The 57,671-nt window shown below is 65.2% G+C and carries 45 protein-coding genes, 3 tRNA genes and 1 pseudogene (1 of these 49 running past the window's edge); 14 read left to right on the forward strand and 35 right to left on the reverse strand.

The genetic code is table 11. From position 1 onward, the window contains the following. The first annotated feature begins 293 nt into the window (after window positions 1–293). The 3 genes from G3446_RS08345 (at window position 294) to rlmJ (ending at window position 3,669) form a co-directional block, all read left to right on the forward strand. Complete coding sequence (locus tag G3446_RS08345) at window positions 294–2,135, forward strand: methyl-accepting chemotaxis protein (protein ID WP_164452376.1); 1,842 nt, start codon at window positions 294–296, stop codon at window positions 2,133–2,135. Window positions 2,136–2,346: 211 nt separating this feature from the next. Continuing rightward, window positions 2,347–2,784, forward strand: a complete 438-nt coding sequence (locus tag G3446_RS08350) for a DUF2721 domain-containing protein (RefSeq protein WP_164452377.1) — start codon at window positions 2,347–2,349, stop codon at window positions 2,782–2,784. A gap of 24 nt (window positions 2,785–2,808) precedes the next feature. Continuing rightward, window positions 2,809–3,669 carry a 23S rRNA (adenine(2030)-N(6))-methyltransferase RlmJ gene (rlmJ, locus tag G3446_RS08355; protein ID WP_164452378.1) on the forward strand — a complete coding sequence of 287 codons (861 nt, stop codon included), beginning with the start codon at window positions 2,809–2,811 and terminating at the stop codon, window positions 3,667–3,669. Window positions 3,670–3,686: 17 nt separating this feature from the next. On the opposite strand, the gene G3446_RS08360 is transcribed toward rlmJ, so the two are convergent. The 5 genes from G3446_RS08360 to G3446_RS08380 all read right to left on the reverse strand — a co-directional run bounded on the left by G3446_RS08360 (window position 3,687) and on the right by G3446_RS08380 (window position 7,970). Continuing rightward, window positions 3,687–4,574, reverse strand: a complete 888-nt coding sequence (locus G3446_RS08360) for a CorC family transporter (protein ID WP_164452379.1) — start codon at window positions 4,572–4,574, stop codon at window positions 3,687–3,689. Between the two features lie 6 nt (window positions 4,575–4,580). Then, on the reverse strand, window positions 4,581–5,075 hold the full coding sequence (gene ybeY / locus G3446_RS08365) for an rRNA maturation RNase YbeY (RefSeq protein WP_164452380.1): 495 nt from the start codon (window positions 5,073–5,075) through the stop codon (window positions 4,581–4,583). Window positions 5,076–5,083: 8 nt separating this feature from the next. Then, window positions 5,084–6,082: a PhoH family protein gene (locus G3446_RS08370; protein WP_164452381.1), complete on the reverse strand. Its 999-nt coding sequence runs from the start codon at window positions 6,080–6,082 to the stop codon at window positions 5,084–5,086. 38 nt (window positions 6,083–6,120) lie between these two features. Beyond that, window positions 6,121–7,452, reverse strand: a complete 1,332-nt coding sequence (gene miaB, locus G3446_RS08375; protein ID WP_164452382.1) for a tRNA (N6-isopentenyl adenosine(37)-C2)-methylthiotransferase MiaB — start codon at window positions 7,450–7,452, stop codon at window positions 6,121–6,123. A 224-nt stretch (window positions 7,453–7,676) separates the two neighbouring features. After that, window positions 7,677–7,970: a hypothetical protein gene (locus G3446_RS08380; RefSeq protein ID WP_164452383.1), complete on the reverse strand. Its 294-nt coding sequence runs from the start codon at window positions 7,968–7,970 to the stop codon at window positions 7,677–7,679. Window positions 7,971–8,291: 321 nt separating this feature from the next. Between G3446_RS08380 and G3446_RS08385 the strand changes: the two genes are divergently transcribed. Genes G3446_RS08385 through G3446_RS08395 form a run of 3 tightly spaced genes read left to right on the forward strand, consistent with a single transcriptional unit; the run spans window position 8,292 to window position 11,400 of the window. Next, window positions 8,292–10,343, forward strand: coding sequence for a ribonucleoside triphosphate reductase (locus G3446_RS08385; protein ID WP_164452384.1), 2,052 nt, complete (start codon window positions 8,292–8,294; stop codon window positions 10,341–10,343). A 47-nt stretch (window positions 10,344–10,390) separates the two neighbouring features. Next, a complete protein-coding gene (gene nrdD / locus G3446_RS28645) occupies window positions 10,391–10,582 on the forward strand; it encodes an anaerobic ribonucleoside-triphosphate reductase (RefSeq protein WP_164452385.1) in 192 nt (63 codons plus the stop codon). A gap of 41 nt (window positions 10,583–10,623) precedes the next feature. Continuing rightward, the gene (locus tag G3446_RS08395) at window positions 10,624–11,400 is read left to right on the forward strand and encodes an anaerobic ribonucleoside-triphosphate reductase activating protein (RefSeq protein WP_164452386.1); all 777 of its coding nucleotides are present in this window, start codon (window positions 10,624–10,626) and stop codon (window positions 11,398–11,400) included. A gap of 144 nt (window positions 11,401–11,544) precedes the next feature. Here the strand turns inward: G3446_RS08395 and G3446_RS08400 are convergent, their stop codons facing one another. From G3446_RS08400 to G3446_RS08420, 5 genes are all read right to left on the reverse strand, one after another. Next, a complete protein-coding gene (locus tag G3446_RS08400) occupies window positions 11,545–11,907 on the reverse strand; it encodes a septal ring lytic transglycosylase RlpA family protein (protein ID WP_342450066.1) in 363 nt (120 codons plus the stop codon). Window positions 11,908–12,204: 297 nt separating this feature from the next. After that, window positions 12,205–13,956: a L,D-transpeptidase family protein gene (locus tag G3446_RS08405; RefSeq protein ID WP_164452388.1), complete on the reverse strand. Its 1,752-nt coding sequence runs from the start codon at window positions 13,954–13,956 to the stop codon at window positions 12,205–12,207. 98 nt (window positions 13,957–14,054) lie between these two features. Beyond that, a complete protein-coding gene (locus G3446_RS08410) occupies window positions 14,055–15,512 on the reverse strand; it encodes a SpoVR family protein (protein ID WP_164452389.1) in 1,458 nt (485 codons plus the stop codon). Then, window positions 15,509–16,780, reverse strand: coding sequence for a YeaH/YhbH family protein (locus G3446_RS08415; protein ID WP_164452390.1), 1,272 nt, complete (start codon window positions 16,778–16,780; stop codon window positions 15,509–15,511). Before G3446_RS08415 ends, G3446_RS08410 begins: the two co-directional genes overlap by 4 nt. Before the next feature lie 88 nt (window positions 16,781–16,868). Then, window positions 16,869–18,791, reverse strand: a complete 1,923-nt coding sequence (locus G3446_RS08420; RefSeq protein WP_164452391.1) for a PrkA family serine protein kinase — start codon at window positions 18,789–18,791, stop codon at window positions 16,869–16,871. A gap of 1,052 nt (window positions 18,792–19,843) precedes the next feature. Here G3446_RS08420 and ilvA point away from each other — a divergent pair. After that, window positions 19,844–21,385, forward strand: coding sequence for a threonine ammonia-lyase, biosynthetic (ilvA, locus tag G3446_RS08425; protein WP_164452392.1), 1,542 nt, complete (start codon window positions 19,844–19,846; stop codon window positions 21,383–21,385). 81 nt (window positions 21,386–21,466) lie between these two features. On the opposite strand, the gene G3446_RS08430 is transcribed toward ilvA, so the two are convergent. Beyond that, window positions 21,467–22,417: a protochlorophyllide oxidoreductase gene (locus tag G3446_RS08430; protein ID WP_164452393.1), complete on the reverse strand. Its 951-nt coding sequence runs from the start codon at window positions 22,415–22,417 to the stop codon at window positions 21,467–21,469. A 550-nt stretch (window positions 22,418–22,967) separates the two neighbouring features. Between G3446_RS08430 and G3446_RS08435 the strand changes: the two genes are divergently transcribed. Further along, window positions 22,968–23,729 (forward strand): hypothetical protein, encoded by a 762-nt coding sequence (locus G3446_RS08435; protein ID WP_164452394.1) that lies wholly within the window; start codon window positions 22,968–22,970, stop codon window positions 23,727–23,729. Between the two features lie 37 nt (window positions 23,730–23,766). Here G3446_RS08435 and G3446_RS08440 read toward each other — a convergent pair whose 3' ends face one another. The 6 genes from G3446_RS08440 to zwf form a co-directional block, all read right to left on the reverse strand. Then, entirely contained in the window at window positions 23,767–27,900 is a 4,134-nt protein-coding gene (locus G3446_RS08440; protein WP_164452395.1) for a DEAD/DEAH box helicase, read from the reverse strand. Further along, complete coding sequence (locus tag G3446_RS08445; protein ID WP_164452396.1) at window positions 27,897–29,729, reverse strand: hypothetical protein; 1,833 nt, start codon at window positions 29,727–29,729, stop codon at window positions 27,897–27,899. The genes G3446_RS08440 and G3446_RS08445 overlap by 4 nt, the downstream gene beginning before the upstream one ends. Next, complete coding sequence (gene pgi / locus G3446_RS08450) at window positions 29,729–31,375, reverse strand: glucose-6-phosphate isomerase (protein WP_164452397.1); 1,647 nt, start codon at window positions 31,373–31,375, stop codon at window positions 29,729–29,731. Before pgi ends, G3446_RS08445 begins: the two co-directional genes overlap by 1 nt. Window positions 31,376–31,560: 185 nt before the next feature. Next, window positions 31,561–31,884 carry a Uma2 family endonuclease gene (locus tag G3446_RS28945; RefSeq protein ID WP_342450067.1) on the reverse strand — a complete coding sequence of 108 codons (324 nt, stop codon included), beginning with the start codon at window positions 31,882–31,884 and terminating at the stop codon, window positions 31,561–31,563. Then, window positions 31,842–32,126 carry a Uma2 family endonuclease gene (locus G3446_RS28950; RefSeq protein WP_342450069.1) on the reverse strand — a complete coding sequence of 95 codons (285 nt, stop codon included), beginning with the start codon at window positions 32,124–32,126 and terminating at the stop codon, window positions 31,842–31,844. Before G3446_RS28950 ends, G3446_RS28945 begins: the two co-directional genes overlap by 43 nt. Window positions 32,127–32,251: 125 nt before the next feature. Further along, window positions 32,252–33,721, reverse strand: a complete 1,470-nt coding sequence (gene zwf / locus G3446_RS08460; protein WP_164452398.1) for a glucose-6-phosphate dehydrogenase — start codon at window positions 33,719–33,721, stop codon at window positions 32,252–32,254. Window positions 33,722–33,835: 114 nt separating this feature from the next. Between zwf and glgA the strand changes: the two genes are divergently transcribed. After that, the gene (gene glgA, locus G3446_RS08465) at window positions 33,836–35,371 is read left to right on the forward strand and encodes a glycogen synthase GlgA (RefSeq protein WP_164452399.1); all 1,536 of its coding nucleotides are present in this window, start codon (window positions 33,836–33,838) and stop codon (window positions 35,369–35,371) included. An 83-nt stretch (window positions 35,372–35,454) separates the two neighbouring features. Here glgA and panD read toward each other — a convergent pair whose 3' ends face one another. From panD to pcnB, 4 genes are all read right to left on the reverse strand, one after another. Beyond that, complete coding sequence (gene panD, locus G3446_RS08470; RefSeq protein WP_164452400.1) at window positions 35,455–35,835, reverse strand: aspartate 1-decarboxylase; 381 nt, start codon at window positions 35,833–35,835, stop codon at window positions 35,455–35,457. Between the two features lie 233 nt (window positions 35,836–36,068). Then, window positions 36,069–36,932 (reverse strand): pantoate--beta-alanine ligase, encoded by an 864-nt coding sequence (gene panC, locus G3446_RS08475; protein WP_209262317.1) that lies wholly within the window; start codon window positions 36,930–36,932, stop codon window positions 36,069–36,071. A 162-nt stretch (window positions 36,933–37,094) separates the two neighbouring features. After that, window positions 37,095–37,898 carry a 3-methyl-2-oxobutanoate hydroxymethyltransferase gene (panB, locus tag G3446_RS08480; protein WP_164452402.1) on the reverse strand — a complete coding sequence of 268 codons (804 nt, stop codon included), beginning with the start codon at window positions 37,896–37,898 and terminating at the stop codon, window positions 37,095–37,097. Between the two features lie 198 nt (window positions 37,899–38,096). Then, window positions 38,097–39,452: a polynucleotide adenylyltransferase PcnB gene (gene pcnB / locus G3446_RS08485; protein WP_164452403.1), complete on the reverse strand. Its 1,356-nt coding sequence runs from the start codon at window positions 39,450–39,452 to the stop codon at window positions 38,097–38,099. A gap of 167 nt (window positions 39,453–39,619) precedes the next feature. Between pcnB and G3446_RS08490 the strand changes: the two genes are divergently transcribed. Continuing rightward, window positions 39,620–39,694, forward strand: a tRNA-Glu gene (locus G3446_RS08490). 420 nt (window positions 39,695–40,114) lie between these two features. Here the strand turns inward: G3446_RS08490 and pufA are convergent. The 5 genes and pseudogenes from pufA to queC form a co-directional block, all read right to left on the reverse strand. Beyond that, complete coding sequence (gene pufA / locus G3446_RS08495; protein WP_164452404.1) at window positions 40,115–40,264, reverse strand: light-harvesting antenna LH1, alpha subunit; 150 nt, start codon at window positions 40,262–40,264, stop codon at window positions 40,115–40,117. Window positions 40,265–40,288: 24 nt separating this feature from the next. Next, the gene (gene pufB / locus G3446_RS08500) at window positions 40,289–40,429 is read right to left on the reverse strand and encodes a light-harvesting antenna LH1, beta subunit (protein ID WP_164452405.1); all 141 of its coding nucleotides are present in this window, start codon (window positions 40,427–40,429) and stop codon (window positions 40,289–40,291) included. 307 nt (window positions 40,430–40,736) lie between these two features. Then, window positions 40,737–41,378 carry a 7-carboxy-7-deazaguanine synthase gene (gene queE / locus G3446_RS08505; RefSeq protein WP_164452406.1) on the reverse strand — a complete coding sequence of 214 codons (642 nt, stop codon included), beginning with the start codon at window positions 41,376–41,378 and terminating at the stop codon, window positions 40,737–40,739. Beyond that, window positions 41,375–42,469, reverse strand: coding sequence for a 6-carboxytetrahydropterin synthase (locus G3446_RS08510; protein ID WP_164452407.1), 1,095 nt, complete (start codon window positions 42,467–42,469; stop codon window positions 41,375–41,377). Before G3446_RS08510 ends, queE begins: the two co-directional genes overlap by 4 nt. Beyond that, window positions 42,466–43,182 (reverse strand): annotated as a pseudogene (gene queC, locus G3446_RS08515) (7-cyano-7-deazaguanine synthase QueC); the annotation flags it as partial. The pseudogene queC and the gene G3446_RS08510, both read right to left, overlap by 4 nt. An 89-nt stretch (window positions 43,183–43,271) precedes the next feature. Between queC and G3446_RS08520 the strand changes: the two are divergent. After that, entirely contained in the window at window positions 43,272–43,970 is a 699-nt protein-coding gene (locus tag G3446_RS08520; protein WP_164452409.1) for a cytochrome b/b6 domain-containing protein, read from the forward strand. Between the two features lie 71 nt (window positions 43,971–44,041). On the opposite strand, the gene G3446_RS08525 is transcribed toward G3446_RS08520, so the two are convergent. From G3446_RS08525 to G3446_RS08535, 3 genes are all read right to left on the reverse strand, one after another. Next, window positions 44,042–44,509, reverse strand: coding sequence for a c-type cytochrome (locus G3446_RS08525; protein WP_164452410.1), 468 nt, complete (start codon window positions 44,507–44,509; stop codon window positions 44,042–44,044). A gap of 153 nt (window positions 44,510–44,662) precedes the next feature. After that, window positions 44,663–46,657, reverse strand: coding sequence for a M48 family metallopeptidase (locus tag G3446_RS08530; RefSeq protein ID WP_164452411.1), 1,995 nt, complete (start codon window positions 46,655–46,657; stop codon window positions 44,663–44,665). A 6-nt stretch (window positions 46,658–46,663) separates the two neighbouring features. After that, a complete protein-coding gene (locus G3446_RS08535) occupies window positions 46,664–47,248 on the reverse strand; it encodes a LemA family protein (RefSeq protein ID WP_164452412.1) in 585 nt (194 codons plus the stop codon). 217 nt (window positions 47,249–47,465) lie between these two features. On the opposite strand from G3446_RS08535, the gene G3446_RS08540 reads away from it, so the two are divergent. Together G3446_RS08540 and G3446_RS08545 are read left to right on the forward strand one after the other, a co-directional pair. Then, window positions 47,466–47,555 (forward strand) — tRNA-Ser (locus G3446_RS08540). Between the two features lie 128 nt (window positions 47,556–47,683). Continuing rightward, window positions 47,684–47,760 (forward strand) — tRNA-Met (locus G3446_RS08545). A 433-nt stretch (window positions 47,761–48,193) separates the two neighbouring features. Here G3446_RS08545 and G3446_RS08550 read toward each other — a convergent pair. From G3446_RS08550 to nudE, 5 genes are all read right to left on the reverse strand, one after another. After that, complete coding sequence (locus tag G3446_RS08550) at window positions 48,194–49,918, reverse strand: OmpA family protein (RefSeq protein WP_164452413.1); 1,725 nt, start codon at window positions 49,916–49,918, stop codon at window positions 48,194–48,196. A gap of 288 nt (window positions 49,919–50,206) precedes the next feature. Then, window positions 50,207–51,415: an acetate/propionate family kinase gene (locus G3446_RS08555; RefSeq protein ID WP_164452414.1), complete on the reverse strand. Its 1,209-nt coding sequence runs from the start codon at window positions 51,413–51,415 to the stop codon at window positions 50,207–50,209. Then, a complete protein-coding gene (gene pta / locus G3446_RS08560; RefSeq protein ID WP_164452415.1) occupies window positions 51,412–53,526 on the reverse strand; it encodes a phosphate acetyltransferase in 2,115 nt (704 codons plus the stop codon). Before pta ends, G3446_RS08555 begins: the two co-directional genes overlap by 4 nt. A 243-nt stretch (window positions 53,527–53,769) precedes the next feature. After that, window positions 53,770–54,801, reverse strand: coding sequence for a thioredoxin family protein (locus G3446_RS08565; protein ID WP_164452416.1), 1,032 nt, complete (start codon window positions 54,799–54,801; stop codon window positions 53,770–53,772). Between the two features lie 94 nt (window positions 54,802–54,895). After that, the gene (gene nudE / locus G3446_RS08570) at window positions 54,896–55,444 is read right to left on the reverse strand and encodes an ADP compounds hydrolase NudE (RefSeq protein WP_164452417.1); all 549 of its coding nucleotides are present in this window, start codon (window positions 55,442–55,444) and stop codon (window positions 54,896–54,898) included. A 29-nt stretch (window positions 55,445–55,473) separates the two neighbouring features. Here nudE and yrfG point away from each other — a divergent pair, with 29 nt between their 5' ends. Beyond that, window positions 55,474–56,166 (forward strand): GMP/IMP nucleotidase, encoded by a 693-nt coding sequence (gene yrfG / locus G3446_RS08575; RefSeq protein WP_164452418.1) that lies wholly within the window; start codon window positions 55,474–55,476, stop codon window positions 56,164–56,166. 79 nt (window positions 56,167–56,245) lie between these two features. Here yrfG and G3446_RS08580 read toward each other — a convergent pair whose 3' ends face one another. After that, window positions 56,246–57,671, reverse strand: partial view of a DEAD/DEAH box helicase gene (locus G3446_RS08580; RefSeq protein WP_164452419.1) — the 3' portion only. It continues 233 nt past the right edge of the window; only the last 1,426 of its 1,659 coding nucleotides appear in the window; its start codon lies off the right edge, out of view — the gene reads right to left on this strand; its stop codon occupies window positions 56,246–56,248.

A 57,671-nucleotide genomic window follows, 5' to 3' on the forward strand; every position in this document is an offset into this window, starting at 1 on the left:
CGCAGCTACATGTCTCATCAGCAGTTCACATGGCAGCCACCTCGCAGGCTGCTAGACTGGCCAGGTTTCTCCTGGCACACCAAAGGCGCAAAGGATACGAAGAAAAACAGAGCCTTGCATCGCTGCGTCGCTTCACCCTCTGAGTGAGCATCGCTTCGCGGACAAGGTGTTGAAATCCTTTGCGCTCTTTGTGCCCTTTGCGGTTCAACTGCTCTTATTAGAGGTAGAGGAGGCGAGCCGCCGCCCGATCGATTGGATCGACCACTTAGCAAGGAACAGGAGACGGATGACCCATGCTGATTCGACACAAGCTCTACGGCCTTTCGGCCCTTTCTGTGATTGCCCTATCACTCGTCCTGCTGGCGTCTTGGTGGACCTGGCGCCAGCTGGACAGGCTGTCTTCCGCGAGCGAGCTGACCCGCGAGCTGAGCAACGAGCTGCTCCGCGTGCAGCACCACGAAAAGGACTTCCTCATGCGCCTCACGGACGAGGACGCCGAGGCACTGCGCACTGAAGCAAGCGCGTTCGACGCGGATGTGGAGCAGCTCGCCGGCCTGCTCCAACAGGAGGGAATGTCGGTCGCGCCGCTCGAGACGCTGCAGGAGGCCATGGCTCAGTATCTCGAGCAGTTCGGGCAATTCTTCACGCAATACAAGACGATCGGATTCGATCCCAAATCGGGGCTCTATGGCAGCCTGCGCGATGCCGTCCATCAAGCGGAAGACGAAGTCAGGGCGACAGCGCGTGACGATTTGCTGGCTGGGATCCTCCAGCTGCGCCGCGATGAAAAGGACTTCATGCTGCGCTCCAAGACGAAGTACCAGGACAAATTCAAGGCCGACTACGCCAAGCTGATCGCCCGCCCCGATCTCGACCAGGCCATGACGGAGGCACTGGAGCGCTATCGCAAGGACTTCCTGGCACTGGTGGAGGCCCAGATCCACGTCGGGCTCGACGCTGACCAGGGCCTGCGCGCGGCACTCAAGACGCAAGCGCAAGCCGTTCAGGACCAGGTCGAGGCGATCAGGACAGAGCTGGCGGCGGCATTGAGGGCGGCCAAGCAAGGTGCCGCTTGGAAGCTGTTGCTATTCGTTGCCTTCGTCACCGCCCTGGTGGCATCCCTCACCATTCTGATCGCGCGCGGACTCAACCGCAGCATCGGCCAAGCCGTCGACGTCATCCAGCACATCTCGAGCGAGCACGACCTCAGCCTGCGGCTCGGGCTCGAGGGCAATGATGAGCTTGCGCGCATGGGCGGAGACCTCGACGCCATGCTCGACAGCGTCGCCCTAGTGATCGAGCAATGCAAGCGCACCGTCGCGGACCTCGGCGAGGCATCGGCGCAGCTCTCCACGAACGCCGAGCAGACCTCGACCGGCGGGCGCCAGCAGCTCAGCGAGGCCGATCAGCTCGCGACGGCCATGACGGAGATGGTCGCGACCGTCGAGGAGATCGCCCGCAATACGGAAATGGCCGCCGAGCGGACCCGGCAGGCGACCCGCAATGCCCAGCAGGGCCGGGCCCAGGTCTCGGAGACCATCGACCGCATCGACGCCCTGGCCAACCGCCTGGCCGGCTCCACCCAGGCAGCCGATGAGCTGGTGCAAAGCTCGACCACCATCGGCTCGGTGCTGGACGTCATTCGCGGGATCGCCGAGCAGACCAATCTGCTGGCCCTGAACGCCGCGATCGAGGCCGCGCGCGCCGGCGATCAGGGCCGCGGGTTCGCGGTGGTCGCGGGCGAGGTCAGGACCTTGGCGATGCGCACGCGCACGGCGACCGAGGAGATCGGCGACACCATCACGCAGCTCCAGGAGAAGACCGGCAACATCGTGTCCCTGATCGAGGACTGCCGCGAGGAAGGGCTGGCGGGCTCGTCCCAGGCCAAGGAGGCCGGGGACTGTTTGGAGAGCATCACGGACGATGTGACCAGCGTTCAGGACATGAGCACCCAGATCGCGACGGCCATCGAGGAGCAGACCCACGTGGCCACCGAGATCAACCGCAACGTCGTGGCAATCCGGGATGTAGCCCAGCAGACCGCCTCTGCTGCAGAATCCAACGCAACAGCCTCGACCCAAGTCGCCCAGAACGCGGAGAGCCTGGCGGAGGCGATCAGCCGCTTTCGGTGCTAGCGAGGCCATCACCCTAAGAAGAGCAGTTGAACCGCAAAGGGCACAAAGAGCGCAAAGGATTTCAATACCTTGTCTGCGAAGCCATGCTCACCCAGAGGGTGAAGCGACGCAGCAATGCAAGCCTCTGTTTTTCTTCGTGTCCTTCGCGCCTTTGCGGTTCCAATTGCCGAATCTAGGATCACAGGCAACCGTCGGAGCCCGGGCCTCACCCATGCTGCAAGAAGCACCCATCGCCAATGTCGCCCACGTCATCCAGCTCGCCGTTGCCCCGGTCTTCCTGCTGACCGGGATCAGCGGCATGCTGGCCGTGATGACCAACCGGCTCGGCCGCATCGTCGACCGCGCCCGGGTGGTCGAGGAGCAGCTCGCCAGCGCGGATGGCGTGAGCCTTTTCGCCGACGAGCTGCCCCTTCTCTCGCACCGCGCCAGGCTCATCAGCCTCTCGATCAGTCTCTGCACGCTGACGGCCCTGCTGGTCGCCAGCGTGATCGCCATCCTCTTTCTGGGTGCCTTCGCGACCTTCGACGCCTCCATCCTGGTCGCCGCCTGCTTCGTCGCGGCCATGGCGGCCTTCATCGTCGCACTGATCTTCTTCCTGCGTGAGATCTTCCTGGCGCTGTCGACCCTGAAATTCGGCAAGGCGCGCTGAGCGGCAGCGCAGCGCGCCCCGAGCATGTATCGCCACGACGCACACGCCGGGAATCATGGCGACGTGCTCAAGCACGCGGTGCTGACGCTGCTGCTCGATCGCCTGAGGAGCGCGCCTGGGCCGCGGCTCTATGCGGAGACACATGCGGGAGCCGGGGTCTACCGCATCGCGAGCGGCAGTGGTGAGCCGACCGCATCGGCCGCCGAGGGCATCGGCCGGCTATGGGCGCGGCGCGCGGAGCTTCCGGAGCTGTCGGCCTACTTCGAGGCCATTGGCACGCTGAGCCCAACCGAGACGCCGAGCCTCTACCCAGGCTCGCCCTGGCTGGCCAGTCGGCTGCTCGCCCCCGAGGACCGCCTGCTGCTGTTCGAGATCCAAGAGGACCAGGCGGCACGGCTGCAAGATCACCTTGGCGGCGATGAGCGCACCGCCATCCTGCGCGGCAATGGCCTCGCCGGCCTGCCTGAGCGGCTGTCGGGCCGCGAAAGGACGGGGCTCATCCTGATCGATCCGCCCTACAGCCATCCGCGCGAGGATGCCCTCGCCTTCGACTGCATCACCCGCATTCGGGCTCGCTGGCCGAGTGGCGCCATCGCGCTCTGGTATCCGCGCCATGCGGACGATCACGATCGACACCAGAGGCGGCTGACTCGGCTGCGCGGACAGGCGAGGCTGCTGCTGAGTGCAGAAATCAAGCTCAGACCCATGAGCCATGCCGTCTGCATGCTGGGGTCCGGCGTGGCCATCCTGGACGGACCAGACGGCATTGAGGAGGCCCTCGGCGCCTTGCTGCCTCGCGTTGCGGCGCGGCTGTTGCGACCAAGCCACGACACCACAGAAGAGGCCAGCCGCGTGCCTTGGCGACTAGGGTCGTTTCGTCAGTGAGACTAACCGGGCGGCCGTCAGGATGACGCGTCTTGCTGCGGGCTGCCGGGGAGCCCGTTTTCCGGATCCAACAGCTCGGCGTTGAGCATGTGGACGCGGCGGCTATCCGCGCGCACCACGGTGAAGCGAAGACGCCCCAGCTCGACCGTCTCGCCGCGCTTGGGCAGGTGGCCGAAGGCGTTGACCACCAGCCCGCCGATGGTGTCGAGATCCTCGTCCGAGAAGTCGGAGCCGAAGTACTCGTTGAAGTCCTCGATGGCGGTGCGCGCCTTGACGCTAAAGGTGCTGGTGGAGCGACGGAAGATGCCGGCGCCCTCGTCATAGTCGTGCTCGTCCTCGATCTCGCCGACGATCTGCTCGAGCACGTCCTCGATGGTCACCAGCCCGGCCGCATTGCCGTACTCGTCGACCACGATCGCCATGTGGTTGCGGCTGGAGCGGAACTCCTTGAGCAGGACATTGAGCCGTTTGCTCTCGGGGACGAAGACGGCGGAGCGCAGGAGATCGCGGATGTTGAAGGCCCGGCGTGAGGTCTCCATGCAGAAGGAGAGCAAATCCTTGGCCAGCAGGATGCCGACGACCTCGCCCTTGTCGTCGCCGGTGACGGGGAAACGCGAGTGGGCCGACTTGACGGCGGTCTCCAGGATCCGCTCCAGCGGATCGTCGCGCCGGAGCGAGACCATTTCGGCCCTGGGGATCATGATGTCCCGCACCCTGAGGTCCGAGACCTGCAGCACCCCTTCGATCATGCTCAGGGCGTCCGTGTCCAACACTTCCCGTTGCTTTGCATCCTTCAGCAGCTCGATGAGCTGCTCCTTGTCTTGCGGCTCGCTACCCAAGAGCTGGCCCAGTCGCTCGAGCCAGCCGCGTGATCGCGAGCCGTCGCTAGATCGATCGCTCGTCATGAGGTGTCAAAGGTCCTCCAGGTGGTCCTGGTCTTCGTAGGGAGAAGGGAATCCTAACCCGCGCAAGATGGCCGTTTCCAGGGCTTCCATCTCCGCCGCGCAGGAATCTGTAATGTGATCGTAATCAAGCAGATGCAGCACGCCGTGGACGACCATGTGCGCCCAGTGCGCGGGCGTTTCCTTGCCCTGCTCCAGTGCCTCGCGCCGCACCACTTCGGCGCAGATGACGAGATCGCCGAGCAAGTCGGCGATCTCGTCATCTGCGCTCAGGCCCGGGGGAAGCTCGAAGGGGAAGGAGAGCACATTGGTCGGCTTGTCACGACCGCGATATTGCAGATTCAGCGCCTGACTCTCTTGGCTGTCGACGATCCGGATCGTCAGGGCCGCCCGCGCGCGCCGGCCCGCCAATGCCGCGCTCGCCCATTGCTCGAGCTGGGCCTGATCGGGCGGCTCGGCCGCCTCGGTCGCGAGCTGCAGGTCCAGATCCAGGTCAAGGTCCATCGCGGCCGTCATGGCGAAGATTTGCGGGACGCCGTGGGCGCGGGATTCTCGAAGGCGTCATAGGCATTGACGATGCGCTGAACCAGTGCATGGCGCACCACGTCGCGCGCATTGAAGAAGGTGAAGCTGATGCCCTGGACGTCCTTGAGGATCTCGACGGCCTGGCGCAGACCGGACGGCTGGCCGCGTGGCAGGTCGATCTGCGTCACATCACCCGTAATGACCGCCGTGGAGCCGAAACCGATACGGGTCAGGAACATCTTCATCTGCTCGGGCGTGGTGTTCTGCGCCTCATCCAGAATGATGAACGACTCGTTGAGTGTCCGGCCTCGCATGTAGGCCAGGGGCGCGACCTCGATCACATTCCGCTCGATCAGCTTGTTGACCTTCTCGAAGCCCAGCATCTCGAAGAGGGCGTCGTAGAGCGGGCGCAGGTAGGGATCGATCTTCTGTGCCAGGTCGCCGGGCAGGAAGCCCAGCCGCTCGCCCGCCTCGACCGCTGGACGCACCAAGAGGAGGCGCCGCACCCGATCGGCCTCCAGCGCCTCGACCGCACAGGCCACGGCGAGATAGGTCTTGCCCGTGCCGGCCGGCCCGACACCGAAGTTGATATCGTGCTTGAGGATGGCGTGGAGGTATTCCTGCTGATTCGGCCCGCGCGCCCGGATGAGTCCCCGCTTGGTCTTGATGACGACCTCGGGCAGCCGGTCCTCGACCTGCTCGAGCAAGGCATCGACGCCGGCCTCTTGCAGCGACAGGTGGATAGCCTCCGGCGTCAGCACTTCTTCCGCCGTCTGGGCATAGAGCGCGCGCAGCAGCTGCTCGCCGGCGCGCACCGACTCCTGCTCGCCGATGAGGCGAAAGCAGACGCCGCGATTGTTGATCTCGATGCCGAGCCGACGCTCGAGCTGACGCAGGTGCTGGTCGAGCTGACCACAGAGGTTGGCGAGCCGGGCATTGTCTTCGGGCGCCAGCTCCAGGTCGAGCGTCTGAGGTTGAATAGCCAAGTGGGATCAGAGAGCGATGGGATCAGTGAGCGATGGGATCAGTGAGTCAGCTGCCCGCGTAGCGAGTTGGGCAGCGCTTCCGTGATGGTGAGATCGACGAATGTGCCAATGAGGTCCGCAGAGCCGTCGAAGTTCACCACCCGGTTGTTCTCGGTGCGGCCGGCGAGCTGCGCGGGATCCTTGCGCGAGCGGCCTTCGACCAAGACGCGCTGCGTGGTCTCGACCATCTGCCGGCTGATGCGCTGCGCATTGGTGTTGATGCGCTGCTGAAGTCGCTCCAGACGCGCCTTCTTGACCTCGAGCGGCACGTCGTCCGGATAGTCCGCGGCAGGCGTCCCGGGACGGCGGCTGTAGACGAAGCTGAAGCTGTGGTCGAAGCCCACCTGGTCGACCAGGGCGAGCGTCGCCGCGAAGTCCTCCTCGGTCTCTCCGGGGAAGCCGACGATGAAGTCCGAGGAGATGCTGATATCGGGCCGCGCCTCCTTGAGCCGCCGAATCTTGGAGCGGTACTCCAAAGCGGTATGGCCGCGCTTCATGGCCGCGAGGATGCGGTCGGAGCCGGACTGTACCGGCAGGTGCAGGAAGCTCACCAGCTCGGGCACCTCGGCGAAGACCTGGATGAGCGCGTCTGTGAATTCGAGCGGATGGCTCGTCGTGAAGCGAATGCGGTCGATGCCGTCGACGGCCGCGATATAGCGGATGAGCAGCGCGAGGTCGGCGATCTCACCGGCCGGCTCGCCCATGACGCCCCGATAGGCGTTGACGTTCTGCCCCAGGAGATTGATCTCGCGCACGCCCTGCTCGGCGAGGTCCGCGACCTCGGCGATGACATCGTCGAAGGGCCGGCTGATCTCCTCGCCGCGCGTAAAGGGCACGATGCAATAGGTGCAGTACTTGGAGCAGCCTTCCATGACCGACACGAAGGCGCTCGGCCCATCGGCGCGCGGCGCCGGCAGACAGTCGAACTTCTCGATCTCGGGGAAGGAGACATCGACCTGAGGACGCCGGCTCGCCTCCAGCTCCTTGAGCATATGCGGCAGCCGGTGCAGCGTCTGTGGGCCGAACACAAGATCGACAAAGGGAGCGCGCGCGCGGATGGCCTCGCCTTCCTGACTGGCGACACAGCCGCCCACCCCGATGACCAGCTCGGGGCGCTCGAGCTTCCAGGGCCGCCAGCGCCCGAGCTGGGAGAAGACCTTCTCTTGGGCCTTCTCACGCACGGAGCAGGTATTCAGCAGCAGCACATCGGCCTCTTCGGGAGTGTCCGTCAGCTCCAGTCCGGCGCCCACGCGCAGCGCATCCGCCATGCGCGCGGAGTCGTATTCGTTCATCTGGCAGCCGAATGTTTGAATGTAGAGCTTACGAGGCATGAGGCGTCTGCCGTGATCGGCAATGGGCATGGCGAGCCGACGATGAGGCTTGGATGGGGCTAAGTGGAAGGGGCGTCAATCCCAAGCCGGGCTCAGGACGTGCTGAGAGGGCGCGTATCTTGATGAATCAGACGCTTAGTGTCAACCCGCGCCACCCCAGCTCAAGGCCCCGCCGCGCCTTGAGCGAGGCGCGGTACAAGGGCGGGGCATCTCGGAGCCCGCGCTCAGGCGAGCATGCCTATGAATATGAGGGCCGCGAAGACCGCGCAGAGCGGGCCCGAGACGAGCAAGGCGAGCGCCTCCAGCCTCCCCCGGTCGGCACGCCCGAAGGCGACGACGGCCAGAATCAGCCCAACGACCCCGGCGGCCACGGCGGAGAAGAACAAGGTCTGCACGCATGAAGTGTGGCAGGTCCGCGTCTCGAAAGGGCCCGACAGCATGACCATGGTCACGGCGACAGTTAGCCCCCATCCAGTCACCCCCAGCGTCAGGGAAGGCAGCGACAAGGCTTTCATCATTTCGTCCTCCATAGGATCGTTGATCGAGTCGACGTCAGCCGACTGAAATGCATGCCAAGTGCATTTGTCCGCACCCGCCTAGCTTAGCCGAACCAGAGCCGCGCGCCAGAGGGGCGACCGCACCCCGCGGACGCGGGCTCCCGCCGACTTGGCAGGACAGGCGGACCCCTTGGCCCTAGGCCGACTCCTCACCAAGCCGAGCGCCAAGCGAGAAGCCACAAAATTGATCCAAATCAATAAACGCAAGACTTTGGCAACACATCATCTAGTTGGCGATAAACTCTGCACCACAAGATATAGTGCAAAACATCGAGAGCCACCATGGGAACCGGTCAGCCAAACTTTCCAACCTTACCGACGCGCGTCCTCAAGCGTGACGGCGTCGAAGTTCGCTTCGATGCCTCCAAGATCGAGTCCGCGGTCCAGCGTGCCGGCCAGGCGACAGGCGAGTTCGGCAACATGGAGGCCGGCCTGCTCACGGCTCAGGTCGTCAAGGTGCTCGCCCACCGATTCGGCGAGGGACGCCTGCCCGAGATCGAGGACATCCAGGACGTCGTCGAGCAGACGCTCATCAGCGCCAACCACTTCGAAACGGCCCGCGCCTACATCATCTATCGCGAGCAGCACAAGAAGCTGCGCTCGGACCGCCGCACCCTGGTCGACGTCAGCAGCTCCATCAACGAGTACCTCGACCGCTCGGACTGGCGTGTCGCCGCCAATGCCAACCAGGGCTATTCGCTCGGCGGTCTCATCCTGAACACCTCGGGCAAGATGATCGCCAACTACTGGCTGAGCCACGTCTATCCGCCAGAGATCGGCGAGGCGCACCGCGAGGGCGACCTGCACATCCACGACCTCGACATGCTCTCCGGCTACTGCGCCGGCTGGTCGCTGCGCACCCTGCTCAACGAGGGGCTGAACGGCGTGCCGGGCAAGGTCGAGGCGAGCGCGCCCAAGCATATGTCGTCCGCGGTCGGGCAGATCGTCAACTTCCTCGGCACCCTGCAGAACGAGTGGGCCGGCGCCCAGGCGTTCTCCAGCTTCGACACCTACATGGCGCCCTTCGTGCGCGTCGACGGGCTCGACTACGCCAGGGTCAAGCAGTACATCCAGGAGCTGATCTACAACCTCAACGTGCCCTCGCGCTGGGGCACCCAGACCCCCTTCACCAATCTCACCTTCGATTGGGTCTGCCCGGAGGACCTGCGCGACCAGGTGCCTGTGATCGGGGGCGTGGAGCAGCCCTTTACCTACGGCGAGCTCCAGACCGAGATGGACATGATCAATCGTGCCTACATCGAGGTCATGACCGAGGGCGACGCCAAGGGCCGGATCTTCACCTTCCCCATCCCGACCTACAACATCACGCCGGACTTCCCCTGGGAGAGCGAGAACGCCGAGCTGCTGTTCGAGATGACGGCCAAGTACGGCCTGCCCTACTTCCAGAACTTCATCAACTCCGAGCTCACGCCCAACATGGTGCGCTCCATGTGCTGCCGGCTGCAGCTCGACCTGCGCGAGCTGCTCAAGCGCGGCAACGGCCTCTTCGGCTCGGCGGAGCAGACCGGCTCCCTGGGCGTCGTCACCATCAACTGCGCGCGCCTCGGTTATACCCATAGGGGCAACGAGGCTGGCTTGCTCGGGCGTCTGGACGAGCTCCTCGACATCGCGCGCAACAGCCTCGAGATCAAGCGCAAGGTGATCACGCGGCATGTGGACGCTGGCCTCTTCCCCTACACCAAGCGCTATCTCGGCACGCTGCGGAATCACTTCTCGACCATTGGCATCAATGGCGTCAACGAGATGATTCGCAACTTCAGCAGCGACGCGCACGACATCACCACGGCAGAAGGCCATGCACTGGCCTGCCGGCTGCTCGATCACGTGCGCAGCCGCATGCTGGAGTTCCAGGAGAGCACCGGCAACATGTACAACCTGGAGGCCACGCCGGCCGAGGGGACGACCTATCGGTTCGCCCGCGAGGATCAGAAGCGCTATCCCGGCATCATCCAGGCGGGCACTCAGGAAACGCCCTATTACACCAACAGCTCGCAGCTGCCGGTCGGCTATACGGACGACCCCTTCGAGGCGCTGGCCATGCAGGAGGCGCTGCAGAGCAAATACACCGGCGGCACCGTCCTCCACCTTTACATGAGCGAGCAGATCTCCTCGACCGAGGCCTGCAAACGACTGGTGCGACGCTCGCTCGAGGGCTTCCGGCTGCCCTACATCACGGTGACACCCGTGTTCTCGATCTGCCCGAAGCACGGCTACATCGCGGGCGAGCACCCCTATTGCCCGATCTGCGACCAAGAGCTGATCGCCCGCAAACAATCCGAGGGCCAGGCCAAGTGCACCACAGCATGCGCCTGAGCCCGCTAGACAACGACCAAGAACATATCCAAGAGGAGCGTCACGACATGACCGACACCAACATCGAGCTCAAGACCGAAGAGCGTACCCCCTGTGAAGTCTGGACTCGCGTCATGGGCTACCATCGCCCGGTCTCGGCCTTCAACAACGGCAAGCGCGCCGAGCACGCCGACCGCTGCTATTTCACCGAGCAGCCTCAGGGCGCCCAGCATCGCCGCGAGCAGCTGGCCGCCGCCTGAGGTCATGAGCCGACCGCCGCGCGGTGGTCGGGACAACCGCCATGCCAGACTCTCCCCTGACCGCCGCCGCAACGCCAGACACTCCCGCAGCGCCAAGCGAGGCGCAGCATCGGGAGCCTGACCCGGAGGCCGATACGCTTCGAGTCGGCGGTCTGACGCGGCTCACGACCATCGATTATCCGGGAGAGCTTGCCGCGGTCGTCTTCTGCCAGGGCTGCCCCTGGCGCTGCCGCTATTGCCATAACCGCGACCTGCTGGATAGCGGCGCGCAAGGACGTATCCCCTGGTCGGACATCCGGGGGCTCCTCGAGCGGCGCGTGGGCCTGATCGACGCGGTCGTCTTCAGTGGCGGGGAGCCGACGGCTCAGGGGGCGCTCGCCGCGGCGATTGAGGAGACGCGCGCGCTCGGCTTCAAGATCGGCCTCCATACCAATGGCGCCTACCCCGAGCGTCTGCGCCAGCTCTTGCCCGCCGTCGACTGGATCGGCCTCGACATCAAGGCACTGCCGCAAGACTACCCGGACATCACGGGCATTCAAGGCGCCGGCGATCGCGCCTGGGAGAGCCTGAGCCTGCTGATCGCGTCCGGCATCGCCCTCGAGGTGCGCACAACCCTGATGCCGAGCTGGACCCGCGCGGAGGTGCTGGATCTTGCGAAGGCCCTATCGAAGGCCGGCGTGCAGTCCTACTGCCTGCAGGCATGTGACAGCCAGCGGGCACTTGACCCCAGCCTACCCTACCCTCACACCCCGCCCCGACAGCTCGCGGAGGCCGTAGAAGCGGTCGGCTTCGCCTCGCTCAGCCTACGTGGCATCTAGCCGCCCGCTGCGTCTATTCCGGAACACAAGAGAAACCGCTTCCAGGCACGCCCCGACGTCGAAGACTTCGGGCCTGAAAGCGGTTCTGATTCGAGCGTGAAAGGCTCTTAGGCCGGGACGGTCGTCCCGAGGCAGGAATGCCCCTCAGAACAGGTCCATCATGAGACGCTGAGCCTGAGCGACAGTCAGCTTCTCGGGACGTTTCGGAACCGGCTGCCGTCGGCTCAGCACCTTCAGCTCGACCCGCGCGACGCCGCTGCCGAGCATCCCCAGCGCCTTCGCCGCCCCCTTGGACAGGTCGATGGAGCGCCCCTTGATGTAGGGGCCGCGGTCGTTGATGGTCACTTCCACGGAGCGGCCATTGGACTTGTTGGTGACCAGCACACGGGTACCGAACTTGAGCGTGCGATGCGCAGCGGTGAGCTTGTGCATGTTGAAGCGATCACCGCTCGCGGTGAGGCGACCGTGGAACCGCTTTCCGTAATAGGAGGCGACGGCATCGGTCACGAATGCATTCGCCTGGGTGGCTGTGAGCAGCGACGCTGCCATCAAGAGTGATGTTGCTAGTAGGCGTTTGGCGGCCAAAACGCTTCCCTCCGCGTGTCAATTGGTGTGCAGGCACGGCGCAACCATCGCTGCTGAGCACCTAGCCGCTGGATTTTACCCGCCCGATCGACACGATAGCCACCCTCGCAGCTCATCCGAAACACGAAAATACGGGGGCAAAACGTTGAAAAAATGAGGAAGCGAACAATGGCTTCCTCGATGCCGCTCATGTATCGCCAAGGAGGGGAAGGGATTGGCTCAGCCTTCGCGCTCCTCGGTCTGCGTTAGGCGTACACCTTCGCCGGACGGCGCAGGAGCGGGTGAGGGGTCCGAGCCGCGATCCAGCATTTCGGGATCGCCGCTATCCAGGCCCGGCGCCGGGTCCGACACGGCCTCGCCGGCAGGGATGGGGGACGCCTCGTCGAAGGCGATGCGCGCGCGCCTCACCTCGCCCGCGAAGGCCTCACGAAGGGCCGGATCACGCCCATAGATGTCCTTGCGGAAATAGACGCCACCCTGGGCGTTGGCGCGCGCAGTCAGATAGTAGAGCAGGACGGGAAGATGCTCGTCGAGATGGACGTAGCGCGTCCGCGCCCGCTTGACGGCGCTGCCGATACGACTGGGGCTCCAGCCCGATTCGCCCAGCAGCAGCTCGGCAAGCTTGAGGGGATTCTGGACCCGAACGCAGCCATGACTCAGGGCGCGCTGCGAGCGTCCGAACAGGCCCCGGCTCGGGGTGTCATGGAGATAGACGGCGTGACGGTTGGGGAACATGAATTTGACCTGGCCCAGCGCATTGCCGGGGCCGGGCTTCTGCACCACACGATAGCGCTTATAGTTCGAGGCGTTGCCGCCATTCGTCTTGCGGCCGGTCCGACGATCGACCAATGTGTATTTGGCCGATACATTGCCCATCTTCTTCTGGATGGAGATCGGAACGCTCCATGTCGGATTGAAGACCAGGTGCTCCATGGAGTCCCGAAACATGGGCGTCTGATCCTTCTCCGTCCCAACGATCACCCGCGTGCTCCAGGCGATCTCGCCATTGCGGACCAGATGCGCCAGATAGTTGGCGACGTCGACGAAGACGTAGTCGGACGGCAGATCGTCGTAGAGCCATCTCATGCGCTCTAGATTGATGCGCACCTTCTCGATCTTCGCCTCGTCGACGGGATCATTGATCACGGCCAGGGTGCGCGGCCCCACGACGCCATCTGGGCTGAGTCCCACGCGTCGCTGAAACGCCATGACGGCCTCCGCCAAGGCGTCGTCGAATAGCTCGAGATCTGCGGGGAGGGCGGAGTCGTCATGGTGCCCCAGGAGCTGCAAGCGCTCCCGTACCAAGGCCACGCGCGCGCCGCGACTGCCCTTCGCGAGGTTGGGACCTGAGGGCAGGGGCGGCAGCCCCTTGAGATGCTCCATGTCCGTCAGATTGGCCAGCGCCGCCTTGAGATCCTGGTACCAAAAGGGGGGCGCCAGTCGGCTAACGAGAAAATCGCTGAGATCGGGCGCGTCCAGCGCCCCATGCATGTCCGCCAGCAGGGCCGCCGCCGGGACCGGGGCGCGGTCGTTCCACTTGGGGTCGACAGCCTTGGGGTCTAGCTTGCCGAAACGCGTGTGGTGCACGTAGCGCAAGAGCGCGTCGGAGAGCTGGAGATCGGCCGTCAGCCGCTCGGCTGCACTCAAGCCTCGCGGTGCTCCCGCGCTCGAGCGTGCACGCAGGGCCGCTGCGTGGAAATCGGCTGGCGACAAGCCCTCGGCCGCGCTGCCGTCGACGATCTCGAGCAGCTCCCGCAGCTGTTGGGCATCCGTCCACACAAGGACGTTGCCGCGCTGGGTATAGAAGTCGGCCAGCAAGCGGGGGGAGAGGAGCTGGATTCCTCCGACGACGGCCGTATCGGCGCGACTCATGGCATCCAGGGAGCGGGCCAAGAGCGGATTTGCGGAGACGGCAACGGGAGAAAGGACACAGGCCAGAACGGCGAGCCGCAAGAGCAACGGGAATTTCATCGAGCCCCCTCGAGCACGAGACGCGGATTGAGCGGATGGCAGTGAAGCCAAACGGCGACGAGCCTTGGCTGCCTCATACTCCGGTGCAGACCGCCGCGTCAAGCCTCCCCAACGAGCTCGACGCGCCCTTGATCGTCGACGGTCTCTAGACGCACCGTGAACCCCCAGAGTCGCCGGATGTGCCGCAGCATCTCTTCGTAGGTCTCACCCAAGGGGCGGCGATTGTGCACGAAGTGCCGCAGCGTCATGGAGCGATCCCCGCGGCGATCGACATTGTAGACCTGAATGTTCGGCTCTCGGGTCCCGAGATTGTATTGCTCCGCCAGCGACTGGCGCAGTGCGCGATAGCCCTGCTCCTCATGAATGGCCGTGACTTCCAGGTGCTCCTCGCGATCGTCGTCCGTGATGGCGAAGAGACGAAACTCGCGCATCAGGGCCGGCGACAGGAATTGTGCGATGAAGCTCTCGTCCTTGAAGTTGCGCATCGCGAAGTCCGGGAACCAATGGCGATCCTCATCCGTTGGACTCTCGCAGATGCGACGGATGTCGCGCATCATCGCAAAACCCAAGGCGTAGGGATTGATCCCCGAGTAGTAGGCTGCGTCGAACGGCGGCTGGAAGACGACGCTGGTGTGCGACTGCAGGAACTCCATCATGAAGCCGTCGGTGACGAAGCCCTCGTCGTAGAGGTGATTCATGAGGGTGTAGTGCCAGAAGGTCGCCCAGCCCTCGTTCATGACCTGCGTCTGGCGCTGCGGATAGAAGTACTGCCCGATCTTGCGCACGATGCGCACCACTTCCCGCTGCCAGGGCTCGAGCAGGGGCGCATTCTTCTCGATGAAGTAGAGCAGGTTCTCCTGCGGCTCCTCGGGCCAGCGCTGCTCCTGGCGTGCCTCTTCGGAGTCCGGCGCCAGGGGCAAGGTGCGCCAGAGGTCGTTGACCTGGGACTGCAGGTAGGACTCGCGCTCCTCCTGCCGACGCTGCTCTTCCGCCATGCTCAGGGGCGACGGACGCTTGTAACGATCCACGCCGTGATTCATCAAGGCATGGCAGGAATCGAGCAGCAGCTCGACCTCGTCGCGCCCATAGCGCTCCTCGCATTGGGCGATGTATTTCCTGGCGAACACCAGGTAGTCGATGATGGCGTCGGCGCTGGTCCAGGTGCGAAAGAGATAATTTCCCTTGAAGAAGCTGTTGTGTCCGTAGCAGGCGTGCGCGATCACCAATGCCTGCATGGGCAGCGAATTCTCCTCCATGAGGTAGGCGATACAGGGATCGGAATTGATCACGATCTCGTAGGCCAGACCCATCTGGCCGCGCCTGTAGGTCTGCTCGGTCGCGACGAACTGCTTGCCGAAGGACCAGTGGTGATAGTAGATCGGCAGCCCAACCGAGGAGTAGGCGTCGATCATCTGCTCCGAGCTGATCACCTCGATCTGATTGGCGTAGGTGTCCAGCCCGTAGACGTTATGCGCCAGGTGGCCGATCTCTTTGTCGAAGCGCTCCAGCAGCGGGAAGGACCACTCCGAGGAATCCGTGATGAGTCTCTTCGTCATGCCTCCTGCCTCTTGAACAGCTCCCGGAACACGGGGTAGATGTCATCCGCCCCATCGATCTCCTGCATGGCGAAGTGGCCATGCGCGGCCATCACCTCTTGGTAGGCATACCAAAGACTCTGATGCTGGCGAGGCGTGATCTCGACGTAAGCGAAGTAGCGCATGAGGGGCATGAGCCTGTCGATCATGATGTCCCGGCAGACATTGGAGTCGGAATCCCAGTTGTCGCCGTCCGACGCCTGCGCGGCGTAGATGTTCCAGACCGTGGGGTCGTAGCGCTCCTTGAGGATGTCATAGGCCAGGTTCAGGGCGCTGGAAACGACGGTTCCGCCCGTCTCCCTGGAATAGAAGAACTCTTCCTCGTCCACCTCTTGCGCGATGGTGTGATGACGAATGAAGACGACCTCGATCTTGTCGTAATTCCGCTGCAGGAAGAGATAGAGCAGGATGAAGAAGCGCTTCGCGAGGTTCTTGCGCACCTGATCCATGGAGCCGGACACATCCATGATGCACAGCATCACGGCCTTGCTGGTCGGCTCGGGGAGCTTGACGAAGCTCTGATAGCGCAGGTCGAAGGTATCGATGAAGGGCAGCGCGGCGATGCGGGTCTTGAGCCGATCGATCTCCTCGCGCAGCTCCTGGATGCGGGAGTCTTCCTCGCCAACCCCAGTGCCGAGCAGACCCTCGATCTGCTCCTCAAGCTCGCGGATACGCCCCCGCAACGGCGCACCCAGCGCCGTACGGCGCGCGATGGCACCCTTGAGCGAGCGGACGACGTCGATGTTGGTCGGCGCGCCCTGGGTCGCGTAGCCGGCGCGCACGGTTTTGAACTCTGTGGTCCCGATGAGCTGATTGCGGACCAGATTGGGCAGCTCCAGGTCGTCGAAGAGCAGGTCCATGAACTCCTCGCGCGAGAGCTCGAAGACGAAGTCGTCTTCGCCCTTGCCGCCCTTGCCCGCCTTGCCCTGCCCTGAGCCGTCGCCGCTGCCGCCTTCCGGGCGGCGGATCCGATCACCAGTGATGAACTCCTTGTTCCCGGGATGGACCATGTCGCGGGAGCCACCCTTGCCATGGTGGAACACAGGCTCGCTGATGTCCTTGGACGGAATGCCGACCCGCTCGCCCGAGTCGATATCCGTGATACTGCGCTTGTTGACCGCATCGGCCACGGCACGCTTGAGCTGGGTCTTGTAGCGCTTGAGGAAGCGCTGACGATTGACCGTGCTCTTGTTCTTGCCGTTCAGACGCCGGTCGATGAAATGTGACATGGAGGATAGGTCCCCTCAGGCTCGGCAATGGTCTCGTGCGATCCAGGCCGGGGCGGAGAGACCCCGTCCCGGTCTCGCTACAGGGTGCTCACTGGGACTTGCGCACGCGCAGATACCACTCGGAGAGCAAACGCACCTGCTTCGGCGTATAGCCCTTGTCGGTCATGCGATCGACGAACTGATTGTGCTTCTTCTGCTCGTCGGCGGACGCCTTGGCGTTGAAGGAGATGACCGGGAGCAGGTCCTCTGTGTTGGAGAACATCTTCTTCTCGATGACCACGCGCAGCTTTTCGTAGCTGGTCCACTTGGGGTTGGAGCCGGCGTTGTTGGCACGGGCGCGCAGCACGAAGTTGACGATCTCGTTGCGGAAGTCCTTGGGGTTGGAGATCCCCGCCGGCTTCTCGATCTTCTCCAGCTCTTCGTTGAGGGCGCCGCGATTCATCATCTCGCCGGTGTCCGGATCGCGATATTCCTGATCCTGGATCCAGTAGTCGGCATAGGTCACATAGCGGTCGAAGATGTTCTGACCGTACTCCGCATAGGACTCCAGATAGGCGGTCTGCAGCTCCTTGCCGATGAACTCGGCGTAGCGCGGCGCCAGGTATTGCTTGAGGAAGCTGAGATAGCGCTCCTGGGTCTCGGGCGGGAGCTGCTCGCGGGCGATCTGGCGCTCCAGGATGTAGAGCAGGTGCACCGGATTCGCCGCGACCTCGCTGTGATCGAAGTTGAAGACCTGCGACAGGATCTTGAAGGCGAATCGGGTGGAGATGCCCGACATGCCCTCATCCACGCCGGCATAGTCGTTGTACTCCTGCACGGACTTCGCCTTGGGGTCCGTATCCTTGAGATTCTCGCCGTTGTAGACGCGCATCTTGGAGAAGATGCTCGAGTTCTCCGGCTCCTTGAGGCGCGTCAGCACCGAGAACTGCGCCATCATCTCCAGCGTGCCAGGCGCGCAGGGCGACTCCGCAAGGGAGCTGTTGCGCAGCAGCTTGTCGTAGATCTGCACCTCTTCATTGACGCGCAGGCAGTAGGGCACCTTGACGATGAAGACGCGGTCGAGGAAGGCCTCGTTGTTCTTGTTGTTGCGGAAGCTCTGCCATTCCGACTCGTTCGAGTGGGCCAGAATGATCCCCTGGAAGGGCAGCGCCGACAGCCCCTCGGTGCCGTTGTAGTTGCCTTCCTGGGTCGCCGTCAGGAGCGGATGCAGCACCTTGATCGGCGCCTTGAACATCTCGACGAACTCCATCACGCCCTGGTTGGCCCGGCAGAGCGCGCCCGAGTAGCTGTAAGCGTCGGCGTCGTGCTGCGCGAAGCGCTCGAGCTGGCGGATGTCGACCTTGCCGACCAGCGATGAGATATCTTGGTTGTTCTCGTCGCCGGGCTCGGTCTTGGCGATCGCGATCTGCTCGAGGGTCGAGGGATAGAGCTTGACCACCTTGAACTGAGTGATGTCGCCGTTGTACTCCTGCAGCCGCTTGACGGCCCAGGGCGACATGATGGTCCTGAGATAACGAACCGGAATGCCGTAGTCCTCTTCGAGGATCGGGCCATCTTCCTCCGGCGAGAAGAGACTGAGGGGCGATTCGAACACCGGCGAGTCGTGGATGGCGTAGAAAGGCTTTTCCTGCATCAGCTCCTTGAGCTTCTCCGCCAGCGACGACTTGCCGCCGCCGACCGGGCCGAGCAGGTAGAGGATCTGCTTCTTCTCCTCCAGCCCCTGAGCCGCGTGCTTCAAGTAGGACACCAGGTGCTCGATCGCCTCCTCCATGCCGTAGAACTCGGAGAAGGCCGGATAGCGGCGCAGCACCTTATTCTGGAAGATGCGGCTGAGCCTCGGATCGTCTCGCGTATCGACCAGCTCGGGCTCGCCGATCGCCATCAACAGGCGCTCTGCGGGACCGGCGTAAGCACTGGAATCGGACTTACAGAGCTCGAGGTACTCCTGCAGACTCATCACCTCCTCGCGGGAGGATTCGTAGCGTGACTGGTAGCGTTCGAAGATCGACATTTCTGATTGACCTCACTCGGAAGCTGTTGGTGCTCACCCGACCCCGGCGTCGATCGCGACGCGCATCCAGAGACCAAAATGCTCGGGGCGAGGAGGGTAAAAGACAAGCCGTGCAACTCGTTTCGTGTGACTCGATGAGCAAGAAGCAAGCCACGGGTCCCAGGGATCTCGGCGCAACAGGATGCGGAATCAAGTCGCACCCTCACCAAGTCGGACCTTCATTAGGCCGCACCTTCAACGCGAGTCCCGACCGCTCGCTCAACGCTAATTCGCACTAATCTAGTGCGTCAAGCATCGGCAGGCGCGCCCTGATCGAGCACGGCATCGCGCCCATCAGCAATTTCCAGGGGGCTCGCGGCAGGCTCGATCCAGGGGCGCGCCCTCGAATCTCCCTGCACTCGAATCCTCGCGCCCCCGATTAGGGCGACGCGCGCACCGAGCAAGCCCGTGTCGGTGGAATCGAAGGCCGTGCCTGAGCGGCGGGTCCGCTGTCGAGCGATCACGGGAAGCGTCGAGAAACCGAGACAACCGCTTGCGGCTTATAGGTGCGGTCTCCAGGCCGCGGGAGCACACCCTTGCCCGATTGGGTTGGACAAGCGAAATACCGAATCGGCTCGCACCGCGCATCGGCGAAAAGCATTCATCCCAATTTGGAGCAGTCAGCTACCAGCGGCCAGCGGAGGAAAATCATACCCTTGCCGGATTTTCTGGCCTTGGTCATCAGCCGGGCCGGTAGGGTGGACGAGCGCGAGCGAAGTCCACCGAATCCCGCGCCGGCGTTGGTGGACTGCGCTGCGCTTGTCCACCCGACGGGAGACAACCGGCCGAAACGATGATCGACGCCGATTTTCTGACCGGCCAGCCGCTCACGCGCTGGATGACTCGGAAAAGACCTGAAAGCAGCCCCCAAAAGAAACCTTTAAGCTGGCCGCTGGTGGCTCTTTCTAGGCTCATCAGCCCGGCGCACGGAAGCTATCCCTGGCGGCACTCAGCCTCCGCCTAAAGCGATTCCTGTACCATAACTGGACACCAAGCCGCACCTGAGATTCCCCATGCCAGATTCCTACATCGAGCGCATCCTCAAGGCGCGCGTCTACGACGTGGCCAAGGAGACGCCGCTGACCCGCGCCCCCCAGCTCTCTAGCCGTTTGGGCAATGAGGTCTTTCTCAAGCGCGAGGATCTGCAGCCGGTCTTCTCTTTCAAACTGCGCGGCGCCTACAACAAGCTCATCCACCTTGGCGCACTGGCCCGCGAGCGCGGCGTGATCGCCGCAAGCGCCGGTAACCACGCGCAAGGCGTCGCGCTCGGCGCCAGCCGACTCGGCATTCAGGCAACCATCGTGATGCCGCGCACCACGCCTGGCATCAAGGTCCGCTCGGTGCGGGCCCACGGCGGCAAGGTGGTGCTCTACGGAGATTCCTATGACGAGGCCTACGGCCACGCGATGCAGCTGGTCGAGCAAAGGGGCCTGACCTTCGTCCATCCCTTCGACGATCCGGACGTGATCGCGGGCCAGGGCACCATTGGGATGGAGATCCTGCGCCAGCACCCGCGCCCGCCCTATGCCATCTTCGTCCCCGTCGGCGGCGGCGGACTCATCGCCGGCATCGCGGCCTATGTGAAGTGGCTCTATCCGGAAGTGCGGATCATCGGCGTCGAGCCCGAGGAGGCGCCGACGCTCCACGCGGCCCTCGCCGCCGGCGAGCGGGTGACCCTGCCTCAGGTGGGTCTCTTCGCGGACGGCGTCGCGGTCAAGATCATCGGCGAGGAGACCTTCAGGGTCGCGCGCGCTCGTGTGGACGACGTCGTACTGGTGAGCACGGACGAGATCTGCGCCGCCATCAAGGACATCTTCGACGACACCCGGGGCATTGCCGAGCCCGCCGGCGCCCTCGCCGTCGCCGGACTCAAGCGCTGGGTCGAGAAGACAGGCACGCGCGGCGCCCATCTGGTCGCCATCGAGAGCGGCGCCAACATCAACTTCGACCGGCTGCGCCATGTCGCCGAGCGCGCCGAGCTGGGCGAGCATCGCGAGGCACTGCTCGCGGTGGAGATCCCGGAGCGGCCAGGGAGCTTTCTCTCCTTCTGCAAGACGCTGGGCAAGCGCCAGATCACGGAGTTCAACTACCGCTACTCCGACGCCCGACGCGCCCAGGTCTTCGTGGGCATCGAGCTCGCCAAGGGCAACGAGGAGCGCGCCGAGCTGATCGCCCGGCTGCGCGGCAAGGACTTCAAGGTGCTCGACATGACGGACAACGAGACCGCCAAGCAGCACATCCGCTTCATGGTCGGCGGCCATGCCCTCGGCCTCGAGCAAGAGACCCTGGTGCGCTTCGAGTTCCCCGAGCGCCCCGGCGCACTGCTGAATTTCCTCACCGCGCTCGGCAAGCGCTGGAACATCAGCCTCTTCCACTACCGCAACCATGGTGCCGCCTATGGCCGCGTCCTCATGGGGGCGCAGATCCCGGAGGCGGAGCAAGACGACTTCCACCGCTCGCTCGACCAGCTTGGCTATCCCTACTGGGACGAGAGCGACAACCCGGCCTACGAGATCTTCGCCGGCGTCGCGCGCCCGAAGCTGGCCGAAGCCTGACGGCAGGGCGCGCCGATCAGGCTCCGGAGCGACAGCCAAGCACGCGGGCTGGCGGCTGGCCGCTGGCGGCTCTCCCCGAGATCACAGCTCCATATTCCCGCGATACTTCTTCTCGCACTTGAGCACCAGGTCCATGGAGACCATGGCCGCGCCCGCCTTGGCCGCCTCCTTCTCGATGATCCGCCGGATCATTGGGCGCAGGAAGGCCGGTGCCTCGTGAACCCGGTCCTGGGCGTCCGCATGCCACCCGACGCCGAGCTTCTTGTTGGCCCAGCTTCCTGGAGCTGGAGGGGGCTCGGTCGCCTCCGCGATGGAGAGCGCAGGATCGCCACCGAAGGCGGCCTCCGCAAGGACGTCGGACATGGACCTCCCGAAGGCGCGCGTGAAGACGGGAAAGGCCGGATCGTTACGGAAGACGACCTTCTTCAGCTCGAGCAGACTGTCGCGCCGCGCCTGGACCACAGCCGCATCGTCGTCGCGCTCGGCCGGCGCGATATAGGCGTCGCGCCATGTCTCGATGACCGCCTCGAGCGCGCCGTAGAAGCGCTCGGGCTCGATCCGCTTGAAGGCGCAGTGCATGAGATAGGGCGAGGTCACGGAGGCCAGCCACTCGAGTCCGCTCTCAGGTAGATCCATGGCGCGCCGATGCGTCTGCGCAACTGAGGCGAACGCCGACAGGTCCATCTCCGGCGAGCACGGAGCCAGGTCGAGCGTGAGCAAGGTCTTGTCGGGGGGATGACCGCCCACGTGGAGCAGAAAGGAAGGAATCGCGTACTGCGGCCGTGGATAGGCGAAGATGACCAGCCCGGCCCGCCCCCGACGCAAGGAGTACCTGTTGATCATCACCCGGTCGAGCTTCTCGCCTTGATAGATCCGCGCGCGGCTCCGGATGAACTTATCCGGGGTGTGGCGAAAGGCACCGCACTCGGTGAAATCATCGCAAGCCAGACATGCGTCCAAGCGATCGAGGAAGAGCTTCTCGTGCCGCTCCCAGATTTCGGATTCAGGCCCCTGCGCACTATCGTCAGTCATCTCAACCTCGCAATACCCCTTGTGGCCGCGGACTATAGCGGCGCGGAGCCAGAGCTGCAAAGCGGACCGCGAGCCCTCGGGGCGCTCGGCAACAACCGAGCCGCCGCCAGAATATCTCCGACGGAGCCTCATAGCGCCAGTGCGCCGACCCGGCAGCCCCATGCGCTCGCGTGCCGATCGCACCGGCGCTCCGAAATCGGACCCAGTGCGCATTCTTACGGATGCCTGAATGGATAGTATCCATGCTAGGCGTCGGCACTCACAGGCTCGAGGAAGCGATCGAGCAAGACGAGCGCTGGCGCGCCGAGCCGACGGATTTCGCGGGGATGGGGCCACCTTCCCTGCATCGCTGGCGTCTGTCTCGGCTCGACTCTGTTGCAGCTCGGCTTTATCTCAGCTCAACCCGCAGTCGGTAACGCCCCTCGAGCCGGCGCGCACGCCGTTTCCGGAGCATCGCGACGTCGGGCGTTTCGTCGCCGACGTCATGAGTACAAGGTCGAGCGCCGCCCGCCCAAGGCATCGGGCATCAAAAAAAGAAGAGGACTTGGTTTTGAAACGCGAGCTGGTCTTTCATATTTCCTCCGCAGCCGGCATTCAGCTACGGACGGTCCAACGCTTGAAGCAGATCGGGATGCTGACGACCAAGAGGAGCTTCAAGGAGGCCGCGGATGGCAACCGCTACATGGTGCTCGAGGTCCAGGGCGCCGATGTTCCGGACGAGACGATCTGGAATCAGGTCTCGGAGGTCGCAGGCATCATCAGCCTGATGCGGGAGCCGGAGCAGCAGACCGAGCCGCCTCCGGATCCTGGCGCGCCGCAAGATAAAGTGCCGGCCTTCGTCCCGGAGTCGGGCGACCCCGCCATCCGGGATCGGATGCTCATCTTCTCGCTGCTCAGCCGCTACCCGAGACTCGACGGACGCTTCAACGAGATCCTGTCAGCCATCCCGCCGGAGACCCGACGCGAGCGCGCGCTCGAGCTCGGCCTTGGCTTCGGAAGCCATCTCGCTCGTCAGATCGACCCCAAGAAGCCGCCCACCAAGCTGGCGGACTCCATGACCGAGCTGCTTATCCCCGGGCTCTCGCCCATGGCGACCTTGCGACTGGAAGACCGCACCATGAGGATCAGCGACAACCGGATCGACCTCAAGGGCCAGGGCCACCGCGAAGAGACCTGCGACTTCCTCAAGGGCACCATCGCCGGGCTGCTGCGCGTCTACGGCTTGGCCTCTCTATTCGTGGGCAGCCAATGCCGCAACGGGTCCGCGGGCGAGAGCTGTCTCTTTCTCTTCACGCCGAAGCCAGCCACCTAGCCAGCGAAAGGCCATGCGCCCCGCATGGCCGAGCCCCTCAGCCGGCCGAATCCTGGATCAGGGCCAGCATCTCTTCGTAGCCAAGACGTCCGCCCTCGCCCGCGCCTTCCAGGAGGTCGTCGGCGAGATCGCGCTTGGCCGCGTGGAGGTCGAGGATCTTCTGCTCGATGGTGCCCTTGGTCACCAGCCGATAGATGGTCACCGGGCGCTCCTGGCCGATGCGATGGGCGCGATCGCTGGCCTGGTCCTCCACCGCCGGATTCCACCAGGGATCCATGTGGATCACATAATCCGCGGCGGTGAGATTGAGACCCGAGCCGCCGGCGCGCAGGCTGATGAGGAAGAGGTCGCCCTCCCCCGCTTGGAAGGCCGCGACGGCGTCCTTGCGCTTCTTCTCCGAGGTGGAGCCGTCGAGATACTGATAACTGATGCCGCGCCCATCGAGGTAGGCGCGGATCAGGCTCAGATGATCGACGAACTGGCTGAATACCAGCGCCTTGTGGCGGTTGTCCAGCAGCTCGTCGAGGATGTCGCCGAAGGCGTCGAGCTTGGCGCTGGCCAGCTCGCTGTCGGGCAGCACCAGCTTGGGATGGCAGCAGGCGCGGCGCAGCTTCATGATCTCGGCGAGGAGCTGCATGCGCCTCTGCCCCGGGCTGTCCTCGGCGCTCTCGAGCCGCTCCATGGCCTGGCGCCGCAGCGCCTCGTAGAGCGCACTCTCGGCCGAGCCCAGCTCGAGCTCCAGGGTGATCTCGGTGCGCGGCGGCAGCTCGCTCAGCACCTCGCTCTTGAGGCGGCGCAGGATGAAGGGCCGCAGCAGCTGGCGCAGCCGCTTGCGCGCGGCCGAGCTCTTGTGCTGCTCGATGGGGATGGCGAAGCGCTCGTTGAAGGTCTCGAGCGAGCCGAGCAGACCCGGATTGATGAAGCGGAACAGGTTCCACAGCTCACCGAGGTGGTTCTCGATCGGGGTGCCCGTGGTGATCATGCGGAAGCCGGCATCCAGCTTCATGATCGCCTGGGAGCGCTTGGTGGTCGCATTCTTGAAGGCCTGCGCCTCGTCGGCGACCACGGTCGCCCAGCGCACCCCGGCAAGCCGCTCGCCCTCGGTCTGGAGCAGGCCGTAGCTGCTGACGATAAGATCGAAGGGGCCAGCATCCTTCAGCATCCGCTCGCGATCCCCGCCGCCGAAGCGCTGCGGACGCAGCGTCGGCGCGAAGCGGCTGGCCTCAGCCACCCAGTTGGCGCAGACGGACATGGGCGCCAGGACCAGCGTCGGACCCTCGGGCGCACGTGAGAGGATGACCGCGAGCGCCTGCAGGGTCTTGCCGAGGCCCATGTCGTCGGCCAGGCAGGCGCCGGCACCCCAGTGGGCGAGCCGCGCCAGCCAGCGAAAGCCCTCCAGCTGGTAGTCGCGCAGCTCGGCCTGCAAGGTCGACGGCAGCTCGGGCTCCAGCTCGCGGACCTCTTCCAGACGCTTCAGCGTGGCCTCCCATTGGGCGCTGCGCTTGACCTCCATGCCATTCAGGCTCTCGTCGATCGCCGCCGCGGCCAAGGGATGGAAACGGCCTCGCTCGGTCAGCCCCGCGAGATTGTCCAGGCGCCGGCGCAGCTCCTCGCTCAGGGCGACGAACTCGCGCTCACCCAGCTTGATGAAGCGCCCGGGAGAGGCCTGCACCAGCTCCAGCAGCTGCTTCATGCCCAGCACGCGCCCGTCATCCAGGCCAAGCTCACCGTCCAGGCCGAGCCAGTCGCGCTGCTTGCCGACGCTGACCCGCATGCTTCCGAGCTGCGCCGTCTGGCTCAGCCCGATACGCTTGCCCTCGGGCCATTGCAGCACCACGGCATCACCGAGCGCATGCAGCTGCTCCAGGGCGGTCAGCGCCTCCTCGCTGGTCTCCAGCGTCCAGGCCCAGCCATCCTGGCCAGCCAGAGCCGGACAGGCGTCGAGCACGGCCTTGGCCGCGCGCCGCTCACCGACCAGGTCGCGCGTCGTCTGCACCGCGCGCCCATCGACCTCGCCGAAGAGGTTGGCCATCCCCTGCCCAGGCTGCAGCCTCGGTCCCTTGTCGCCCAAGGGCTGCATGAAGAGCTCGAGGGTCAGCCCCTCGTCGACCGGACTGAGGTGCACATAGGGGCGGACATCGGGCTCCACGGCCTCGGCGAGGTGCTCGGTACCGCCGATGGCGGAATGCACCGTGAGCAAGGGCGCAACGGCCGCGATGCTCTCCAGGACCTTGTCCTTGCCGCTCGGCGGCACCTTCAGCCCATCGAAGCCGACCAGCTTGGCGATCCGCCGGTGCGAGGCGTCGAAGCGCACCAGCCGCAAGCGGTGCGGACCGACGTTCTCGATCAGGAGGTCCGATGCCTCCGGCGGGAAGGGATTGAGCCGCACCAGGATGTCGCTCTTGCGCTTGACCACCTCGAGCACTGGCCCAGCCGGGACCAGCTCGAGCGGCGCGTCCATGACACCCGGACGGAAGACCCGCGGATGCCCGACGGCGGCGAGCAGGGCACGCTCGCCGTCGAGACGGTAGTAGACGCGACCATAATTGCCATACCAGCTCTGCTCGCGCTCCTGGGTGATGGCCGCGAGAATGCGCTTGTCCTCGTCCGTCAGATAGTCGAATTCCTCCGGCGACTCGACCAGGCGTGCCAGCGCCACCGGCCGCCCCTGGGTCCAGCCGCCGCGCTTGGTGCGCTTCTGCTCGCGCGGCTCGAGCTGGCCCTCGCCCCCGTAGAGACTCAGCACCCAGGCCATGCGGCGGTCCGCCTCGGGCTCCACGCTCGCCCTGCCCTCGTCGCCCGAGCCGAGCCCCTTCAGCGCCTCCAGGGCGATCTCCCATGTCGACTTGGGCACGAGCAGCCCAGCGAGACTCGGCACGTCTTCCGGGCGCGGAGGCAGCCCCTCCCGGTCGATCTCGCGACCCAGCGCATGCAGCACATCCAGGCTCGCCCAGGCGTACCAAGAGGCGCCGGCCCCGATGGCGGCAAAGTGCTGGGTCGCCAGCTCGTCCACCATGGCCGCCTCCGGCCGCTCGCCGAGCCAATGCAGCGCAAGGGCTTGGAACAGCAGCTCGTAGGGACGCCCGACAGAGCGGTGACCTCGCATCCAAACCGCCTCGTAGAAGCGCAGCCGCCCGCTCAAGATGCCGGTGAGCTCGCTCAGGATACGGAACAAGGACTCGAGACGATCCGTCACGGGCGCCCGTAGGGCAATGTTGACCTGGCGCTCGATGGTCTGGAAGTCCTCGGCCGTGCCCCGCCGCAGGAGCGCGAGGAGATGAAAGACACCGGCCAGGCCCTGGATGTAGAGGTTGCGCTTGCGCGTCTGCCGCCGCTGGGTGGTCAGGTGCAGGTCGAAGACCCCGAGCGCCTCCTCGTAGCGACCCTGGATGAAATGCAGCCAGCCGATCAAGGGCAGGGTCTCTGGCGACACCCGCCCCGACAGGATGGGCGCCGCCTGATCCGGACGCCCCTCGAGCAGGTAGCGCTCGGCGAGCATGACGGCTGCCTCGGGCTCATCGTCGAGCAGGGGCGTCAGCATCCGGGGCGCAAGCTCGACCAGCTCGGGATCGAACCTGAGCTGATACCCGGCCTCCACCAGCGCAGGCCCCAGCGCCAAGACACGCAGCCGTGGCGTCAGGGTCGCGAGCCAGCCGTCATCCGGCGACCTGAGGCAGATCTGGCTCAGGGGCTCGACGGACCGGAACCGGACGGGGGCGCCCGGCTTGAGCGAGCCCATGCCGAGCATGCGCAGCACCTCCTCCTCGCGTCCGGCGTAGAGGGCATTGCGCAGTCGCCGTGTCGAGCGATGGACCTGAGTCTCCTGCCAGCCGAGGTTCGGGACGCTGCTGACGACCTGCTCCGCGGCACTGACAATCTGCTCGAAGTGCCCTTCCTTGACGGTCTCGCGGGTGAGCGGCTCGGCCAGCTTGGGGGGACAGGAGAGGCCATGCTTGCCCTCGACCAGGCAGCCCAGGCCGAGCAGACGCTCGCGCAGCGGCTTCGCCATCAGCTCCGCGAGCGGCCGGCCGTTCTCGTCGCGCCAATCCAGGATCTTCAGGACCTGCTGCAGAAGCGTCTGCTTGATCGGCTCGTAGACGACGGACAGGACTTGAAGGATGCGCCGCTCGTCGGCGCCCAGCGTTTCGTAGCAATCGTTTGTGGGGCTCATGAGGCAGTCAGAATCTCGGGCATGGCGTAGCCCAGTTTCGCGAGGGCCTTGTGAAAGGCATTGAGCTTGGCCTGGGGCACGACGATGAGGCGCTCGCCGGCGCGCAGACAATGGGGAGCCGTCACCGGGTCCGTGCTCAGCATGGCGGCGAAGGCGGCATCCCGGCAGGCGAAGAGCCTAGCCGAACCCTCGTCGCGTAGGGCCGTCGCACGCTCCTCGGCCTCGGCCAGGAAGCGCGTCAATGGCGCCGGCAGCTCGCCATCCAGGGATTGCTCCAGGAAATCGCGCAGCCGCGCACGCTCGTCGGCGCGCGCCGCCGAGGTCATGGCCGCGTCCAGCCGCAGCCGCCAACGGCCGTCGGGCTGGGCCTCGGCGTATTGCTCCAGCAGGAGCTGCTCGGCGGCCATAGGCGCGCGCAGCTGCGCGAGACTGCCGTCGGGGCGCGCCTCGAGCAAAGGAGGCACCGTCTCCACCACGGGGACATAGGTATCCGTCAGTCCGAGACAGTAGGCCCCCAGCGCGTTGAGCCGCAGATAGAGCAGGCCGTCATAGCGGCTCAGAAAGGCCAGCTCGTCCGTGCCCCAGCAGCCGCTATAGCCGCCACGGACATGGTAAGGCAGCGTATAGACGACATCGATGATGCCGAGCGTGGCCAGGTACTCGAAGAGGTAGGCGAGCGCATACCTGGCCTGCAGGATCTCGAAGCTCGCGCAGCCCTCGTAGCCCAGGCTGCCGTAGTTGGCCTCGGCGAAGTAGAGCTTCCAGGGGTTGTTGGTCACCTCGAAATCGTCGCCTTCCAGCTGCATGTAGCGGAAGAAGTGATCGACAGCGATCCACTCGCCCTGCGGGCAGATCTCGAGCATGTCGGCAATGGCCTGACGCCGTCCGGCGACGGCCGTGAGCTGCGCACCCTTGCTGGTCTGCCCCTTGATGAGATCGACGCGGCGCAGCTCGTCCGGCTTGCCCTTGGTCTGCCAGCGCTCGAACAGCAGCTTGACGGTCGACTCCAGGGGCTCGCCCAGCGCCTTGCGGCCTTTCGGCGTCAGCGCCAGCTTGCTGCCGTCCACCTTGGCCAGCCCGCCGATCTGCAGCAGCAGCGGCCAGGCATAGGGCTTGATGGGGCGGATCGGCCCGCCTGCCCAGCGCTCCAGCCCGAGGTCGTCCTCCGGCCGGTACCAGTCACCGCCGACCAGCAGCCCCTCGATCGCCTTGACCGAGGCCGCACTGGCGACGCCTGTCTTGGGACCGACGCTGACGCGGCCGGCCTCGATCAGCCTGAGCAGCGCGGGCAGATCCTGCCGCACCAAGGGCTCGGTGCTGTGACGCCAGACCGGGTAGCCTTCGGGGTCCGCATCCTCGGGCACGAAGACTTCCGGCAGGGCCTCGGGCGGCGTCGTCTCGATGCAGTTGGCCTCGGGAGGCAGGAGCGCAGAGGCGAGCCGCGCGCGCAGATCGGGCGGAATCTCGTCTTGGTAGAAGAACAGGGGCAGATAGCTCAGCTTCGTCTCGCCCGCCCTGCCGCCATAGCCATAGCGGTAAGGATCCCGCGCGTAGTGAGCGGGCAAGGCCCCGTACTTGACCTTGAATCGCGCACGGTCGAAACGCCCCGACCAGGCATGCACCGCCTCGGAGAGCGCCTTGAGATCGAGGTCGCTCAGACGCCCCCAGATCGGCCCCAGATCCTCTTCAAGCAGGACGTGCGCGATGAGGCCGACCAAGTCGCCCTTGCGGCTCGGACGCCGGTCGGTCGGGACCAGCTTCAGACGCTCCTTGAGCTGATCGACGGTCAGCCGCTCGAGCGCGTCGCGCAGATTCGGCCTCCAGTCCATTACCGCTTGCGCTGCCGGATGAACCGCTCCAATAGGGCACGCGTCGAGCCATCGTGATCGCCCGTCACCTTGCCGCTGTGGATCTCGGCGAGGATGACGTTGGCGAGCTTCTTCCCGAGCTCGACACCCCATTGGTCGAAGGAGTTGATGCCCCAGACCACGCCCTGGGTGAAGATGCGGTGCTCGTAGAGCGCGATGAGGGCGCCCAGGGTCCGCGGGGTCAGGCGCTCCATGAGGATGCTGTTGGTCGGGCGGTTTCCCGGGAAGGTGCGGTGATGCGCGAGGAAGCGCGCCTGCTCCTCGGACATGCCGGCATCCAGCATCTCGGCGAGGGCCTCATCGTACTTCCGTCCGCGCATCAGGGCCTCGGTCTGGGCGAAGAAGTTGGCCATGAACTTGGGGTGATGATCGCCCAGCTCGTTGTGGCTGTGGACGGCGCCGATGAAGTCGGCGGGGATCATCTGCGTGCCCTGGTGGATAAGCTGGTAGAAGGCATGCTGCCCGTCGGTGCCGGGCTCGCCCCAGACGACGGGACCCGTGCAGTACTCGACGGTCATGCCCTCGCGCGTCACGCCCTTGCCGTTGCTCTCCATGTCGCCCTGCTGGAGATAGGCCGGCAGGAAGCGCAGCGACTGGTCGTAGGGCAGCACGGCATGGGTGCGCGCGCCGGCGAAGTTGGCGTACCAGACGCCGATCAGCCCGAGCAGCGCCGGCATATTCTCCGCCAGCTCGGCGGTGCGGAAGTGCTCGTCCATGGCATGCGCGCCTTCCAGCAGCTCCGCGAAGTGATCGAAACCCACGGCGAGCGCGATCGGAAGTCCAATCGCCGACCACAGCGAGTAGCGCCCGCCGACCCAGTCCCAGAAGCCGAACATGTTGGCCGTGTCGATACCAAAGGCGGCCACCTTCTCGGCGTTGGTGGAGACGGCGACGAAATGCCTGGCGACGGCGGCGGGATCGTCGAGCGCGGTCAGCAGCCAGTCCCGGGCGCTCGACGCATTGGTCATGGTCTCCTGGGTCGTAAAGGTCTTGGAAGCGACGATGAAGAGCGTCGTCTCCGGGTCGAGCTGGCGCACCGTCTCGACCAAGTGGGTGCCGTCGACGTTGGAGACGAAGTGGACACGCAGGCTCTCGCTCTGGTAGGGCGCCAGGGCGGCGCAGATCATCTTGGGACCGAGATTGGAGCCGCCGATACCGATGTTCACCACGTCCGTGATGCGCTTGCCGGTGTGTCCGGTCCACTCGCCCGAGCGCACGCGGCCGACGAAGGCCTCGATGCGGGCGAGCACGGCGTTGACCTCGGGCATGACATCCTGACCGTCGACCAGGATCGGGCGGTTGGAGCGGTTGCGCAGCGCGATGTGCAGCACGGCCCGCCCCTCGGTGTTGTTGATCGGCTCGCCCTCGAACATGCGCTTGGTCCAGCCCTCGAGGTCCACCGCCTCGGCCAGCGCGGCCAGCTTGGCGAGGGTGTCCCGGGTCAGGATGTTCTTGGAGTAGTCGAGGTAGAGCCCTGCCGCGGACAGGCTCATCGCCTGGGCACGATCAGGATCGGCGGCGAAGAGGTCCGTCATGCGAGCGGCCTTCATTTCGTCCCAGTGCGCGTGCAACGACTGCCATTGCGGCATCTGGCTCACGAGTGACATGGTGCCTGGATCTCCTCTATACGTAAGGCTATGCGTGGGATACTGAGCTGGGCACGCATTGGACCACAGTCGGCAAACGAGGGCGATGGGCGCGCCGTCCGAGCGAGGGGCCGCGATCCTTGGGGAAAGGCAGCCAAGCCGCCCTAGCCGACCCGCAGTTTCAGAGCACGCCTAAGGCTCGAATCCTACGTCTTCGTGGACGAGGTCGAGCGGCACGGCGACATCGAGACAATCGAGGCGCAGGCTCCCCTGGGTGATGCGCTCGGCGGACCAGCCGCGGGCGCGATGGGGACCTCGACGGCGCGCGCGTCCTGCTCGACGACCAGATACTCCTGCAGGCTGGCGATGGTCTGATAGGCGAAGCACTTCTCAGCCCGGTCGATGCGGGCGGTCGAGCTGGAGAGCACCTCGACGAGCAGGCAGGGCCTGGAGCAGTCGTCGGTCTCGCGGTCGTCCGGATCGCAGCTCAACCGCAGGTCCGGGTCGTAGAAGATGTCCTGCTGGGCCACCTTGAGCCGCACCTTACCTTGAGCCGCACATTCATGTCGTTGGCGAAGCGCTGGTAGCGCGTGCCGCGCACGAGCGGCCTGAGATGCGCGTAGAGATTGCCGACGATCAAGCCATGAAAACGGCTTGCTCCGGCCATGGCGTAAAGCTCGCCGTCGATGAACGCGTGACGAACGTCGGCGCCGTCCTCGGCGGCCAGATCGTCGTCGACGGATGGCCGGGAAATCTGAGCGGGACCATGCATGCGTCACCCCCTCGAGCAAAGCCAAGACCTGCCCTCGACGGGCATGGCTGATGTGACGTCATCAGCCGAGCACCACAGAGTCCCAGGACAGGGCCAAGTGCCGACGGCCGGACGCCAGCGCCCCGTCACATCGCGTTCCGCCACTCCTGATCCTCCCGATCGAACAGCCGGCTCGCCTCGGCCGGACCCCAGGAGCCGGCCGGATAGGTATGGATGAAGTCGCGCTCCGTGGCCCAGAGCTTGAGGATGGGATCCACCACGCGCCAGGCCCAGTCGACCTCGTCATAGCGTAGGAAGTGGGTATGGTCGCCCTCGATGACGTCGAGGATCAACGCCTCGTAGGCGTCGATGTGCTCGGGCGGCAGGGTGCAGCTGCTGGCGTCGAGACGCTCGGTCTGGGCACGCATCTCGAGCCCCGGCTGCTTGACCTGGATCTCGATCCGCATGCATTCGTTGGGCTGGATGTTGAGCAGGAGCCAGTTCGGCTTGAGCTGCTCGATGGCCGTGGAGCGGAACAGCTGCTGAGGGGGATGCTTGAAGCGGATGGCGATCAGCGACCTGGTCTCACCGAGCCGCTTGCCGGTGCGGAGGTAGAAAGGCACGTTGCGCCAGCGCCAGTTGTCGATGTACAGCTTGAGGGCGGCGTAGGTCTCGGTCGTGCTGTTGTGCCCGACCCCTGGCTCCTCGAGGTAGCCGGCCAGCTTGGCGTCTCCGGAGCGGCCGGGTCCGTACTGGGCGCGGAAGGCCTGGGCGTGAACGGCTTCGCGCGGAATCGGACGAATGGAGCGCAGCACCTTGACCTTCTCGTCGCGCAGCGCCTCTGCGTCCAGGCTGGGCGGCGGCTCCATGGCGACCAGTGCGAGCATCTGCAGCAGATGACTCTGGATCATGTCGCGCATGGCGCCAACCCCATCGTAGAAGCCAGCCCGCTCCTCGATGCCGCGCGCCTCGGCATGCGAGATCTGCACATGGTCGATGTAGTTGCGGTTCCAGAGCGGCTCCAGCATGAGGTTGGCGAAGCGAAAGACCAGGATGTTCTGGACGGTGCTCTTCCCCAGATAGTGGTCGATACGATAGATCTGGTCCTCGGTGAAGCAGCGCTGGAGCCGCTGGTCGAGGATGCTGGCGCTCTCGAGGTCGAACCCGAAGGGCTTCTCCACGACGAGGCGCGACCAGCCAGCTTCCTGCGCGTTGAGGCCATTGGCGGCGAGCCTGTCGACGATGTCCCCGTAGTGCTTGGGCGCGACCGCGAGGTAGAACACCAGATTGTCCGGCAGGTCGTCATCGGCCCGCAGGCGCTCGGCGAGCCGGGCGAAGTCGGCGGCCTGCTCCAAATCACCGGCAAGAAAGCGCAGACGGCTCAAGAGTCGGTCGAGCGCCTCCGCATCGACTCGGCCCCCGATGCGCTCGCTCAGCACCTCGCGCACAGCCTCCTGCCAGTCGGCGTCGGACCAGTCGCGGCGACCGAATCCCAAAATCCGGCTTCCCGGATCCAGCCGCCCGGCGGCCTCGATGTGATAAAGCGCGGGGAGCAGCTTGTGCGTCGCCAAATTCCCGGTCGCGCCGAAGATGATGAGGGAGCAAGGCTCGCTCATGCGCAGTTACCTCCAATCTGGTCAAGTATGCTAACGTGAGGACTGTAAACGTGTTTCCGTGCCCTAACCGAATCCCCGTCAGGCCAGCCGCCTGAATTTCGAGACCCCCGATCGATGGAGCAGTCATCCACCACCTCCGGGCATTCAGCCCAGGAGCCAAGCCCGCTGAGCGTCCTCCTGGCCAGCAGCGAGGCGCATCCCCTCGTCAAGACCGGAGGCCTCGCCGACGTCGCCTCGAGCCTGCCCATCGCCCTGCGTCAGCTCGGCCATGACGCACGCTTGGCTCTGCCCGGCTACCCCGTGGCGATGCGCCAGGTGCGCCAGCCCAAGACCCTGTGCGAGCTGAAGGTGCCAGGCTGCCGCGGCAACGTCGGCATCGTCGAGGGGCTTCACCCCGACCACGACCTCCCCGTGTATCTGGTCGACGCCCCCGAGCACTTCGCCCGCGAGGGCAACCCCTATACGGACCTCACGGGACGTGATTGGGGCGACAACGCGGACCGCTTCATGCTCTTCTGCCGCGTCATCGTGCAGATTGCGCTCGGACTGCCCGCAACCGACTGGCGGCCGGACGTCCTGCACTGCAACGACTGGCAGACCGGCCTGGCACCAGCACTCATGCACGGGCTCCCGGAGCATCCGGCACGGGTCTTCACCATCCACAACCTCGCTTACCAGGGCCTGTTCGACAGGGCCACATTCGATCGGCTGGAGCTGCCGCCGTCGCTCTGGAGTCTGGCGGGAATCGAGTTCCATCAGCGCATGTCCTTCATCAAGGGCGGCATCGTCTTCTCCGACCGCGTCAACACCGTCAGCCCGACCTACGCGAACGAAGTGCGCGCGCCCCGCTTCGGCTGCGGACTCGACGGCCTGCTCCGCCAGATCGGCACACGCTTCAGCGGTATCTTGAACGGCATCGACTATCAGGTCTGGGACCCGGCGTCGGACCCTCTGATCCGGCAAAGATACGATGCGGATAGCTTTGGGCTGAAGGCGGAAAATAAACTCGAGATCCAGCTCGAGCTCGGCCTGCCGCGCAACGAAGACGCCTTCGTGCTGGGCTATATCGGTCGGCTGGTGGAGCAGAAGGGGGTGGACCTGATCCTCGCCATGCTGCCGGAGCTGCTGCAAGACCCCAGGGTGCAGCTCTTGATGGTGGCTTCCGGGGACCGCAAGACCGAGCAGGCGCTGGTGAAGATCGCCGCGGAGCATCCCCGACAGGTCGGCGTCTTCGTCGGCTACGACGAGCAGCGGGCGCACCGTATCGAGGCCGGCAGCGACGCCTTCCTCATGCCGTCTCGCTTCGAGCCCTGCGGACTGAATCAGATCTACAGCCTGCGCTATGGCACGCCGCCAATCGTCCACCGCACCGGCGGACTGGCCGATACGGTCACGCACGCCACGCCCGAGCGTCTCGCTAACGGAACCGCCACGGGCTTCCTGTTCGACGAGCCGCGCCCGGAATCCCTGCTGCAAGCCGCCCGTCAGGCCATGGGCCTCTACCGCGACCATCCGGACGCTTGGCGCCGTCTTGCGACGACCGGCATGTCACTGGACTTCAGCTGGGAAGCCAGCGCGAGCCAGTATCTCCAGCTCTACGCGGACGCCATCGCGGACCGCCACGCAGAGGTCGCCACCGCCCTGGCATAGCTCGGGCGCCACCCCAGAAACGGCAGCGCCGCCCAGCGGGGACCCCGCTAGGCGGCGCTCGAAGACGGACGCGATAGTGCCGGTCAGGCCGCTTGAGCAGGAATGGCGTCGCCCGTGCGCATGACGCGGTTGTGCTCGTCCAGATACACCAAGGTCGGCTTGAATGCGTCCGCTTCGGCCTGGCTCATGCCCGCGTAGGCGCAGATGATGACGCGGTCTCCGGGCGCGGCCTTGTGAGCCGCGGCGCCATTCACCGAGATCACGCGAGAGCCTGCCGCGGCGCGAATCGCATAGGTCGTGAAGCGCTCCCCATTGGTCACGTTATAGATCTGGATCTGCTCGTACTCACGGATACCCGCTAGCTCGAGCAGGTCTTCGTCGATGGCGCAGGAGCCCTCGTAATCGACTTCGGCATGCGTCACGCACGCCCGATGCAGCTTGCACTTCAGCAAGGTCAGTTGCATGGATTCGTTCCTCTCTATGACCACTCGGGCCACGTCTTCACACGGATCTATGAAGACTATTTCATTTCGACTGCCGCTAGTCTACCGCAGCCTTTGCTGCAACGCAGCACTTGGTTATTGATCGACGCAGCAATGGTCATCCACCCGACCGATCGCTGCGAAACGACCAGGTTTTCAGACTGTTAATCGCGCCGCAACCACCCGCCTCCGAACAGAGCCGCTCTTCACTAAGCTCAGCCCAAGGAGTCCAGAGGACGCCTCAGCTGAAGGTTGTCGATGAGCCGCGCACGCCCGAGATAAGCGGCAGCCAGGATGACCAGCCGATCGTCCTGCGGGCAGGGCACACGCAGATCGACGGCAGAGCGAACGCTGACGTAGTCTGGCCGCAAGCCGGCCTCGGCAAGGCGCTCGCGCGCAGCCTCCTCCACGGCATCCACCGCCTGCCCCGCCCGGAGCGCATCCGCCGCCTGGCACAGCAGGCGATACAAGGCGGGCGCGCGCTCCCGCTCCTCCGGCTTGAGGTAGCCATTGCGCGAGCTCATGGCCAGACCGTCCGCCTCGCGGACGATCGGGACACCGACGATCTGCACGGGCATATCCAGATCCTCGACCATCCGGCGAATCACCATGAGCTGCTGAAAGTCCTTCTCGCCGAATAGCGCAACATCCGGCTGCACCATGTTGAGCAGCTTGCAAACGACGGTCGCGACCCCGACGAAGTGCCCCGGCCGGCTCGCGCCGCAGAGGATATCCGAGATTCCCGGCACCTCGACCCGCGTCTGCCCCTCCTGGCCACGCGGATAGACGACCTCGGGGGTTGGCGTGAAGACCAGGTCGCAGCCCTCGGCCTCGAGCTGCCGCATGTCTTCCGCGAGCGTGCGCGGATAGGCATTCAGATCCTCGCTCGGCCCGAACTGCAGCGGGTTCACGAAGATACTGACCACCACCCGCTCCGCGCGCGCGCGCGCCTCGCGCACCAGGGTCAGATGGCCCTGATGGAGATTACCCATGGTTGGCACCAAGGCCACCCGCTCGGACGCAGCCCGCCAGAGCGCAACCCTGGCTCGCAGCGCCGCAACACGCTCTACCTGATCCATTCCCATCGTCCGTTCAGCTCTTGGTCTCTTGAAGCGAGATTGCCGATCGGCAGCCGCGCAGCCAGTCGAAGAAGGCGTTGCGACGGCGCTGCCTCGACAGGCATCGGGGCGAGGGATCCACCGCCATCGACGCCTCGGCCGCTGCCTCTCTACGACATGCCTTCAGTAAGGCGTCTCAGCCTCGGCGGGGAAGGCGCCACTGCGGACGGCTTCGACATAGCCACGCACCGCGGACTCGATGGACCCGCAGCTCCCCAGAAAGTCTCGACTGAAGGAGGGCGCGCGCCCTGCGTTGAGACCGAGCATGTCGTAGAGGACCAGGACCTGACCATCGCAGCCAGGGCCTGCGCCAATCCCGATCACGGGAATCGACAGCGTGCGACTGATCTCGGCCGCAAGGGCCGCCGGAACACACTCCAGCACCAGCAGACTAGCCCCAGCATCCTGCATGGCGATGGCGTCGCGGCGGATCGACTCCGCGGATGCCTGGTCGCGCCCTTGAAAACGATAGCCGCCAAGGCGGTTCACGGATTGCGGCAGGAGTCCCAGATGCGCGCACACGGGCACGCCTTGCTCGGTCAACCGGCGCACAATATCCAGCATCGGCGCGCCACCCTCGAGCTTGACGACTTGGGCACCGCCTTCTTGCATGAGGCGGGCCGCGCTGTTCAGGGCGCGCTCAGGGCTGGTATAGGAGAGAAAGGGCAGGTCCGCAACGACCAGTGCCCGCTCACGACCCCGCGTGACGGCGGCGGTATGATAGACCATGTCATCCATGCCGACGGGCACCGTGGTTCGATGCCCCTGCAAGACCATGCCGAGCGAATCTCCAACCAGCATCAGATCGACGCCCACCGAATCGAGCAGGCGCGCGAAGCTCGCATCGTAGCAAGTCAGCGAAACAATGCGCTCTCCACGCCCCTTCATAGCAGCGAGGGTCGCGACGGATATGGGTGCAACAGACATCGGAAGCTCCGATCAGGGAGTAAAGTTAGCTGGGAGTAAAACGAGCTGGGAGCAAGGCTTGCTGGCACCAAGGCTTGCTGGGAGAAAGTTAGCTCGAAGATAGCGGTCGCCGCCAGGCCGCCGCGCCCTTTGCGACGCTAGCGGCAGCGCAAGGACGCGACAGACCGTCCCGATCGCCAGCAAGGGGCGAAAAGCGGCCTAGGAAGAGCCCGCGGACGGCTCGGCCGGCGCCTCACCCGAGGCTTGAGCGGACTTGCGCCGACGACGCGGACGGCGACGGCGACGACGCCCCGAATCGGTCATGCTCGCACGCTCTTGACTGCTCGCGTCCTGGAACTTGGTCCACCACTCCGCCAGCTCAGGATCGACCTCGCCAGCCTCGGCCCGCAAGAGCAGGAAGTCGTAGGCGGCCCGAAACCTCGGGTGGGTGATCAGGCGATAGGGGCGCTTGCCTTCACGCTGCTCGAGACGCGACTGCAGCGACCAAATCTCCCGCATCGGCAGCCCGAAGCGTTTCGGAATCGCGACGATCGACTGCTGCCGAGAGGCAACTTCGCCGGACGCGAGCAGCATGGCCTCATGCGCCGAGCCCTCCTCCGCCATCAGCTGCTCGAAGCGCTGACGCACCGGCTCCCACAACAAGACCGCGAACAGAAAAGCGGGCGTCACCGGCTTGGATGCCTGAATGCGCTTGTCCGTATTGGCGAGGCCACGACTGACGAAAGTAATGGGGAACGCCTGATCTTCCAGCGCGAGGCAGGCCTCTGTCGCCGGAAAGAGCTGACCGAAGAGCCCGTAGTGGCGCAGCTTCTCGAACACCTCCAGACCATAACCGGAATGGAAGAGCTTCAGCAGCTCGTCGAAGAGGCGGGCCGCCGCAATATCCTCTAGGAGCGGGCCGAGATCGAACAGCGGCTTCTCCGTCGCGGGCTCGACGGTAAAGCCCAGTTTGCAGGCGAAGCGCACCGCCCGCAGCATGCGCACCGGATCCTCGCGATAGCGCTGCTCGGGATCGCCGATCAGGCGAATGCGTCCGGCCTTGATGTCTTCGAGCCCGTTGACATAGTCGACCAGCGAGAAATCGGCGATGTCGTAGTAGAGCGCATTGATCGTGAAGTCTCGCCGCAGCGCGTCTTCCTCGATGGTGCCATAGGTGTTGTCGCGCACGATCATCCCATTCTCGAGGAGACGGTCGGCCGGCTCATCGTCCGCGCCGCTCCCCCGAAAGGTCGCCACCTCGACGATGTCGCGCCCGAAATGGACGTGCGCCAGCCTGAACCGCCGACCGATCAGCCGGCAGTTGCGAAAGACCTGACGCACCTGCTCCGGAGTGGCATCGGTTGCGACGTCGAAGTCCTTGGGCTCATGCCCGAGCAGCAGATCCCGCACGCCACCGCCGACCAGGTGAGCCTTGAAGCTCTCCTGGCGGAGGCGGTAGAGGACCTTCAGCGCATTCTCACTGATATTCGCCCGCGAAATATTGTGCTCCGGACGCGGAATGATGACTGGGCTGGGCGTCTGCGCCTTGCCGGAAAGGGGGCCGGATTCCTGCATGACCGTATTCGTTGGAGATTCCCTACAAGCTGAAGCGGCACCATGACCCGGCTCCGCGCGATCCCCCGCCCGCGAGCCCCTAGGACAGCCGACTGTCATTCGCCGGTCACGACCACTTGTGAAACAGAAATTGATGCGTATAATACGCGATTCTTGACGACATTACTGCTCTCTTCGTCTAGTGGTTAGGACGCTGGCCTCTCACGCCGGTAACAGGGGTTCGAATCCCCTAGAGAGCGCCAAACCCTTGAATCGAGCGCTGTCACCCTCGCGGTGACGGCGCTTTTTCATGCCCGCCCGCATAGCCAATCATCGCCGAGGGGCGCGCTCACCGCCCGAAAAGGCGGCCTCGATCATCGCTTGGTCCAAGCGCTTGCTCGGCGGAAGCGGCGCCTGAAATGCGCGGCGCCCACTCAACCGACTGGGCGTTCCGATAATCAACACCGAGAAGGGCAGACCAGGCCCCGAGCACAGCCCACAACCGCCAGAAGACTAGGCGAGCAGAAACCCCAAACGCAGACGGCGCCGGCAGCCAATGGCTACCAGCGCCGCACTGAATCGGCATGCGTCACTCGAGACCTAGGCGATCACGGCTCCACAGCGACCCCAACGGGGAAGCGGATTCGATCCGGACACCTCAAGGCACGAGTGAGGCGAGCTGCTTACTGCCAGCCCAGACCGACCGCGAACACGACAGCGTGGACCGCGATTGCCAGGACCAGCAGCGCGTAGAAGATCGGCATCAGCCAGGTCGCAGGATTGACGACGAGCCAGATTTTCCAATCGTCAGCTGGGTTGTTGGGCTTGCTCATGGGAAGGTCCTCTTTGTTGACCGTTTAGAACCAGGGATTGGCGGCGATGACGAGCAGGTGGGCAAGGGCGGCCAGACCGACGAACGCGGTATAGGTCACCTTGAACTGCTCGTGAAACTCTTTCGCCTGCTGCTCTGTCAGCCCGGAAAGACTGGGTCCAGCCATTGACTTGATCTCCTTGCTCGGGATACCGGTTTCGCGCCCCTTGCCTTTACCGCGACGGGACGCGGGGTTTTTCGCTTCAGCCATTAACGATGACTCAATTCAGGAACAAACAACTTCTGCGGCTCGCGCACGTACGCCGACATGACAGCCTCTGCCAACGACAAGGGCGGCGGGCCTGAGAAGAGCATCTCGACTCAGGAACCTGCTGAAGCGAGCCTGGCTGTCATCTTAACTTGACACCCGACGTTGTCAATATGAATTTACAAGCCAAGCCTTGAGCCAGGACAACAGGAGCCCGGTATCGGGATCAGGGAATCCCCAGCAGCTTGTGCAGCTGCAGACTCAGACGCCAGCGCGGATGCGCCTTGCAGTAGGCAAGGGCGGCCTCTGTGCTCGCCACCAGCTCAGCCCCATCCATCGGCTGCAGAAAGAAATGCCGGAACGCCAGCCCCTCGAGCGACTCGGGCGGGAGTGCGGGCTGCGGATAGACCAGCTTCAGCTCGTCGCCCGAGCGAATGACCAAGTCGCCCCCCGCCTTGGGACTCACACAGAGCCAGTCGATCCCAGCAGGCGGCTCACAGGTCCCGTTCGTCTCCACGGCAACCTCGCAGCCACGCGCGCGCAAGGCATCGACCAGTGCCGCGTCCAGCTGCAGCAGAGGCTCACCGCCGGTGCAGACGACATAGGGACGGACTGCCGCCGAGGCCTCGCACGGCCAAGTCGCCAGGATCTTGTCGGCCAAGGTCCGCGCATCGGCGTAGCGACCGCCGCCCTCGCCGTCCGTCCCGCGAAAATCGGTATCGCAGAACCGACACAGGGCCGCACTCCGGTCGGCCTCGCGACCCGACCAAAGATTGCAGCCCGCGAAGCGGCAGAAGACCGCCGGACGCCCCGCCTGGGCGCCCTCGCCCTGCAGGGTGTAGAAGATCTCCTTGACGAGGTAGCTCATGTGGGCAGCGCCGGCCCCAGCTCGCCCCAGCACAGAGAGGCACCACAGCCAGGCGTCTCGTGCAGGTCGATGCGGTCGAGCTGCGGCAGCTCGGCCGCGGCCGCCTCCCGCAGCCAGAGCACGAGCGCACCCGGGTCTGCCGAGGACAGCTGCGGAAGTGCGTCGAGGCGATGGTGATCGAGCTGCAGGTAGATCGGCTTGAACAAGGCCTTGACGTCACCATAGTCGACCGTCCAGCCGAAGACCTCATCTAGGGGCGCGGTCAGGTGCAGACGCAGCAGATAGCTGTGCCCGTGCAGCCGGCGCCGGCCATCACCCTCGGGGGCAGCCGCGAGCCGGAGGGCGCTCTCGAAACGCTGCTCCTTCCAGATGCGGTAGTGCTCGCCGTCATAGTGACAGCCAGCCGTCACCGTCTCGTAGACGGTCACCCAGGAGAGCGACGGCAGCTCCGGCTTGATGCGCTGCCAGATCCAGCTCGCCAGCATCTCGCTGGTGGGATTCTCCAGACCTGGGATGTCATTGAGACAGCCATGGTGCAGCTCCGCCTGAAGGGGCGCCCAGACCGCGCCGAGCTGATCGAAGTCCACCCCCATGTCGCGCCCGGCCAGATCCTGATTGGCATGCAGGATCACCTCGAAGCCGTGACCGTGCATCCGCCCGCACGGATGCCCCTCCGGCACCCTGGGAAGACGATGCGCGGCCTCGAAACGGAAGCGGCGCCAAACATGCACCTGCTCCGCGCCGTCCAGATCGGCACCCTGGTCGCGCGTGCTCTGGATGCCCAGGGACGCGATTCCGGGAGCGCCGAGCCGCTCGCGCAGCCAGCGCGCCAAGTTCTCGTCCGTCGGCACGGCCAGCACGGCATTGAGGTCGTTGTAATCCAAGGGCGCGACGCAGCGGCCGAGGGCTTCGCGGAGCTTATCGCCTTCGCCGCCGCGAAAGTCCGCCCAGCCCGCGGGAAGCTCGGCGCGCACCCGGGCGAGAAAGCTGTGGCCGTGCAAACGCCGGCAGGCATGCCCCTCGGGCAAGATGGCAACCCGCCGCGCCGCCTCGAAGGGCGCGGCGGCGACATGGAAGAGCCTTTCCGTCATGCCACCGCCCCGAAACGCGCCAGGAGCGGATCCACAGCACCAGCCTCGGCGAAGCCCTTGGCACGCAGCAGACAGGAATCGCATCGACCGCAGGGACGACCATCCGCGCCCGGGTCATAGCAGCTGCTCGTCAGGCCATAGTCGACACCCAGTGCGAGCCCCTGGCGAATGATCTCCGCCTTGGTGAGCTGGATCAGCGGCGTATGGATCTTGAAGGACTGCCGCCCCTCGACACCCGCGGCCGTGGCCAGGCTGGCCATCCGCTCGAAGGCGGCGATGTACTCCGGGCGACAGTCGGGATAGCCGGAGTAATCCAAGGCATTGACGCCGATGAAGATATCTCCAGCCTCGAGCACCTCCGCCCAAGCGAGCGCAAAGGACAAGAAGACGGTATTCCTCGCGGGGACATAGGTAACTGGAATCCCCTCGGCCATGGCATCGGGATCCCGCCCCTTGGGCACCTCCAGGGCACTCGTCAGCGCCGAGCCTCCGAAGCGCCGCAGGTCGATCTCGGCGATCACGTGCTCGGCCACGTCAATCGCCTCCGCCACACGCGCGGCCGCGTCCAGCTCCACCGCATGGCGCTGACCATAGCGGAAAGACAGCGCGAATGGCTTGAAGCCCTGGGATCTCGCGATCGCGAGCGTGGTCGTAGAGTCGAGGCCGCCGCTCAGAAGCACCACGGCAGGTTTCATGTAATCTCCTCTTGCTCGGGTCCTGAGTGCTCGAGCGCCGGGTTGTCAAACGCACCCACCTTCGTGCAACACTGACCCGGAGTTATCAGTCGATCGGACTTTTCGCGATGTCAGGAAATCGAATCAAACTTTGGGATCTCCCCACCCGCCTCCACCACTGGCTGCTCGTCGTCTTCGTCGCCCTTGCCTTCGCGACTGGACTGACGGGGGGGAATTGGATGGTCTGGCACGGCAGGATCGGACTCGCAATCCTTGGTCTGCTGGCCTTCAGACTCGTCTGGGGATTCGTCGGCTCGACCTATGCCCGCTTCGGCCAGTTCGTTCGCGGGCCCGGGAGCGTCCTGGACTATGTGCGGGGCCGCTGGCACGGCGTCGGCCACAACCCGCTCGGCGCATTCTCCGTGCTCGCCTTGCTGGCCCTTTTCCTCGCGCAGAGCCTGCTGGGACTGGTCGCCACCGATGACATTGCCTTCAAGGGGCCGCTCTATAGCATCCTGTCCATGGACACGGCCGACTGGGCCAGCCGGCTGCACCGCCAGATGATCTGGGTGCTCGGCGCACTGGTCGTCCTGCACATCTGCGCCACTCTCTTCTATACCTTCGTGCGCAAGGACAACATCATCCGCCCCATGGTCACCGGCGACAAGACGGTCGAGGACGGGGGCGCGGCATCCGCCACTGGCGGCGGGATCATCGCCTTCCTCATCGCACTTGCCGTCGCGGCGGCAGTGGTGTGGATCGCCAATGGCGGCCTGCTTCCACCCCCTCCCCCTCCGCCGCCACCAGGAACCCTACCCAGCTGGTAGTCTCAGCCTCCTGAAACGACAGGGGCCGCCCCTTGAGGCGGCCCCTGTCGCATCGAGCCAAGCCTTTTGGATCAGTCGTCGGCGCGATACTTCTTGTGGCAGGCCTTGCAAGCCTGGCCGAGATCGCCGAAGGCGGTCTTCACCGCGCCCGCATCGCCACCAGCAGCTGCCTCGGCGAGATTATCGGCGGCCGTCTTGAAGTCGCCCGCCAGCTTGCCGACGTCCTGCATGTTCTCGAAAAGCTCCGGCTTCACGCGGGTCTTGACGTCACCAACGTCTTTGTCCGTGCCCGGCCCATAGAGCGCACCCATGCCGGAGTTGGCGATCGCGGCAATCGCATTGGCCGCGGCCTTGACCTGATCGGCGTCATAGTCGCCCTGCAGGCTCGCTTTGATCTTGCCCATGTTCCAGCCCATGAAGGTGTAGCCGGCCTGACGGGTCTCGATCTGCTCCTCGGGGGACAAGGCGCCAGCGAGGGCGCTACCAGCGAGCGTGGCAGCCATGAGACCAACAGCAGTGGTGGCAAGGAAAGGTTTCATTCAGACAATCTCCGTTTTGATAGACAACCGAAAAAATGCTCCTTCTCGCAACGCGCCGGATCTTGGCCGCTGTCATGCGGCCCCTATTCGGGGCATTCGACGGCAGGCGAGCACTCCCGCCCGCAGCAGGACGCCTTGCGAGACAGCCCAGTCTCAAGGTCTTGCTGCCGCCTGCTCGAAAACAGGCAGGGGCATCCGCAGGGCCGCGCAGATGGCCCGGAGCAGCTCGAGCTCGACTGCCGCGACCTGCCCGTCGGCCATGACCGTCGCGGCCATGGCACCGAGCAGGCGCCGCTTGTCCGGCAATCGGACCCCATCCAGCTTTGCGAGCGCCGCGTCGAGCCGCGTCGACCAGGCCCGCTCGAGCCAGTCGGCGTCGAGCCAGTCCTCTTTGATGGCGTCGATCGCCTGAGGTTTCACCCCCAAGCGAGATAATCCCGCGACGAGCGCCGCATGCGCAGATGCCCGGTCGGCGTGACCATGGTGCGACAAGATCATGAGGAGGTCGAAAACTTCGCGCGTGCTCTGGGAGAGCTTACCGCTTCCGCCAGGGCCGCTGCGTGAAGGATTGAGGACATCCTCCACTTGACGCTCCAACAGCTTGGCAACGGCATATTCGAACAGCTCCACACGGCCATCGGCATGGATCAAGCGATCGACCAATCCCCGCAGCGCGGTCAGGTCGCGCTCGGGCCGTCGCCGCAATGTCGGGAAGGCGATCTCCAGTAAGGGGATCCTCAGCTCGGGATCGATCCGGGGCGTTTCCTTGAGGAGCATCGCAACCTGCCCCTCGACCTCCTGCCCCAGGTCCTCGCTGACCATCAGGAGCTGGCGCTCGCGCACCTCTGGATCGGCATCCATGAGGAGATAACAGACGACGGCCAGCACCCACTCCTGCGAATGCGCGGCGCGCTCCAGTGTGCGTGGAATGGCCGCGGCGAGCAAGCCGGCAAGCATCACCTGGCCGAGCCCCGGCTGGCCGATGGTCTCGATCAGCTTGTCCGCGTCCAGGGTGAAGCCGCCCGTTTCGGCCGAAGCCGATTTCCCTTGCTGCTCGCGTGAGACATCGGCGCTCGTCGTCCGCGCCTGAGACTCACGCTGCATCCGGGCCGCAACCTCGGTCAGCTCACGCGGGTCGAAGCGCGGCTGGATCGCACGGATGCGGTCGACCAGGGGCGGATGCGTCGCGAACAGCTGACGCGACAGTCCCTTGGCGAAGAGCATGTGCGTGACCTCCTCCGGGTCCGCCTGCAGCGTGGAGCCGTACCCGGATGCGCCGATCTTCTTCAGTGCCCCCGCGATGCCCTCGGGCTGACGCGTGAACTGGACTGCCGAGGCATCCGCGAGATACTCCCGCTGGCGCGAGACCGAGGCCTTGATGAGCCGGCCGAAGAAGAGCCCGACATAGCCGACGACCACCAGCGCGAGACCGATGGACAGCGCGCCACGATCGTTCCGGCTGCTCGAGTGACGCCCGGAGCCGATCAGGAAACGGCCGACCAGCGCAAGGATGAGGATCCCGAAGAGGATCCCCATCAAGCGGATGTTCAGGCGCATGTCGCCGTTGAGGATATGCCCGAACTCGTGGGCCACCACGCCTTGCAGCTCATCTCGAGTCAATGCCTCCAGGGTGCCCTGGGTCACGGCGACGGCGGCGTCCGAGGGCGTCCAGCCGGCAGCGAAGGCGTTGATCCCCGGCTCGCGGTCCAGTACGTAGATCTCAGGCACGGGCACGCCAGAGGCGATGGCCATCTCCTCCACGACGTTGCGCAGACGGCGCCGGAGCGGATCCGTGGTATCCGGCGTGACCAGTGTCCCGCCGAGGCCGCGCGCCACCGAGCCGCCACCGCCCCGCAGCGTCAGGATCCGAATCTGGCTGGTCAGCCCGATCCCGCCCGCCGTCAGCAGCGAAACCCAAAACAGCAAGCCCAGATTCGGATCCACGTAGGTTTCGAAAAGGCCAGGCATCGCCCCGCTCTCGGCGTAGTCCGGCAGGCGGGAGACGTTGGCCATCCCCTGATAGGTCCCGAAAAACACCAGCGCCACGGCGTCGACGAGGACCACGATTACGATCAAAGCCAAGGCAAAGAGCCCGACCAGCCCCCAGGTCCGGCGACGCGCTCGAGCCTGATGCTCGAAGAAGTTCATGGCCGTCTACTGAAACGAGACCTGAACCGCCTCGCGCTTCTCGGGCGCCTCGATCTCGAGCAGCTGAGCCGGCTGGAAGCTGAAGGTATTGGCGACCAGATTGCCTGGGAACATCTCGCGGCGGTTGTTGTAGGTCATGACCGCATCGTTGAAGGCCTGGCGCGCAAAGGCGACACGATTCTCCGTGCTCACCAGCTCTTCCGAGAGCTGCATCATGTTCTGATTCGCCTTGAGATCCGGATAGGACTCCGAGAGTGCGAAGAGTCGCCCGAGGGCACCGGAGAGTCCCTGCTCGGACTCGGACAGCCGGCGCATGGCGTCTGCGTTGGAAGGATCCGCAGCCGCCTGACGCAGGCTGCCCACCGCCTGATTGCGCGCCTGGATGACCGCCTCCAGCGTCTCGCGCTCATGCTGCATATAGCGCTCGGCGACCTTGACCAGGTTCGGGATGAGGGCGTACCGACGCGTCAGCTGCACGTCGATCTGCGCGAAGGCGTTCTTATAGGCATTACGCGCGCCGACCAAGCCGTTGTAGACAACGACGACGAAGATCACTAGCAGAACCAGAATCCCAAGAAACACCCATCCCATCTTCAAGCCTCCTCTAGGCGAAGCCGGATCCCAGTGACCCGGCCCGCTGCAAGTCTAATCGGATGCAGCCCGCCGCGAGAACCGCCGCAGTCGGCCCGCGGCCAAGCCCAGGCCCACGGAAAATCCAGCGGCCGCCAAGCGGGCATGGACATCAGGAGCCAACGCGAGTATATTTGCGCGCTCGCTGCCGGCCGGCCAAGCTAGCCAGCAGCGTCCCGGAGAGGTGCCGGAGTGGTCGAACGGGCTTGACTCGAAATCAAGTGACTCGCTTGCGGGTCCGTGGGTTCGAATCCCACCCTCTCCGCCAGATCAATGACTTATAGTTGACGCGGCGATCGGCAACCTGTAAGTTGTGGCAAATCAGGCACAGATGCCAAGTCGACGCGTTCGCACTCATGCAGATCGGTCGCGCAGGCAGATTGCAGCACAGACAGATGCGGGGTGGAGCAGTCAGGCAGCTCGTCGGGCTCATAACCCGAAGGTCGTAGGTTCAAATCCTGCCCCCGCTACCATACAGATGAAGGGCCTAGAGGCTTCGCCTCTAGGCCCTTTTCTTTTGCGGCCCCTTATGTCAGCAGGATGTCAGATCTCTTCAGACTTCGTCCCCGCTCGGCCTTTCCTGTTTGGCGCCCCTCGACCGACCCGCCTTTCCCTGATCTCCAGCATTGATGCCCTTCAGCGGAACAGCAGGGCAGGCGTGGAACACGCTCTGACCCTAAGGAGCTGCCCAGGTTTTGTTTCCCGATTCGGGTCTCTGGTGACGCAGCTCCAGCTGCGTCACCCGCGATCGGCTGGCGCGGCTGAGGCCATGAGTGCCTTGGCGGTTCGAATTTCCGGCTCCAGGGCTGATAGAGAGCAGCCCGGGCCCGCGAGGCTTGGCAAGGAGTCAATCAGAGGGGACGGGAGCGGGCGCCCCCATGACGAGGACGCGCCCGATAGGCTTGGCTAGTCGACGAGATAGATCTCGACGCGGCGGTTCTTGCTGCGACCCGCCGCCGTGGCATTGGTCGCGATGGGGCGGGCCGAGCCGATACCCTCGGCCTGCATGCGATCCGGATCGACACCGCGCTCGATCAAGGCTTGCTGCACGGCTTGCGCCCTCTGCTGAGACAGATTGAGATTCAGCTCGTCACTACCGACGCTGTCCGTGTGGCCTTCGATTCGCACAGAAAGCCCCTCTTCCTTGTCCAGAAGGGCAGAGATCCGATCGAGACTCCCCAGCTCGCCTGCCGGCAGCGTCGCTCTGCCCGGGAGGAAGCGCAGCTCGCTCTCGGCAAGCCGCAGTAAGAGCCCGCGATCCGTATAGGTTCCATTCAGCTGCGCGAAGCTCGCCTCGCGCTCGCGCATCCGCTCCAGCGCGACCTCCAGCTCGCGCGCCTCGTCCGCAGCCCGACGGGCCAGCTCGAGCTCGTCTTCGAGCGCACCGATCCGCCCCTTGGCCGCCTCAAGCTCGGCGCTCGAGCCTGGCTCGGTCTCCGCGAGCGTCTCCTGCAGTTGCGCCTGGACGTCCGTCAGTTGCTCCTTCAGGCCCTCGATCTCGTCGCGCAGCTTGGACTGCGCCTGCTCCGCCTGAGCGCGCTCCTCCTCCAGGCTGGCCTGGAGCGACTCCACTTGGCCGCGAGCGTCAGACTCACCCTGGTCGTCGCCGTCCGCAACCACAGCCACCTCGGCCGCCGCCTTCAGCTCGGCCACCTGCTGCTTGGTCGACTCCAGCGCGGCCTCCGTCTCCCCAAGGCGCTCCTGAAGCGCCGCGACCGCCGCCTCATGTTGGAGCAGAAGGGCCTCGCGCACCTCGGCCTCGGCCGCAAGCTGGGCCTCCAGCGCAGCCTTGTCCTCAGCCGAGGCATCCTCGCCGACGGACTCGGCGGCCGCGGCCTCCGCCTCCTGAAGCTGCGCCCGCACGCCCCCCAGCTCGGCCTGGGCCTCGGCGAGCTGCTGCTCCATGGTGGCATAGCCCGCCTTCATGGATGCCAGCTCGGCCTTGGATTCCTGAAGCTCTCCGCCGACGCTATCGCACTGTTCCTGGAAGGCCTCGACGACAGGTAGGACGCCCGCCTCCTGTGCCGCACGCAGCAGGCTCTCGTCCATCGGCGTGGTTCGAGCCAGCTCGACACGCTCGTTCAGGTGACGCTCCAAGGCCTCGATCTTTGCCTGATGCTCCGCCTCGGTCTTCGCGATCGCCTCATTGATCTTGCCCAGATTCGCCTCGAGCTCGGCGACTTGCTTCTTGGCCTCATCATAGCTGGCTTCCACCGAGGCTAGACGCGCCGCAAGCTGGTCCCGCTCGCCCTGGAGCTCATTGAAGCGCTGCTGCTCGGCCGCCAGCTGGGCCGCATGCGCGTCCTTGAGGTCCGCCATCGCCTGCTCGAGCTCGGTCTTCGCTTGCGCATAATCGGCGACCTGCTCGACCACGCGGCGATTCTCGTCCGTGTGCAGCTGCTTGAGCCCCGCAATCTCGGCGCGAGCCGCCTCTTGGGCCTTTTCCGACTCCTGTCGCCGCGCTTCCGCCTCCTTGACCTCTTCGCGCGTCTTTTCGAGGAGCGCATCCTTTTCGGCGATCTGCGCATAGAGCTGATCGTCGTACCACTCATAGAGGACGTAGACGCCGAGCAGGAGCAGCAGCAGAAAGATGGCGAGGGATTTCCAGAACGAAATTCTGGGATCGGACATCATGACCTCCTTGGGGTACGGGGTTGACGGCGCGAAGCCGCGCGTCTTTGTACGCGATCGTTATACTCGTTTGGCGCCGAATAATGCCCGCGCGGGCGGAGATTTGAAACCCTCGGCGCGGCCCCGCCTTAGGCGATTGCCGGAAATTCTTGTACCAGCTGGCGCCGGATTGAGGCCCTCCTTCAAGGAGCGCCCGCAGGAGCATCGCCGGGCGATGTGCCTGGCGGGGCGACACAGAAGGCGGGCGTCAAGACAAGCGAGATGGTAGGGGAGTTGACAGAGATCGCCCTATTGAAGCCCCACGGCCGTCATCGCCTGCTGCGCGATCTCGAGCTCTTCGTTGGTTGGAATCACCAGGACCTTCACCTCCCCCGCGTCTGCGCTGACGCAGCGCTCGCCCCGCGCATCGGTCGCTTCATTGGCGGCGTCATCGATCAGGATGCCAAGCCGCTGCAGGCCACCGCAGGCGCGCGCGCGGATCTTCGCCGAGTTCTCACCAATCCCGCCAGTGAAGACCAGGGCATCGACCCGACCGAGCTCGGCGTAATAGGCGCCGATGTATTTCTTGAGCCGGTGCACGGTCACCCCGATGGCAAGCTCCGCAGGCTCGTTACCCTCGGCGGCCAAGCGGTCGATCTCGCGCATGTCGTTGACCCCGCAGATCCCGAGCAGACCGCTCTCCCGGTTCAGCAGGCGGTCGACCTGATCCGCGTCCAGGCCCAGATTCTTCCAGAGGAAGATGAGCACGGCCGGATCGATGTCGCCCGAGCGCGTGCCCATCACCAGGCCCTCCAGCGGGGTCAGGCCCATGGAGGTATCGACGCAGGCGCCGGCGCGGATCGCCGCCGCACTCGCCCCGTTGCCGAGATGCAGGGTGATCATATTGCACTGGCTCAACGGCTTGCCGAGGACGGTCGCGGCGCGCTTGGCGACATAGAAGTGCGAGGTGCCGTGGAAGCCGTATCGGCGGATGCGATGCTCGGTGTAAAGGTGCTCCGGGATGGCGTACCTATAGGCGGTCGGCGCCATCGTCTGATGGAAGGCGGTATCGAAGACGGCCACGGAGGGCACCTTGGGGAAGAGCTGGCGCGCGACCTCGATGCCGGCGAGATGCCCCGGATTGTGCAAAGGCGCCAAGGGGACCACGTCGCGGATCGCCTCGACCACGGCGTCGTCGACGATGACGGGCTTGTTGAAATGCGGGCCGCCATGGACCACGCGATGACCGATGGCGGCCAGCTCGGAGACGTCGGCGAGCGCGCCACTGTCGCGCAGGCAGGCGACGATGTTGTCGATGCCCTGGGCATGCGTCGGGATGGCGCGCGTCTCCTGAGTGGCGTCCTGACTCCCGTCCGGCGTCAGCCAGTTGTGCTTGACCTCGCCCTCGGGCTCGCCGATGCGCGCGACCATGCCGTTGGCGATGGACTCCCAATCCTCGCTGCGAAAGAGCTGGTACTTGATCGAGGAGCTCCCCGAATTGAGAACCAAGACCTTCATGACGCAACCTCCTTGGGCTGGGCGTCGCGCTCGGTCTGAGCCTGGATCGCGGTGATGGCGACGGTATTGACGATGTCGGTCACGGTACAGCCTCGGCTAAGGTCATTGACCGGCTTGTTGAGCCCCTGAAGCACAGGCCCGATGGCGACCGCGCCCGCGCTGCGCTGCACGGCCTTATAGGTGTTGTTGCCGGTATTGAGGTCCGGGAAGATGAGCACGGTCGCCCGGCCGGCGACCTCGCTGCCGGGCATCTTGGAGCGGCCGACATCCATATCGACCGCCGCGTCGTACTGGATCGGCCCCTCGAGCTTCAGGTCGGGACGCAGCTCGCGCGCAATGCTCACCGCCTCGCGCACGCGCTCGACGTCCTGGCCCTTGCCGGAGCTGCCGCTGGAGTAGGACAGCATGGCGATGCGCGGCTCGATACCGAACGCGGCCGCCGTCGCCGCCGAGGTGATGGCAATGTCGGCAAGCTCTTCCGCGCTCGGGTTCGGGTTCACCGCGCAATCGCCATAGACCAGCACACGGTCGGGCAGGCACATGAAGAAGACACTCGAGACCAGCTTCACGTCGGGCTTGGTCTTGACCGTCTCGAAGGACGGCCGGATGGTGTGCTGCGTGGTATGGACCGCGCCAGACACCATGCCGTCGGCGTCGCCGACATAGACCATGAGGGTGCCGAAGTAGCTGACGTCCTCAAGCACGTCGTGGGCCATCTGCTCCGAGATGCCCTTGTGCTTGCGCAGCTCGTAGTAGATGGCGGCGTAGCGGTCGCGATCCGGCGAGGTCGCCGGGTCGATGATCTGGATGTCGTCGAGCTTGAGGCCGAGCTCGCCGATGCGCCGGCGAATCTTGTCCGGATTGCCAAGCAGCACCAGATCCGCCACCTGGCGCAGCGTCAGGATCTCGGCCGCGCGCAGGATGCGCTCGTCGCTGCCCTCGGGCAGCACGATCCGCTGGCGCCGCGACTTGGCGCGGCGGATCAGCTCGTACTCGAACATCAGCGGCGTCACCCGCTCATGCTGGTGGATGGCCATGTGCCCGCGCAGCTCTTCGACGTCGATTCGACTCTCGAAGAGACCCAAGGCGGCAGCGATCTTGCGGTCGTCGCCGGGGAGGATGGTCGCCTCGATCCGATTGACGTACATGGCCGTGGTGAAGGTGTCGTGAGGCACTTGCAGGATGGCGACCTTGGTGCGGCGCAGACCCTCGATCAGCCGCTGGACCTTTTCGGCCGGCCGAATGCCGCCGGTCAACAGCAGCCCAGCGACACGGGGGAAGGCGGAGGAGGCGTCCGCCGCCAAGCTGGTCACGATGATGTCGGAGCGGTCCCCAGGGGTGATGATGAGACAGCCGTCCTCGACATAGTTGAGGAAGTCCGGGATCTCCATGGCCGCGATCTTGTAGTTGGACACGACCTGATTCATGGCGTCGCCCTCGCCATAGAGGGATTCGGCATTCATCACCTGGCGAATCTCGCCGACCGTGGGCCGGCCGAGCGCGGACCGCTCCGGAAAGACGTAGACCTTCTCCGTCTCGCTCAGCAGCTGCTGCGCGCGCAGCTCGACCGCGTCCATGCAGTCCGGAGCGACCCCGTTGATGATGGTCGCGATGAAATCGCTGCCGCGCTCACGCATCAGCTCATGGGCGATGTTGAGGGCGTCCACGGCCTCCTGGGGCGAGCGCCCGAACCCCTTGACCACGACGATCATGCCGCAGCCGAAATTGTTCGCCAGATCCGCGTTGAAGCCGAACTCGAGCGCGGGAATGAGGCCGTTGTAGTCCGTGCCCGCGCAGACGACGATATCGCACCGCTCCTCGAGCATCTTGAACTTGTTCATGATGAGCTTGAGCAGCTCTTCGTAGTGCCCGGTGCCGATCAGCTGGCGCGCCGTCTCCACGGTGCAGCCGTAGAGCATCTCGGGGGAGAAGGGCAAGTCGTAGCGGCTGCGGATCAAGGCCGTGAGATTGTCCGGCTCCGCCCCTCTCGGCGCGAAGGGCCGGAAAAAGCCGACCTTGCGGTTCACGGCAGAGAGCATCTCCATGATTCCGAGAACAACGACGGACTTGCCACTGCCTGAGCCGGCACCGGCGATATAGATGCTTTGCATGGATCTCCTTCTTCAGGAACGAGCAGCGAACGACGTGAAATGCTGCACTGCGGAAAAAATAACAGATCTTCCCAGAAAAAGGGGTACCGCTTGATGACGAAAAGGTGTCGAGAACAACCGGCGCATCGCCCAGGATGAGGTCGCCCGGACACCGCGGGCGCGCGCAAGACCCGCAACTGGCACGCCGCCGGCGAGGCGGCACAGCTCCGGAGGCGAGCCCAAGCCCACCGCTGGCGCAGACCGCTAGAAGACGCGCGAGATCCGCCAGTCGCCGAAGCTCTCGGTGAGATAGGCCTTGCTGACGATGTAGCTCAAGGCGTTGCGCAGACGATAGAAGCCGATCACGGAATCGAGGCGCAGGACCTCACGGCCGCGCTCGTCGAAGAAGAGAATGGCGGGCGCGTAGAAGAGCCCGAGCTCGGCCGCCCACTGGCGGGCCGTGGTGCGCTCGCCGGCTGGCGTGACGATGGGCGTGTCCGACCACATGTCGAGCTGCACGCTGTCGAACTCATCGAAGCGCCGATTGATGGCCGCGGTCCTGAGCACCTGGCCATGGAGGACGTCGCAGGGATGGCAGTTGCCCTGCTCGAAGAAGACGGCCAGCGGCCGCTTGGCCGGAAAGCGGCGATCCAGATTGTAGGGCGGAGGGGCGAAGAAGGGCTCGTCATTCATGTCCTCGGCGTCGAAGACCATGCGGTTCTCGCCCCGTGCCAGATAGTCCCGGAAGGACTCGCGCTTGTAGTGGCCATCCGCGACATATTCGAGCGCCGCGCGAAACTGGTACGGCGGATAGTAGCCCCGCAGCCTGAGCGCGACCTCGCCGTCGGCATCGATGAAGAGGATGGCCGGGGTGAAGTCCATCTCCTGTGCCCGCGACCACTGGCGCTCGCTCACCACCTCGCCGGACAGGGTCGTGACCTCGTCGACGCCCCAGATGTCGATGGGCACCAGATCGAAGTGCCGACGGGCGTACTCGACGATGTCCTGGAGGCCGAAATTGACCTTGATGAGCTGGTGACAATAGGAGCAGCGCTTCTGACCGAAGTAGACCATGAGCCCCTGCTTATCCGCCGCGACCGCCTCCTCGAGGTCGGCCGGGATGTCGAGGAAGCTCTGCTTGAACCAGCTCGGATAATGCAGGATCTCCTCGCGCGGAAAATCGTCGAAATCGAGGGCGCCCTGATCCGCCTGACTGGTATCCGCGGCCCCGGCAGCCGGAGACGTGCCAAGGGCCAGGGCGAGCAGCAAGGGCGTCAGCAAGACGATGAACGGCATGCCATCCTCCTTTCCTCTGAAGCACGCGATGTGCCGAAGTACGGGATCTGCGGCGAATTCCTCTCGAGCCAGCCGGCCCGGCCGCCCATCGCGATCATAGCGATTCGCGCTCCAGCACGCGCATGGTCAAGAACAGGGCGGCCATGGACCTGGCCTCGTCGAAATCGTCGCGCGCCAAGAGGGCATCCACCTCGTCCAAGCGCCAGGGCACGACCTCGATCGGCTCAGGCTCGTCGCCGGGCAGGCGGCTGGGGTAGAGGTCTCTGGCCAGGACGATCAAACTGTGATGCTGAATGTAGCCGGGCACGATCGAGAGACGGTGAATGATCTGCAAGTCCCGGGCGCCATAGCCGACCTCTTCCTGGAGCTCGCGATTGGCGGCGCTCACCGGGTCCTCGCCGCGCTCCACCACGCCCTTGGGCAGACCAAGCTCGTAACGGTCGCTACCGGCGCCATACTCGCGGACGAGCAGGACCGTCTCCGGATCCAGCATGGGTACAATCAGCACGGAGTCGGCGCCACCCGGCACGCGCTCGTAGGTTCGCCGGCTGCCGTTCGCGAAGACCAAATCGATCTCCTCGACGCGGAAAAGACGGCTTTGGGCGACGAGCCGCCGGCCGACGATCTTGGGCTTGGTCCGCATCTGCGGGCTCCTACTTGGACGACCAGAGCATGACAGTGATACCTGAGAAGCTCGATTGGAGCCAGATCGACAACGTCTTTCTGGACATGGACGGGACCCTGCTCGACCTGCACTTCGACAACCACTTCTGGCTGGAGCACGTCCCACGCCGTTACGGCGAGGCGCGCGGACTCTCGCTGGAAGCGGCCAAGGCGGAGCTGATGCCAGGCTTTCGCAATATCGAGGGCACGCTGAGCTGGTACTGCGTCGATCACTGGAGCCGCGAGCTGGGGCTGGACATCCTGCTGCTCAAGCAGGAGGTCGCGCACCTCATCGCGGTCCATCCGCACGTCATGGATTTTCTGGATTGGCTGGCCATCGCCGGGAAAAGGCGCGTCCTAGTGACCAATGCACACCAGAAAACACTCGAATTCAAGCTCCAGCGCACCCCGCTAGCAGGGCATCTCGAGCGCGCCATCACCTCGCACGACCTGGGTGTCGCCAAGGAATCGCCGGGCTTCTGGCCCAGATTCCACGCCATCGAGCCCTTCGACCCGGAGCGGACGCTCTTCGTCGACGACAACCTCAGCGTCCTCGAGAGCGCGCGGCGCTATGGCATCCGCTGGCTGCTCGCCATCAAGGAGCCGGACTCGAAGAAGCCCGGGCGCGAGATCGACGCCTTTCCGGCCATCGACAACTTCTCGGAGCTGCTGCCCGGGCCGGGAGGGCGCGCGCCCGCCTAGGCATCCGCCGCCAGCAATCACTCCTGGCCGGGGCCACAGTCTCTCGCAATGCCCCGGCGGTCAGCCTCAATCCATGGTCTCAATCCACGGGCTCTGTGCTTGGCTGCGTCAGCGCACCTTGCGACTCGGTCGCGGCGGCCGGCTTGCGACGCCGCCGCCGGCGCTTGCGCTTGACCTCGCCCTCGGCGGGCTGTGACTCGGCTGCCGCCTCCGTGGGCGCCTCGGCCTCCGCACCTGGGGGCGGACTCGTCAAGGCCGCTTGCTCCCCGGCTGGACGCTTGCGACGCCGCCGGGGCTTCGGGACGGACTCTGGCGTCGCATCCGCCTCGACCGGCGCGACGAGCGCAGGTGTCTCGGAAACGTCGGCAGCAGCACCGGCAGCCGCATCGCTCGGAGGCTCCTCGACCCTGGCCTCCGGCTCCTTGCGGCGCCGGCCGCCACGGCTATCGCGGTCGCCGCGGCTGTCGCGATCGTTCCGCTCTCCGGTGCGGCGCCTCGGCTTGCCCTTGTCGCGCCGATCTTCCCGGTCGGCCCGGTCCGGACGCAGACGACTCCTGGGGTCGACTTCCACGAGCAGCTCGGGAGCGACGGGCAAGACAGGGATCTTGCTGCCGATATAGGCCTCGATGTCCGGCAGACAGAAGGCGTAGGTCTCGCAGACGAAGCCAATGGCATCGCCAGCCGCCCCGGCACGGGCCGTCCGGCCAATCCGGTGGACATAGTCTTCAGGGTCTTCCGGCAGGTCGTAGTTGACGACGTGGGTCACGTCCGGAATGTGCAGACCGCGCGCGGCCACGTCCGTTCCCACGAGCACGGGCAAAGCCCCCTCGGTGAAGTCCCTGAGCAGCTTGAGACGCTTCTTCTGGGGCACGTCGCCGGAGAGCACGGCGGTGTTGATGCCATTGCCCTGCAGGAAGCCCCAGACCCGGTCCGCCTCCCGCTTGGTGTTGACGAAGACGATGATCCGGCCGTCGGGCCAGCCCCGCACCAGTCCGACGAGCAGCGGGATCTTCTCCTCGTTGGAGGTCATGTAGCAGCACTGGCGGACGCGGTCGGCCGTGACCTGCTCGGCCTCGATCTTGATCGGCTGCGGGTGGTTCATGTGCTCGTAGGCGAGCTCGGTGACGCGGTACGACAGGGTGGCGGAGAAGAGCATCCCCTGGCGCTCCTCGACCGCCGGCATGCGGCGCAGGAGAAAGCGGATGTCCTTGATGAAGCCGAGATCGAACATGCGGTCGGCCTCGTCGAGGACGACCGCCTCGATGCCGTTGAGATCGAAGACCTTCTGCTTGAAATAGTCGATCAGCCGGCCCGGCGTTCCGATGAGAATATCGATGCCGGCCGCCAGCTCGTCGCGCTGCTGCTGGTAGCCCGTGCCGCCGTAGACGACCATGGTGCGCAGCCCGGTATGGCGGCCGAGCAGCTCGGTGTCCTTGTGGATCTGGACCGCCAGCTCGCGCGTCGGGGCCAGGATGATGGCGCGCGGGCGGCAGCGCCCCTCGGGC

This window comes from Thiorhodococcus minor, from assembly GCF_010820565.1.
Classification (GTDB): domain Bacteria; phylum Pseudomonadota; class Gammaproteobacteria; order Chromatiales; family Chromatiaceae; genus Thiorhodococcus; species Thiorhodococcus minor.

Coding starts and splice junctions, on each gene's coding strand:
- G3446_RS08345 (WP_164452376.1), top strand. CDS start 294: ATGCTGATTCGACACAAGCTCTACGGCCTTTCGGCCCTTTCTGTGATT.
- G3446_RS08350 (WP_164452377.1), top strand. CDS start 2,347: ATGCTGCAAGAAGCACCCATCGCCAATGTCGCCCACGTCATCCAGCTC.
- rlmJ (WP_164452378.1), top strand. CDS start 2,809: ATGTATCGCCACGACGCACACGCCGGGAATCATGGCGACGTGCTCAAG.
- G3446_RS08360 (WP_164452379.1), bottom strand. CDS start 4,574: ATGACGAGCGATCGATCTAGCGACGGCTCGCGATCACGCGGCTGGCTC.
- ybeY (WP_164452380.1), bottom strand. CDS start 5,075: ATGGACCTTGACCTGGATCTGGACCTGCAGCTCGCGACCGAGGCGGCC.
- miaB (WP_164452382.1), bottom strand. CDS start 7,452: ATGCCTCGTAAGCTCTACATTCAAACATTCGGCTGCCAGATGAACGAA.
- G3446_RS08380 (WP_164452383.1), bottom strand. CDS start 7,970: ATGATGAAAGCCTTGTCGCTGCCTTCCCTGACGCTGGGGGTGACTGGA.
- G3446_RS08385 (WP_164452384.1), top strand. CDS start 8,292: ATGGGAACCGGTCAGCCAAACTTTCCAACCTTACCGACGCGCGTCCTC.
- nrdD (WP_164452385.1), top strand. CDS start 10,391: ATGACCGACACCAACATCGAGCTCAAGACCGAAGAGCGTACCCCCTGT.
- G3446_RS08395 (WP_164452386.1), top strand. CDS start 10,624: ATGCCAGACTCTCCCCTGACCGCCGCCGCAACGCCAGACACTCCCGCA.
- G3446_RS08405 (WP_164452388.1), bottom strand. CDS start 13,956: ATGAAATTCCCGTTGCTCTTGCGGCTCGCCGTTCTGGCCTGTGTCCTT.
- G3446_RS08410 (WP_164452389.1), bottom strand. CDS start 15,512: ATGACGAAGAGACTCATCACGGATTCCTCGGAGTGGTCCTTCCCGCTG.
- G3446_RS08415 (WP_164452390.1), bottom strand. CDS start 16,780: ATGTCACATTTCATCGACCGGCGTCTGAACGGCAAGAACAAGAGCACG.
- G3446_RS08420 (WP_164452391.1), bottom strand. CDS start 18,791: ATGTCGATCTTCGAACGCTACCAGTCACGCTACGAATCCTCCCGCGAG.
- ilvA (WP_164452392.1), top strand. CDS start 19,844: ATGCCAGATTCCTACATCGAGCGCATCCTCAAGGCGCGCGTCTACGAC.
- G3446_RS08430 (WP_164452393.1), bottom strand. CDS start 22,417: ATGACTGACGATAGTGCGCAGGGGCCTGAATCCGAAATCTGGGAGCGG.
- G3446_RS08440 (WP_164452395.1), bottom strand. CDS start 27,900: ATGAGCCCCACAAACGATTGCTACGAAACGCTGGGCGCCGACGAGCGG.
- G3446_RS08445 (WP_164452396.1), bottom strand. CDS start 29,729: ATGGACTGGAGGCCGAATCTGCGCGACGCGCTCGAGCGGCTGACCGTC.
- pgi (WP_164452397.1), bottom strand. CDS start 31,375: ATGTCACTCGTGAGCCAGATGCCGCAATGGCAGTCGTTGCACGCGCAC.
- G3446_RS28950 (WP_342450069.1), bottom strand. CDS start 32,126: ATGCATGGTCCCGCTCAGATTTCCCGGCCATCCGTCGACGACGATCTG.
- zwf (WP_164452398.1), bottom strand. CDS start 33,721: ATGAGCGAGCCTTGCTCCCTCATCATCTTCGGCGCGACCGGGAATTTG.
- glgA (WP_164452399.1), top strand. CDS start 33,836: ATGGAGCAGTCATCCACCACCTCCGGGCATTCAGCCCAGGAGCCAAGC.
- panD (WP_164452400.1), bottom strand. CDS start 35,835: ATGCAACTGACCTTGCTGAAGTGCAAGCTGCATCGGGCGTGCGTGACG.
- panC (WP_209262317.1), bottom strand. CDS start 36,932: ATGGATCAGGTAGAGCGTGTTGCGGCGCTGCGAGCCAGGGTTGCGCTC.
- panB (WP_164452402.1), bottom strand. CDS start 37,898: ATGTCTGTTGCACCCATATCCGTCGCGACCCTCGCTGCTATGAAGGGG.
- pcnB (WP_164452403.1), bottom strand. CDS start 39,452: ATGCAGGAATCCGGCCCCCTTTCCGGCAAGGCGCAGACGCCCAGCCCA.
- pufA (WP_164452404.1), bottom strand. CDS start 40,264: ATGAGCAAGCCCAACAACCCAGCTGACGATTGGAAAATCTGGCTCGTC.
- pufB (WP_164452405.1), bottom strand. CDS start 40,429: ATGGCTGGACCCAGTCTTTCCGGGCTGACAGAGCAGCAGGCGAAAGAG.
- queE (WP_164452406.1), bottom strand. CDS start 41,378: ATGAGCTACCTCGTCAAGGAGATCTTCTACACCCTGCAGGGCGAGGGC.
- G3446_RS08510 (WP_164452407.1), bottom strand. CDS start 42,469: ATGACGGAAAGGCTCTTCCATGTCGCCGCCGCGCCCTTCGAGGCGGCG.
- G3446_RS08520 (WP_164452409.1), top strand. CDS start 43,272: ATGTCAGGAAATCGAATCAAACTTTGGGATCTCCCCACCCGCCTCCAC.
- G3446_RS08525 (WP_164452410.1), bottom strand. CDS start 44,509: ATGAAACCTTTCCTTGCCACCACTGCTGTTGGTCTCATGGCTGCCACG.
- G3446_RS08530 (WP_164452411.1), bottom strand. CDS start 46,657: ATGAACTTCTTCGAGCATCAGGCTCGAGCGCGTCGCCGGACCTGGGGG.
- G3446_RS08535 (WP_164452412.1), bottom strand. CDS start 47,248: ATGGGATGGGTGTTTCTTGGGATTCTGGTTCTGCTAGTGATCTTCGTC.
- G3446_RS08550 (WP_164452413.1), bottom strand. CDS start 49,918: ATGTCCGATCCCAGAATTTCGTTCTGGAAATCCCTCGCCATCTTTCTG.
- G3446_RS08555 (WP_164452414.1), bottom strand. CDS start 51,415: ATGAAGGTCTTGGTTCTCAATTCGGGGAGCTCCTCGATCAAGTACCAG.
- pta (WP_164452415.1), bottom strand. CDS start 53,526: ATGCAAAGCATCTATATCGCCGGTGCCGGCTCAGGCAGTGGCAAGTCC.
- G3446_RS08565 (WP_164452416.1), bottom strand. CDS start 54,801: ATGCCGTTCATCGTCTTGCTGACGCCCTTGCTGCTCGCCCTGGCCCTT.
- nudE (WP_164452417.1), bottom strand. CDS start 55,444: ATGCGGACCAAGCCCAAGATCGTCGGCCGGCGGCTCGTCGCCCAAAGC.
- yrfG (WP_164452418.1), top strand. CDS start 55,474: ATGACAGTGATACCTGAGAAGCTCGATTGGAGCCAGATCGACAACGTC.